The organism is Bradyrhizobium sp. SZCCHNRI1029 (assembly GCF_032487555.1).
Lineage (GTDB): Bacteria > Pseudomonadota > Alphaproteobacteria > Rhizobiales > Xanthobacteraceae > Bradyrhizobium.
The window spans coordinates 455,999-505,712 of the sequence record NZ_JAUEUK010000006.1 but is presented as its reverse complement, the minus strand read 5'-3'; the positions used below and the strand labels follow the sequence as shown (position 1 = coordinate 505,712).

Genomic DNA, 49,714 nt, shown 5'->3' with positions numbered 1-49,714 from the left:
TCTTTGCCGCACATCAGATCGCAGCGATTGATCTGCGCGACCCCAAAACTGTCAACTATGTCCCCGAACAGGTGTAAGCTATGTCTCCGGGCTGAACACTTCGCTCGCAATGACGCAGAGAGAGGAGCTGCAAACTCGGTGTCATTCCGGGGCGCGGCTCGCGCAAGCCCCGGAATGACGCGGAGGAGAGCGTTGGCTCTACAGCTCCCTTGCATTGCTGAACGCGAACGAGCTGACGCGCCGCGTCGTCTCATCCAGGATCAGCGTCCGCGTGATCGGCGGCTCGGCGCGCTGGGCGCAGTTTTCGCGTTCGCAGAGCCGGCAGTTGACGCCGATCGGAGTGCCCTCGGCTTTCTCCAGATCCATGCCGGCGGCGTAGACGAGGCGCGACGCATGCCTGATCTCGCAGCCGAGGCCAATGGCGAAGCGTGGCTGCGGCAGCGGATGCGGCGCGACCGGGCGGCGGACCATCTGGGCGATAGAGAAATAGCGAGAACCATCGGGCAGCTCGATGATCTGCTTCAGGAGGCGGTCGGGTGTGTCGAAGGTCGAATGCACGTTCCACAGCGGGCAGGTGCCACCGAACTTGGAGAACGGGAAGGTGCCCGACGAGAAGCGCTTGGAGACGTTGCCGGCATTGTCGACGCGCAGCATGAAGAACGGGATGCCGCGGGCGTTCGGGCGCGACAGGGTCGTGAGGCGGTGGCAGACCTGTTCGAAGCCGGTGTTGAAGCGCTGCGCCAGCACGTTGATGTCGTAGCTCAGCGCCTCCGCAGCAGTGAGGAACGGCGCATAGGGCATCATGACGGCGGCGGCGAAGTAGCTCGCGAGCGTCATGCGGTAGAGCCGGCGCGCGGTGTCGTCGATGGCACCGGCACGGCCGATGATGAGCTCGAACTGCGGCAGGCACTCGGCCATGCCGAGCTGGACCGCGAGCTGGAAGGTGCGTCCGGGCCCGTCGACCAGTTCGGAGATCAGGAGCTGGCGGCGATGGCGGTCGTAGCGGCGCAAGGTCTCGCGCATGACGTCGACCGGCATCACCCGCGTCTGCACCGAATGCTTTTCGCGCAGACGGGCGGCGAGCGCCGCATAGAGCCCTTCGGCCGGCACGTCGAGCGCGTCACGCAGGCTTTCGGCCTGCTGCTCGAGCTCGGCGAAATAGTTGCGGTTGGCTTCGATCAGGTCGCGCACCCGCTCGATCGGGTTGGCCTCGAAACGGGCGCCCTCGTTGCGGTCGGCCATCTGCGCTGCCACCAGGGTCTCGCCGCGGCGCGCCTCGGTGTAGGCCGCGTACAGCCGCTGCAGCGCGTGGGTGACGCCGGGGCAGAGCTCGGCGAGATCGCGCAGCTCCTGCTTGGGCAGCTCGATCTGGCGGAACAGCGGATCGGAGAAGATCTCGTTGAGCTCGGCGAAGAAGCGGTCCTCGTCGGCGCTGGCCAGGTCGCGCAGGTCGAGGTCGTAGGTTTCGGCCAGCCGCAGCAGGATCTGGGCAGAGACCGGGCGCTGGTTGCGCTCGATCAGGTTGACATAGCTCGGCGAGATCCCGAGGCCCTCGGCGAGCTGGGTCTGCGACAGCCCCAATTGCTGGCGGATGCGCCTGAAGCGCGGGCCGACGAACAGCTTCTTTCCGGATTCGCCGGGCATCTTGATCCCCTGGGGCCAGCCGGGCCCTTGGGCTGTGACAATTATTACAAAATGACATTTATGACAAGTGATGATGTTACATGACATCACCATTCGAAAACAAGGGATCTGTACGAAACAGCCGGATTCGCGTTTATCTCCTGTCACGCAATTCGCAATGCACTGTCAAAGTTGTGACGGTTCAAGGAGAGTCTCATGAGCAGCAATTTCTGGGTGATCGGCGGCGAGTTCGGCTCGATGAATTTCCACAAGCTGGTGGAAGGCTCGGCCCAGGTGAAGGGTCCGTTCAAGTCGCGCAAGGAAGCCGAGGACTGCTGGCGCGAGGTGTCCGAGGAGAACCGCCACAAGGCTGGCGTCCGCTTCTCGATCGTCGAGGAGCCGCAGCGCGCTCCGGCGGCCTGACCGCCGATAAGGAATGCATTGCCGGGTATTTGAATAAGCTCGAGGAAGAGCCCAAGGACGGGGCGGTCTCAGCCGGGTCATTCCGGAGGGGCCGCCCACGTCCGTTTGTGGTTACGACGGCGTGCTTATAACCCATTGAAGATGAAAGGGGATTGCAGAATACTGGGTTACTGCTAGGTTAACACGGTGGGAACCTGGCGAAACCAGGGCCGAACCGTGAAAGCGTGAGCGATGTCCGAGGCCGCCGATAGCAGCACAGACTCCCGCCCCGTGCGCCTGCGCGAAGCGCTGCGCCAGGCCCGGATCGAGGCCGCAGACCGAACAGGCGTGGTGGTCGACCTGCGCGACGCCGAGGTGGCGCGGCTGGAGATCCTCAACGATGCGCTCGACCCGCTGTTCGCGGAGATCCCGAGTCAGCTCGATCTGTTCGATCGCGGCATCAGCCAGGGTGAGACGCCGCGGCTGTGGATCGACGTCGTCGCCCATGTCGTGATGGGACGCGACAAGCGGCAGTACCGCTTTGTGCAGGACACCCGCAACGGCCGCATCGTGCTCGCCGAGTCGCACGACATCGCTGCGATCGTGAAAGCCGTCACCGACTACGTCGCCCGACGCATGGTCGAGCGCGAGCGCGCCTTCAGCGTCGCGCGGGCTCAGGCGAGGACGATCGCCGAGGCGCCGCGCCGGCGCGGTGGGATCTGGCCGTTCGTGCTCGGCTTCGTGCTCGGCGCGCTGTCGCTGTTCGGGGTCGCATTCTATGCGAGCCTGCAGCAGATCTGACGGCCTGGCCGCGACTCAAAGCAGGCGGACCTCGCGGATCTCGCGCACGCGCAGCGCCTCGTTGACCGCGCGCACGGTCATGTCGCAGCGCCAGTGATTGCCGTCGCTGCTGATGGCAAACATGTTGTAGGCCGCGGCCGGATAGTGGCCATGCGCGATCGAGGAGGCCGAGGGCACGCCGACGACCGGGATCTTGCGCTCCGGGCCGTCGATCCAGAGCGTCGAATGCACGTGGTCGTGGCCGTGCAGGATCAACTCGACGCCGTGGCGGGCGAGCAGCGCGATCAGCTTCTTCGCGTCGGTCAGCCGCTTCATCCGGTGGGCCGAGCGCAGCGGATGATGCACCAGCAGCACGCGGAACAGCTGCTCGTGCGCCAGCGATTCGAGCATCTGCTCCAGCGCAGCGAGCTGTGCGCGGCCGAGCCGTCCCGTCGCCATGAACGGCGCCGAAGGCACGGCAGAGGACAGGCTGATCAGCGCGAGCGGCCCGCGCCGGCGCAGCGACGGAAACGTGGCCGGTCCCTCGGCATCGCCGCCGAAATAGTCGGCAAAGCTCTCGGCGAAGCGCAGCCGCGTCGAGCGCACATAGGCGTCGTGATTGCCGGGAATCGCGGTGACCCTGTCCGGCGGCCCCACGGTCCGGAGCCAGGCCTGGGCGATGGGAAATTCGGATTCCAGCGCGAAATTGACCAGATCGCCGGTGACGGCGATCTGGTCCGGCATCTGCGTGTGCAGGTCGGAGATCAGCAGATCGAGGATGTCGCGGCGATGGTATTTGTAGCGATTGCGCGTCCAGTTGAGATAGCCGAGCGCGCGCTTGCCGGCGAGCTCCGACAGGCGCGGCTTGTGCTGTGGCGCGAGATGCGGGTCGGACAGATGGGCGAGCGTGAAGGCAGCCATTATGCCCCTCGGTGCCGATGGCGGATGCAAGCGCGCCCAGATGTCATCTCGTGCTATCCCTCGTGGTGCCCGGCTCTCATGACAAGCCCTGCCAGCGAGCGCAAGAACAACCAGGACGACGACAGCGATGACGACATATCTGAGCCGGCTGCGGATCCGGCTCGAGCCCGCGCTCCGGCGCGGCTTCCACCTCTATTGGCGCTTCGCCCGCGGCATGACGCTCGGCGTCCGCGGCGTGGTGCTGGATGCCGAGAACCGCGTGTTCCTGGTCCGGCACGGCTATGTCTCGGGTTGGCACCTGCCGGGCGGCGGCGTCGAGGTCGGCGAGACGTTCATCGAGGCACTGACGCGGGAGCTGTTCGAGGAGGGCCGGATCGCGCTGGAAGGCGAGCCGGAGCTGCACGGCATCTTCCTCAACGGCCACGTCTCGCCGCGCGACCACGTCGCCGTCTTCGTTATCAAAAGGTTCACGCAGGACCGGCCGCCGGAGCCGAACCTCGAGATCGTGGAGACCGGCTTCTTCGCCCGCGACGCGCTGCCGGAGGGAACCACGCTCGGCACGCTGTCCCGCCTGCGCGAGGTGCTAGACGGCGTTAAGATCATTCCCACCTGGCGGCCGGAACAGCACGTTGCCGCCGGATCATTATGAATTTCTGCACCGAATGAGGGCAGTCTCCCGTCCCGTGGGAGAGGGGTCGATGATATCACCTTCGATGCGGATCGCCGTGCTGGTGCCCTGCTACAATGAGGAGGCCGCGGTCGCCGCCGTGGTCCGCGATTTCAAGCAGGCGTTGCCGACGGCCACCGTCTACGTCTACGACAACAATTCCAAGGACCGCACCATCGAGGTCGCGCGCGCGGCCGGCGCCGAGGTGCGCTCTGAGCGGCGGCAGGGCAAGGGTCACGTCGTCCGGCGCATGTTCGCCGATGTCGATGCTGACATCTACGTGCTGGTCGATGGTGACGCGACCTATGACGCGCCGAGCGCGCCCGGCATGGTTGCGCGTCTCGTGAGCGAGCGGCTCGACATGGTGGTGGGTCTGCGCGTCGACCAGGAGCAGGCCGCCTACCGCATGGGCCATCGCACCGGCAACTGGATGCTGACGAGCTTCCTCGCCGAGGTGTTCGGCCAGGCCTTCAAGGACATCCTGTCCGGCTACCGCGTATTCTCGCGCCGTTTCGTCAAATCCTTCCCGGTGCTCTCCGACGGCTTCGAGATCGAGACCGAGCTGACCGTGCATGCGCTGGAGCTGGCGCTGCCGGTCGCCGAGCTCGCAACGCCATACTACGCGCGGCCCGAAGGGTCCGTCTCCAAGCTCAACACCTGGCGCGACGGCTTCCGCATCCTCGGCACGATCCTGAAGCTCTATCGTTCGGAAAAGCCGCTGCGCTTCTTCAGCGCGATCGGCATCTTCCTCGCGCTGGTCTCGATCGGCTTCGCGATTCCGATCTTCGTCACCTATATCGAGACCGGACTGGTGCCGCGGCTGCCGACCGCCGTGTTGTCGATGGGCCTGATGATCATGGCGCTGCTGTCGGCCTCGTCGGGCCTGGTGCTCGACACCGTCACCCGCGGCCGCCGCGAGATGAAGCTGCTGGCCTACCTGTCACACGCCCCGATCGAGGGCTGATGCAGGCGGAAGCTTGTGTCCGTCCGCCGTTCCGGTCATGGTTCGGGCGTCAATGTCCTGAACGAGAGCACCGCCTCCATGCCCATCCTCAACAGCATCGCCGCGCTCGCCGACGACATGGCCGCCTGGCGCCATGATTTCCATGAACATCCGGAGTTGATGTACGAGGTGCACCGCACCGCCGGCATCGTCGCCGAGCGCTTGCGCGAATTCGGTTGTGACGAGGTGGTGACGGGCATCGGGCGCACCGGCGTGGTCGGTGTCATCCGCGGCCGTCGGACCAGTTCAGGTCGCACCATCGGCCTGCGCGCCGACATGGACGCGCTGCCGATCGAGGAAGCCTCGGGCGTGCCCTATGCGTCGAAGACGCCGGGCCTGATGCATGCCTGCGGCCATGACGGCCATACCGCGATGCTGCTGGGTGCCGCCAAGCATCTCGCCGACACGCGCAATTTCGACGGCACCGCGATCGTGATCTTCCAGCCCGCCGAGGAGGGCGGCGCCGGCGGCAAGGCGATGGTCGACGATGGATTGATGACCCGCTGGGGCATCCAGGAGGTCTACGGTCTGCACAATGCGCCGGGCGTGCCCGAAGGCGTGTTCGCGCTGCGGCCGGGTCCGATGCTGGCATCATCGGACCAGCTCGAGATCACCGTCCGCGGCAAGGGCGGTCATGCCGGCGCCGGCGTTCACAAGGCGGTCGACAGCGTGCTGATCGCCGCGCACATCATCACGGCGCTGCAGTCGATCGTGTCGCGCAACGTCGATCCGATCAAGTCGGCGGTCATCTCGATCTGCGTCGTCGAGGCCGGCAAGGCGATGAACGTCATTCCGGAGACCGTCGAATTGAAGGGCACCGTGCGCACGCTCGATCCCGAGGTGCAGGACCTGGTGGAGCGCCGCATTGCCGAGGTCGCCGACGGCATCGCCCGCACCTATGGCGGTGAGGCGACGACGAAATACACGCGGCTCTACCCGATCACGATGAACCATGCGCGCGAGACCGGCGTCGCCGCTGACGTCGCTCGCGACGTTGTCGGCGCGGAGCGGGTGGTCGACAATGCGCCGCCGCTGATGGGGGCCGAGGATTTCGCCTTCATGCTGCAGGCCCGTCCCGGCGCCTTCGTCTTCCTCGGCATGGGCGACGGCAAGGATTGCCACCACCCGGCCTATCGCTTCAACGACAACATTCTCGGCCACGGCGCGTCCTATTGGGTGCGGCTGGTCGAGAAGACGATGCCGGCCGATTGATGCCGGCGGCGTGGCGCTAGCTGCGAGCGGTCGCCTGCAATGACCGTTGGCGCCACTGCCGCGGGCTGCAGCCGCTCCAGCGCGAGAACGCACGGGAGAATGCGGACGCCTCGGAATAGCCGAGCAGGAAGGCGACGTCGCCGAGCGGCAGATGCGCTTGGCGCAGATAGTGGCGGGCGAGGTCGAGCCGCGTCACCTCGACGAGGTCGGAGAAGGTGGCGCCGAACTCGGCAAGCCGGCGCTGCAACGTCCACGACGTGGTCGACAGCGCCTCGGCGACCTCCTCGAGATGAAGCGCGCCGGCCGACAACCGCCGCCGGATTTCGCCACGGACCAGATCGAGGAACGCGGGCGTGCCGCAGGAGCCGGCGACACCGGCAAGATCTGTCGTCAGCCGCTGCAGGCGAGACAGATTGGCCTGGGGCATGGCGCGGTCCAGGCCGCGGTCGCGAAACACCAGCGCATTCGTGCCTTGTGACCAGCCGACGTCGGCATCGAAGGCTGCCTCATGATCGCGCCAGGCAGCCGGCCGGGCATGTTCGAACAGCACCATGTCGGGCGCCCAGCCCGATGGCAGGCAGGCGCGGAAGACGTTCGCGAACATGCCCATGGTCAATTCGGCGTCCTGCCGGCGATCGACGATCGAGCCGTCGAGAATGCGATATTCCAGCCGGAGCAAACCGTCATGGCGCGTGAGACGGGTTTCGGTCGCCTGCTGATGCCAGGGAAACCACAGCGCAAGATGCTCGATCGCAGAGCCCAGCGTCGGCGCCGCGAGTGCGATCTCGCCGATCAGGCCGAGCATCTGCGGCTGGTAGCGCTGGCCGAACCACAGTCCGAAATTGTCGTTACCGGTCTCCTGCGCGGCATCTTCCATCATCGCGACGTAGTCGGCGAGGTCGAGCGCGCGGCGGGTCTGGCCGAGGCATTCGGCATCGATGCCCACCCGTTCGAACACCGCCTCGGGGCGGCCTCCCGTCAGGGCGATGAAATCGGCGACACCGGTCGCAGCAGCGGCCAGAATGTTCCGGCTGCGGTCGCGCGGATGCTGGTGTTCGGCTGCGGGAGGCTGTGCCATGAAATCCTCGCCTTTGAGGACGTACGCCGTCGGTTGACACCTCGTAGTTATGCAAGTCACGTGCCTGCCGAAGCGGGCTATCGATAGAGCCCCCCGCGCAGGGACGCGGAGGGCTTGCCTTGATCCTGGATCTCGCGAGTCCTCGCGGATCAGTCGGCCATGGCGCGGGCCTCGGTCAAGGCGATGTCGAGCAGGTTGTCACTCGCCGCGTTGCCGCGCTTGCCGGCCGTCAGACGATAGAGCAGCAGACCGACGGCGAACAGCACCACGAAGGCCGCGAACACCTGCAGGTTGAACCAAATCATCGTGAGCAGCGAGAGCGTCGCACACACCAGCGCCACGGCCGGAAGCACGGGATAGAGCGGCGCCTTGAACGGCCTGATGAGGTTGGGCTCGGTGGCGCGCAGGCGGAACAGCGCGGCCATGCTCATGATGTACATCACGAGCGCGCCGAACACGCTCATGGTGACGATGTTCGCCGTCAGCGTCTGCCCGGCGAACTGGATGAGCTCGTCGGAGTAGATCGCGGCGATCCCGATCACGCCGCCGGCCAAGATCGCCCAATGCGGCGTGCGGCAGGTCGGGTGCAGCGCGGCGAGCTTGGCCGGCAGGAAGCCGGCGCGCGACAGCGCGAAGATCTGCCGCGAGTAGCCCATGATGATGCCGTGGAACGAGGCGATCAGTCCGAACAGGCCGATCCACACCAGCATGTGCAGCCAGCCGGAGTTTTCGCCGACCACGATCTTCATCGCCTGCGGCAGCGGATCGTTGATGTTGGCGAGCTTCGACCAGTCGCCGACGCCGCCGGCCATGATCATGGTGCCGAAGGCGAGCACGACGAGCGTCAGAATCCCGGCGATGTAGGCGAGCGGAATCGTCTTGGTCGGATTCTTGGTCTCCTCCGCGGCCATGGCCGCACCTTCGATCGCCAGGAAGAACCAGATTGCGAACGGGATCGCCGCGACGATGCCGCCGATGCTCGTCAGCGAGAACGAATTCTCACCGGCCCAGCCGTTGGCGGCGAAGTTGGCGAAGGAGAAACCGGGCGACACGACGCCCATGAACACCAGGAGTTCGGCAATCGCCAGGACCGTCACGAACAGCTCGAACGTCGCGGCGATCGATACGCCGGCGATGTTGAGGGCCATGAACACCAGATAGGCGCCGAGCGCGGCGGTCTTGGGCGACAGCGCCGGAAACTGGACGTTGAGATAGGCGCCGATGGCGAGCGCGATGGCAGGCGGAGCGAACACGAACTCGATCAGCGTCGCGAAGCCGGCGACGAAGCCGCCGAGCGGGCCGAAGGCACGGTAGGAATAGGCGAAAGGACCTCCGGCATGCGGGATCGCGGTGGTGAGCTCGGTGAAGGAGAAGATGAAGGTCGTATACATCACCGCGATGAAGATCGTGGTGACGAGGAAGCCGAGCGTGCCGGCCTTGTCCCAGCCATAGCTCCAGCCGAAATATTCGCCGGAGATCACCAGCCCGACCGCGATGCCCCACAGATGGAGTCCGGTCAGGCTCTTCGAAAGGGTCGGTTTGGCCTCGTCACTCATGTCCAGTCGCTCCTGTCTGCTTGTGATGGGTGATTTGGGATGACGATGTGGTCGTCTCGATCGCGGCATCCGGCGCCGCCTCCTTGAGGCCGATGCCGGTGACGCCGATCCGCAGCGCCTCGCGCACCAGCCAGGCCAGCTTGTCGGCGGCGCGCTCGGCCGAGAGCCCGTGGTCGTGAATGTTGGAAATGCAGTTGCGGGCGCTGTCGCGCAGGCCCGGCGCCGGGTGCAGCGTCAGATACACTCCAAGGGAGTCCGCGGCCGACAGACCCGGACGCTCGCCGATCAGGACCGCGACCAGCCGTGCGCGCATCGTGGCGCCGACATCGTCACCCAGCGCCACACGCGCCTGCGAAGCCAGCACGATCGGGCCGATGGACAGGCCCGTCAGACGCGCCTCGGTGGCGATCACGACAGCGGCGGCATGGTTTTCGACGGCATCCGCCGACAGCCCGTCGGCAATGATGAAGACGAGATCGTACGGACCGGATGTCAGCCTGGCGGCTTCCTCCGCGGCGAGGCGGCGCCCGAGGTCGGGCCGGCGCAGATAGCTGGCGCGGTCCGGTGCTGCACTCGCGACCTCGATCACCTCCCGCGGCGCGAGCGCGTCGGCGATGCCGTCGAAATTGACCTTGCCCCATACGGCATCGCGCGCGAGCGCATGCGCCATCTGGAATTCCAGCTTCGCGGCCGTCGGAAGCCCGTCGCCGGCGCGGCCGAGTGCGACGCGGGCGCGCGTCATCCCGCGCAGCAGGTCGAACGGATCTTCCCTCATGCCCGCGCTCCCTGGCCGATCAGCCGGACTACGGAAGGCGCGCTGCCCGGCAATGGCGGCACGCGGCCGCTTTGGTCGAGCAGGCCCATCCGCGCCAGCCAGGCCTCGAACTCCGGCGCCGGGCGGCGGCCGAGCAGATGCCGCAGCCGCATCACGTCGTGATGCGACAGGCTCTGATAGTTGAGCATGATGTCGTCGGCGCCCGGCACGGCGATCAGGAAGTTGACGTTGGCCGCCGCGAGCAGCAGCGCCAGATCGTCCGTATCGTCCTGATCGGCCTCGGCGTGGTTGGTGTAGCAGACATCGCAGCCCATGGGCACGCCGAGCAGCTTGGCGCAGAAATGATCCTCCAGCCCGGCGCGAATGATCTCCTTCGCGTCGTAGAGATATTCGGGACCGATGAAGCCGACGACGGTGTTGACCAGCAGCGGCGAGAAGACGCGCGCGACGGCATAGGCGCGGGCCTCGACGGTCTGCTGATCGAGGCCGTGATGGGCGTCGGCCGACAGCGCCGCGCCTTGGCCGGTCTCGAAATACATGACGTTGTTGCCGACCGTGCCGCGCTTCAGCGACAAGGCTGCGTCCTGCGCCTCGGCCAGCAGCTTCAGGGTCACACCGAAGCCGGCATTGGCAGCCTCGGTGCCGGCGATCGACTGGAAGACGAGGTCGAGCGGCGCGCCTTTCTCGATCGCCTGGATCGAGGTCGTGACGTGGCTCAGTACGCAGGACTGCGTCGGCACCTCGAATTTGAGCCTGAGATCATCGAGCATCGTGAGCAGGCGGATGCAGGCCTCGACATTGTCGGTCGCGGGATTGATGCCGATCACCGCATCGCCCATGCCGAACAGCAAGCCATCGAGCGTGCCTGCGGCGATCGCCTGGGGATCGTCGGTCGGATCATTCGGCTGCAGCCGCGACGACAGCCGCCCCTCCAGGCCGATGGTGGAGCGGAAGCGGGTCACGACCCGGCATTTGGCCGCGACGGCGACGAGATCGCCATTGCCGCAGAGCTTGGAGACCGCGGCCACCATCTCCGGCGTCAGGCCCGGCGCGAGGGCGGCCAGCCGGTTGGCATCCGCCTCCCAGGACATCAGCCATTCGCGCAATTCTCCGACGGTCAGCGACGCGACGGGCGCGAATGCGGCGGCATCGTGGCTGTCGAGGATGAGGCGCGTGACCTCGTCGCTCTCGTAGGGAATCAGCGGCTCGTCGAGGAAACGCCGCAGCGGCACGTCGGCGAGCGCCATCCGCGCCGCCACCCGCCGCGCGGCGCTGTCGGCTGCTATGCCAGCCAGCTCATCGCCAGAGCGGCGCGGCGAGGCGCAGGCCAGCAGCGTCTTGAGATCGTCGAACACATGAGTTTCGCCGCGATGGCGCGACCGGAACGCACCCGTCATCTTCGACCTGCCGCTCGTGCTGCGTCAGAGCGGTCCAAGCGGCCGCGATGGCGACCACAACGCTCATGAGCTGGGGCAGGTTAAGCGAGGGCGGCTCCGGAAACTTGACATCTTAGCACAATCTTCGGTCACGTCGCGCGAATGCTCAGAAAACTGGCATCGGTGACCCTCGGGGGCGGGCGAATGCTGTCAACACGTGGACGGCCCGCCATGGACCGCGCCGCTCCAGAATGCTATCTCGCCACCCCACATGAGTGACCTGTCCATTACGATCTCCGCCGAAAAGCCGGGCGACGCGCAGGCGATCGAGCGGCTGCATGAGCGCACCTTCGGCCCCGGCCGCTTCGTGCTGAGCGCCTACCGCTTGCGCGAGCATGTCGATCATCTGCTCGCGCTGTCGTTCACCGCCCATATCGGCACTTTGCTGGTCGGCTCGGTGCGGCAACTGCCGATCTGCGTCGGCGACACCAAGGCGCTGATGCTCGGGCCGCTGACGGTCGAGCCGCCGTTCCGCAAGCACGGCATCGGCCGCATGCTGATGGAGCGCTCGGTCGTGGACGCGCGGGCGCAGGGCCACCGCTTGATACTGCTGGTGGGTGACGCGGCCTACTACGCGCGCGTCGGCTTCAAGCCGGTGCCGAAGGGCAGGGCGATCATGCCGGGACCGGTGGATTACAACCGGCTGCTGGTGAACGAACTGATCGAGGGCGCGTTCGAGGGCGTCGAGGGTGCCATCCGGCCCGATTGGGATTACGCGAAGTAATCTCGGTCTCTCCGTCATTGCGAGCGAAGCGAAGCAATCCAGAGTTCCGCCCACGTCTCTGGATTGCTTCGTCGCTTCGCTCCTCGCAATGACGAAGGAGGGGGCGCAGATTGGTCGCGTTCTGCGCCCTCCTCGAATCAGAATTTGAGGTTGGCAAAGATCCGCACGCCGATGCCGGGCAGCAGCACCTCGTCCTTGGTGTAGGACACCGAATTACGGATCTTCTCGTTGAGCAGATTGTTGCCGACGAGGCCGACCAGCATCTCGCGCGCGCCGAACATGTTCGCATCGAGTTTGGTCCGGTAGCTGACCTCCGCCTTGAGCAGGTTGTAGCCCGGCGTCGGAGTCTCCGCGATCGGCGCGATGTCGTTCTGCGCGAAGGCGTGCAGCAGGTTGATGCGGGTCAACCAGTTGGCATCGCGCCAGAACAGGCCGCCGCCGACGCGCATCGGCGGAATCCGCGGCACGTTGGTGCCGTCCGCGAAGGTGGCGCGGACGACGTCGAACTGGTTCTCGATCCCCCAGATGCCGCTGCCGAGCGGAGCAACATCGAATTGGCTCTGGAACTCGAAGCCGCGGAACAGCGCGTTGCGCTGCGAGTAGACCGCCTGATTCAGCTCGGTGCCGGTGGTGCCGCAGGAGGCAAAATCGTCGCCGCACATCACGCCGGTCAGCCGGCGATAGATGAAGTTGCTGAACTGCGTGTAGTAGGCAGTGGCTTCGAAGCGGAACGGGCCGGTGGCCTTGCGCAGCCCGGCCTCGACGGTCTTGGCGGTCTCGATGGTCAGGTTCGGATTGCCGATGTCGAAGGTTGCGGTCGCATCATGGCCGCCGCGCGAGAACAGCTCGGCTGGCTTCGGCGCGCGCTCGACATATTGCGCGGTCACGCTCGCCACCAGATCGCCCGGCAGGTTCTGCAACAGGCCGACGCTCGCGCTCTTCGGCGTGTATGACGGATTTCGGGCGATGTTGGCCTGCGGCGTGCCGTCCGGCAGATAGTCGACCGGGAAGTTCGGCGTGGAGCCGTTCAGCGCGATGTGCTCGATCCGGCCGGCGACCTGCGCCTTGGTCGAGGGCGAGAAGGCGAACTCGTTGAAGACATAGCCGGCGACGCGGTTGTTGGTGTTGGGGCCGAACAGGCCGTTGAACACCGAGCCGGGATTGTCGGGGCTCGGCGCATTCAGCTCCTGGTGCCCGGCCTGCACGCCATAGGCGGTCGTCAGGGTGGCGAAGCGCAGATTGACGGGCATCATCTGCATCTCGACGCGCGCTTCCTGCTCGCGATTGGTGAAGGTCTGGCGCACGCCATCGGTGGTCGGGTCGGTGACGGCTGCAAGGCCGAGCTCATTGTGCCGATAGTCTGTCGCGCCGGCCCAGAACCGGATCGCGTCGATTGCCGCGGAGTCCGGGCGATACTCGCCCTTCGCGGTGATCTTGGTCTGGTGCGCATCGATCCGGGTCCGGCTGTCGGCGCCGCCGATGCCGGGGATGTGGTAGAGCGCATCGGTCTGCGTGATCGCGGCGCCGACGAAGCCGCCTGAGAAGAAGTAGCTGCCGCCGATCGAGGCGCCATCGTTCTGCGCGGCGGAGTTCGGTTGCCGGCCGTTCACCGGGCGGGTCTGGTCGAACAGATAGGGATAGCCGGGAATGGAGTAGTCGCCGGTCTTGCGGCCGTAGGCATCGGCATGAAGCGCGAAATTGCCGCCGCCGGCATCGAGCAGCACGCCGCCCTCGACGCCGCGGTCGACCGAGCTGAACGAGGTGCGCGTTTCCGCGGTAACGCAAGGCGCGCTGCCCGCGGCCGGAGCGCTCGCCGGCAGGCCATAGGTCTGGAACGGCGCGGTCGAACAGGTCGGCAGGGCCTGCGGAATGCGGTTGTTGGTGGCGCTGACGACGCCGCCGATCGAGGTCGAGCCGTAGCGTAGCGCCGCGGGGCCGCGGACCACCTCGATCTGGTCGCTGGTGAGCGGATCGATCGGGACGAAATGGTCCTCGCCGAGATCCGAGGCACCGCCGCCGCCGAGGCCGTTCTCGACGATGCCGACGCGGTTGACGTCGAGGCCGCGAATGATCGGCCGGCTCGATGCGCCCGGCGCGAAGCTCGATCCGGTGATGCCGGGTTTCGAATTGAGAAGGTCGCCGAGCGTGGCGGCGCCGGAGCGGCGCAGTTCCTCGTTCGGCACCACGGTGACGGTCGCGAACTGGTCGGTGACGACAGGCAGCACGCCCTGTTGCGGCGGGGGCGGCGCGGTCTGTGCCTCGCGCGCGGGCGCCGGCGTGCGTGGGCCGCTCCGGGCCACGCGCGGGGCGGGATTGGGCCGCGGCACCACCGGCTTGCGGGCACGGATCGGGCTCGGTGCGGTCACTGTGACCTCGGGCAGTTCGGCCGCCGGCTTCGCAGGATCGTCAGCGCGCGCGGGCGCACCCAAAACGCACAACATGGCTGCGGCGCTGCAGCCCGACATCAAGGCTCTCGACAACATCTTTCACTTCCTGATCCTGATCAGGCGTCCCACGTCTTTCGTTGCCGGCGGGATGCGCCTGCCGTCGTCGTGCGACGGACCATTCCTTCACGCGGCCGCCGTGCGCTCGCGCGCAGGGCAGCGTTTCGAGCGGCTCAGATCAGGCGGTGGGAGGAGCGCGCGGCTGGAAGGCGGTGTCGACGACGACAGCCGCGACAGTGGCGGTGATCGCATCGGGCAGACGGAATGCGACCGCTTCAGGAGGCGTCAGAACTGGCGCCGGTGACAGCAGGATCGACTGCGCCATCGCCGTGGCGGCGCAGATGGCACAGCCATCCGGCGACGGCTGTTGATCGGGATCTTGGTCAGCGGGAGAGGGACCAGTGTGCCGCTCGGCGATGGAGATGCCGCCGCCGTCCCGGGCTTGTCCGGCGAGCCAATGCACATGGCCGAAGGCGAGCGCGAATTGCAGCACCAGCGCCAGCAGCGCGAGCCGCGAGACATCCTTGATGTTCGCGCGAAACCAGCTCATCGCCAGCTCTGGCTCATATGAATAGGCCACCCCGTTCGGCTGAGAGGCTCAGCCTTTGTTACAATATAACATCGCAAGGGAGCTTCACAGCTGTCAATCAGTGCACTGCAACGGTGGTCGGAATCCCCGTCGCTGTGCCCTTCGCGCCACGTGGCGCGCCGCGGTGGTGCGTGCTTGTGTCTTCGTGTCAGCGTCCCTCGCGCACCCAGGTCGCGGCGAGCGCGCCGAGCAGCAGCAAGAGGCCGATCACGCCGGCGAACATCGGCAGCACGCCGACGCCCTTGACCACGCTGGCATCGCGCATGCGCACGCCCATCCAGCCGTCGCCGCTGAACAAGGTCGATGACCTCACCGGGACGATGCGCGGCATGTCGATGCCCGAGCCGTCGCCGATGCGGCGGGCATCGCCGCCCGTCGCCTGTGCCAGCGGCTTCAGGGTTTCGGTGGTCGAGGTGACCTCGGAGAATTCCTTGGGATTGGTCGGGCCGACATTGATCAGCGCCTTCAAGGTGCCGTCGGTCGCCTGCCACAGGCCGAGCTCGTTGGCGGGAAGGGTCGCGCGCCATTCGCCGGGATCGCCCTGGCTCAGAGTGAGCTCACGCGTCTGGCCCGACGGCGAGGTCACGGTCACCGGCGGGACGCTGTCGCCCATCGTCTGCCGGATGACGGCGAGATCCTTGCCTTGAATCTGCAGCCGCAGCGCTTCCTCGTCGAGATCCGGCTGCTGCATCAGCCAGTGCGACATGCGCCGGAGCAGGTCGAGATGCGGTCCGCCGCCCTCGTAGCCGCGTGCCCACAGCCAGATGTGGTCGGACAGCAGCAGCGCGACGCGGCCGGCGCCGAAGCGCGACAGCAGCAGCAGCGGCTTGCCGTCGGCGCCGGTCATGACCGGCGGACTGACCGCATTGCGCGTCTCCACGGTGCGGAAGAAGCGGCTCCAGCGCGGCGGCTCGGAGCCCGAGCCTTCGAGGCCGCGCGTCACCGGATGGCGTTTGCCGGCGTCGGACAGATGCGCATAGAACGGCTTCTCGGTGACGCCGACCGGCTCGGCGGGCAGCACCGAGTCGAGCGGTGTGCGCCAGATGCTGGTGTTGGAGGCGTAGTCCGGGCCGGCCGAGACCAGCACCGCGCCGCCATTCCTGACATAGCGCGCGATGTTGTCGAAATAGGCGATCGGCAACACGCCCTGGCGGGCATAGCGGTCGAAGATGATCAGCTGGAATTCGTTGATCTTCTGCTGGAACAGCTCACGGGTCGGAAACGCGATCAGCGACAGCTCGTTGATCGGGGTGCCGTCCTGCTTCTCCGGCGGCCGCAGGATCGTGAAGTGGACGAGATCGATGCTGGCGTCCGACTTCAACAGGTTGCGCCAGGTCCGCTCGCCCGAATGCGGCTCGCCCGACACCAGGAGCACGCGCAGCTTGTCGCGGACGCCATCGATCGAGACCACCGCGCGGTTGTTGACGAGGGTCAGCTCGTTGTCGAGCGGCGAGGCCTCGATCTCGACGATGTTCTGGCCTTCGTGCTTGACGTCGACGTCGACATTGGCGGCCTGGCCGCTGGTCAAGGTGCGCTCGCTGATGACCTCGCCGTCGCGGCGGATCACGACCTTCGCGCTGGCGCCGCTGACGCCCTGGTCGTCGAGCCGGAAGGTGATGGTCTGCGGCTGGCCGACGATGCCGAAGCGCGGCGCGGCGGTGATCGCAATGCGGCGGTCGCGCTCGGCCTTCTGGCCCGTGATCAGGGCCTGCAGCGGAGCCTGGAAGCCGAGTGCGGCCACGTTGCCGGGAATGTCGTGAACGCGGCCGTCGGTGATCATGAAGGCGCCCGCGACCCGATCGACGGGGACGTCCGACAGCGCCGAGGTCAGCGCGCTGAACAGATGCGTGCCGTCGGTCTCGCCGTCGGCCTGGCCGGCATCGACGACGCGGACCTCGAGACCCTTGATCTTCTTCAAGCTGTCGACCAGCGACTCCTGGGCCGCCTGGGTCTGCTTGTTGCGGTCACCGAAATTCTGGCTCGGGCTCTTGTCGACCACGACGGCGGCGACCGAGCTCAGCGGCTCGCGGTCCTCGCGCGTGAACTGCGGATTGGCCAGCGCGAGTGCGATCAAGGCCAGCGCGGTGACGCGGATCCAGGCCGAACGCGAGCGGCCGAGCAACAGGAGCGCGGCGATGACGACGATCGCGCCGATCGCAAGCCACAGCACGATCGGCGGAACCAGAGGTGTGAACGCGATGCCGTAGTTCATGAGGCAAACTCGCAGTTGTCGTCATGCCCGGGCTCGTGCCGGGCATCCACGTCGCGCAGCCAGCGTCGCTGCTCGTGGATTGCCGGGTCAAGCCCGGCCATGACAACCATTGTTGTTGCGATATCGAGGCCGACGACGCGCATTGTCACTGCCCGAGCCGTTCGATCAGCGCGGGCGCGTGCACCTGGTCGGCCTTGTAGTTGCCGGTCAGCGTGTACATCACGATGTTGACGCCGGCGCGGAAGGCGAATTCGCGCTGCCGTGGCTCGCCCGGAACCATCGGCAGCATGGCCTGGCCGTCGGGGCGGATGGCCCAGGCGCCGGCGAGATCGTTGGAGGTGATGATGATCGGTGAGACACCGTCGCCGCCACGCGCCGGACGGGAGGCGCTGTCCTCGTCCTCATCTTTCGGCAGCGCCTCGACCCAGGTCTGGCCCGCGGTGAAGCGGCCGGGGAAGTCGCGCAGCAGGTAGAACGTCTTGGTCAGCACGTGCTCGCGCGGCACCGGCTCGAGCTCGGGCACATCGAGCGACGACAGGATCTCGCGCAGCGACTGCATGCCCGGGGTCTGCTGCGCGCCGTTCTCGCCCGGAGGAGCCTCGACGGCGTCGCGGGTATCGAAGATCACCGTGCCGCCCTGCTTCATGTAGGCGTCGATCTTGTTGATCGCGTCCTGCGGCGGCTTCGGCACGCCCGGCACGATCGGCCAGTAGATCAGCGGGAAGAAGGCAAGCTCGTCATGCGCGGGATCGACGCCGACGGGATCGCCGGCTTCAAGCGCGGTCCGCTGCGCCAGGAACAAGGTCAGCCCGGTCAGCCCGGCCTTGACGATGGAATCGACGTCGGCATTGCCGGTCACGACATAGGCAAGCCGCGTCTGTGACACTGCGCGCATCGCGAAATCATCGCTGGCGGCGTCGGCGCGTGCGGGCGCCGGCATCGCGACCGCGAGCAGGGCGCCGGTTGCCAGCACCGCAAGCGCGATGGCCGCGGGGGCCGCACGCCGTCGTCTTGCCAACGCGGCCAGCACGCCGCCGAGCAGGGCGACAATGACGGCGTCGATCAGGAACAGCAGCAGTGCGGTCGACAGCAGGATGCCCCGGAGATCGCGCGGCTCGGCGGTGGTGTAGCTGGCGCGGTTGGCGCGCAGCGCTGCCGTGTCGAGCTGCAGAATGCGATCGGCGGGGCTGAGCGTGTTCACTGCGGTAGGTCCCTCGGCTGGGCCATAGAATCCGGGCGGATGATCCAGCGAAGCCCGGTCGTTGAAATCAGCCGGTAGCGGCTTGGCGGTCGAAGGCGGCGGTCCGAAGGCGCCGAAGCCGTCGAGGATGTGCAGCGGCGCCAGCGTGGCCTTGGCGGTCTCACCCGCGGGACCAGGGCCCGGCGTCGAGGTGTAGCCGGACATGTCGACGATGCGGCGGAGCATCTCGACCATGGCGCCGGACATCGGCAGATCGGACCAGCGCATGTCGGCGCTGACGTGGAACAGCGCGATCAGGCCTTTGCCGCGATGCTCACCGGTGACGAGCGGCGTGCCGTCCTCAAGAGACGCCCAGCTCTTGGTCGCCAGCACGGCGTCGGGCTCGGCGAGAACCTGGCGGTTGACGGTGACGTCCTTCGGGACAGTGATGCCGGCGAACGGGCCGTCGGCGGCGAACGCGGCCAGGTGCTGCGGCTTCTCCCAGGTCAGGCTGCCGCCCAGGGTGCGGCCGCCGCGGCGCAGCTTCACCGGCACGAGGTCGTCGTCGCCCTGCGCCAGGCGCGGGCCGGCGAAGCGCACCAACACGCCGCCATTCTCGATCCAGCCGTTGAGACGGTCGCGCAGCTCCGGCGACAGCGTGCCGACGTCGGCCATCACGATCATCGGCACCTTCTGGTCGAGGAACTGCGTGATGACCTGCTGCGGGGCGCCGCGATCGCCGAGCCTGAGATCGGCGAACGGCGACAGCGCGCGGGTGAGATAGAAGGTCGGTGCGAGCAGCGGCTGCGCGGTGTCGCTGGTTGCGCCGGAGACGATGCCGACGGCGCGGCGGCGCCAGCGCTTGTCGAGCAACTGCACGGCGCCGGCCGAGCGCTCGCCCGCAATCTCGAGCCGGGTGATGTCGTTGCGCAGCTCGACCGGCAGGTCGAAGCTCGCCTCGGCGTCGTGCGCGCCGGCGGCAAAGCTGAACTGTGCCTCGCCGAGCGGCGAGCCCTTGGCATCGAGCGCCCGCACGATGCCGCCCGGAACGGAGAGATCCGCCCGCAGCACCTTCACCGTCATCTTGGCGGCCGCGTTCTCGGCGCCAGCGAGCGCCAGCGGCGAGGGCGTGCCGCCTTCGAACACGGTCAGGCTGCGGTCGCCGATCGTCTTGGCGAGACCCCCCACGAACTCGCTGCCGCGGCCGGGATCGACACCGTCGGAGAACCACATGATCTCGGCATCGCCGGTCGCTTTCAGGAAGCGATCGAGCTGCGGCAGCGCGTCGGCGCGCTCGGTCGTGTAGGCCTTGGGCGCGATCTGGCGCAGCGCGACGCGCGCAGCACCGGCCGGCATCAAGGTGAGGTCACGCGCGGGCTCCGACAGCGGCAGCAGCGCGACGCCGCGGCGGTCGGCATCGGCGTTGGCGATGATCTCGTCGGCGGCCCTGATGCGCGTGTCCCAGCTTGCGGCCGCGCTCCAACTGTCGTCGAGCAGCAGCACCAGCGGCGCCTTGCTGCCGACGGCTTCGGTGCGCGGATTCCAGATCGGGCCGGCTGCGGCGAAGATCACCAGCGCCGCCGCCACCAGCCGCAGCAGGGTGAGCCACCAGGGCGAGCGCGACGGCGTCTCTTCCTTGGGCGTGATGTCGAACAACAGCCGGGTCGGCGGAAACTCGATGCGGCGCGGCCGCGGCGGCATCACCCGCAGCAGCCACCACAGCACCGGCAGGCTGACGAGACCGGTCAGCAGCAGCGGTTCGGCGAACGACAGCGGCAGGCCCATCATGCGCCGAGCCCTCCGGGGCCAGCGCCCACTTTGACGCCGCCGCGCGCGCTACCTTTGGCCGTGGTCATGCCGGCATGCAGGAACAGCAGCAGCTCGGCGGCCGAGCGGCTGGTGGTGTGGGTTGTGAACAGCCAGTCGAGCCTGCCGGTCTCGGCGCGGATCTGGTCGCGATGCAGCGCCACGCGAGCGACGTAGTCCTGCGCCCAGCTCTCGGCGCGGCCGGCCGTGATCACCTCGCCGCCTTCCGGCTCGACGAACTCGACGCGGCCCGAATAGGGGAAGGTCTCCTCGGCGGGATCCACCACCTGCACCATCGTGCCGTGTGCACCGGACGCGGACAGGCCCGCCAGCATGGTGCTGATCTCGGAGATCGGCGACCAGAAATCCGACAGCACGACGATCTCGGCGAGCGCCGAGGGGACGAAGGACGGCGGCAGGCTCGGCCTGATCGTCTCATCATGCAGCATCGCCTGCGCAATGCGGTCGATCACGTTGCGGCTCCCGGTCGGATTGATCAGGCCGGGAATGCCGACGCGTTCGCCGCCGGCCACCAGCAGCTCGGCCAGGGCAAAGGTCACGATCAGCGCGCGCTCGAGCTTGCTGTCGCGCGCGCCCTTCGACGCGAAGGCCATCGACGGCGAGCGGTCCGGCCAGATCCACACCGTGTGCGCGGCCTCCCATTCCTGCTCGCGGACATAGAGATGGTCATCGCGCGCGGAGCGGCGCCAGTCGACGCGCTGCGACGGCTCACCGGAGACGAAGCGTCGGTACTGCCAGAAGCTTTCGCCGGAGCCGGCGCGGCGCCTTCCATGCAGGCCATGAATGACGTTGGCGGCAATCTGCCGGGCTTCCAGCACCAGCCGCGGGAGCGACGATGCCAGCGTCCGGCTTTCGCCATCGGCACGCCGTATCGCGAGAATCTCCTTGTCGGCGTGCCCTGTCGCTGCGGCCATCAGCCAATCCGGCTCTTCAATTGCCGGATCACGTCCGGAATGGTGCGTCCCTCGGCGCGCGCCGGGAAGGTCAGCGCCATGCGGTGCTTGAGCACGGGCTCGGCGAGATCGAGCACGTCGTCGATCGAGGGCGCGAGCCGGCCGTCGAGCAGCGCGCGGGCGCGCACCGCGAGCATCAGCGACTGGCTGGCGCGGGGACCGGGGCCCCAGGCGATCAGCTTGCCGGCCTCTCCGGCCTCGGGACCGGGACGCGCCGAGCGCACCAGCGACAGGATCGCCTCGACCACGGAATCGCCGACCGGCAGCCGCCGCACCAGGCGCTGGGCCGCGATCAACGCATCGGCCGTCATCGCGCCCTTGGCGGCACTCTCCTCGGCGCCGGTGGTCTCGAACAGGATGCGGCGCTCGGCATCTCGATCGGGATAGTCGACGTCGATCTCCATCAGGAAGCGGTCGAGCTGAGCCTCGGGAAGCGGATAGGTTCCTTCCTGCTCCAGCGGATTCTGGGTCGCGAGCACATGGAAGGGCTTCGGCAGGTCATGGCGGGCGCCTGCAACCGTGATGTGCTGCTCCTGCATGGCTTGCAGCAGCGCCGACTGCGTGCGCGGGCTGGCGCGGTTGATCTCGTCGGCCATCAGGAGTTGCGCAAACACCGGGCCGGCGATGAAGCGGAACGAGCGCTTGCCGCCGGCGCTTTCGTCCAGCACCTCAGCGCCCAGAATGTCCGACGGCATCAGGTCCGGCGTGAACTGGATGCGCTTCGCATCGAGGCCGAGCGTCACGCCCAAGGTCTCGACCAGCTTGGTCTTGGCGAGGCCGGGGACGCCGATCAGCAGCGCGTGGCCGCCGGACAGGATGGTCACCAGCGTGTTTTCCACCACGCGGTCCTGGCCGAAGATGACGCCGGAGATCGCATCCTTTGCCGCTCGGATCTGGCCGGAGACCTGTTCGGCCGACCGGACAATCGCATCCTCGAGCTTCTCGGCACTCTCAGCCATTTCCGTCGCTCCTTCTGCCCCGCATCTTGAACTTTCGGACGGACGTTCCGCTCCAGTTTGCCGGGAAGCGGATGCCAACCTATGCGAAGGCGCTGTATTCGTTGAGTTAAACTATCCCCATATTATCGGCATTACGGGGTATTGACGGCATCACGTTATGGCGACCTTACATGACCTGCAGGGCCGCCAGGAACTTTTGCACAGACGACGGCGATGGAATCTTGCACCAATCGTGCCAAGGTGGACGCAAACTCAAGGCAAACCATGGCGAAGCAAGGGCAGACCACCGACAACGGACTCGATCGGCTGACGTCGGCGGCAACGCAGGCTGGCACATCCGCAAAGGGACTGCCGCCGGTGCATTTGTGGAATCCGCCATTCTGCGGCGATCTCGACATGCGAATCGCCGGTGATGGTAGCTGGTACTACATGGGCACGCCAATCGGGCGGCCGGCGCTGGTGCGGCTGTTCTCAACGATCCTCAAGCGCGAGGGTGACCGCTATTTTCTGGTCACGCCGGTGGAGAAGGTCGGCATCCGCGTCGATGATGCCCCCTTCACGGCCGTAGAAATGCGGACGGAGAGCGATGCGCGCGGGCCGCTGCTGCATTTCCGCACCAATGTCGACGACTGGGTCGCGTGCGATGCCGAGCACCGGCTGCGCTTCGAGCCCGGCGAGAGCGGCGGCCTGACGCCCTATCTGCATGTGCGAGCCGATCTCTGGGCCAAGGTGACGCGGGCGCTGTACTACGAGCTTGTTGACATGGGTGAGGAGCGGATGATCGATGGTCGTGTGATGTTCGGCGTGGGGTCGGGCGGCGCGTTCTTCCCCATGGCCGACGCAGAAGAGGTGAGGGCGGCGCTTTGAACCAGCCCATGGTGAGGAACAGGACCGCTGAACTCAGTTCGGCCGATTTCTTCGCGCGGGGCCGCGCGCGGCTGCGCTTCGACGTTCCGCAGGCCCTGCTGGATCCGGACGTCATTCCGGCCAGTGGAGATTCCGGCACCGACCGCATGCTCGAGATCATCTCCCGCGAGCAGCCGATCCGCCCCGCGGCGGTGTTGATCCCGGTGGTCGACCACCCCGAGCCGACCGTTCTCCTGACCCAGCGCTCGCCGAACCTCTCGAGCCATGCCGGACAGATCGCCTTTCCCGGCGGCAAGATCGACGTCACCGATGCCTCTCCGCTCGATGCCGCTCTGCGCGAAGCCGAAGAGGAGATCGGGCTCGACCGCAGCTTCGTCGACCCGATCGGCTATCTCGACGTCTACGGCACCGCCTTCGGCTTCCGCATCCTGCCCACGGTGGCGCGGGTGCGGCCGGGATTCACGCTCAAGATCAACGAGGGCGAGGTCGACGACGCCTTCGAGGTGCCGCTGGCCTTCCTGATGGACCCCGCCAATCACCAGCTGCATTCCAAGGAGTTTCGCGGCATGGAGCGTTCGTATTACGCGATGCCGTTCGCCGAGCGCTACATATGGGGCGCGACAGCGGGCATCCTTCGGGTGTTGTACGAGCGGATCGGTCGGCCATGATCCGTGGCGTATTGACGGAAATCGGAATTTTCCTCATTCCTTTTGCGGTTTATGTGTTGTTCTTGCTCGCGACCAAATCGGGGCTGTTGGTGCCGGCCAACTGGCCCTTTCATCTGACCACAAAATTGACGGTGGCGGCGCTGGTGCTGGTGATTGCAAGTCTGGTCCTGCTCGCCGAGTTCTCCGGCGCGCCGCCGCGTTCGACCTACGTCCCCGCTCATGTCGAGAACGGCAGGCTCGTTCCAGGGGTCGAGAAATGATCGACGCGCGGGTGCTGCACGCGCCCTGGCTCTCGTCCGGTCCCGCCGCGCGCGTGCTCGCGCTGCTCAATTGCGATGGCGAGGAAGCACGGGTGGTCGGCGGCGCCGTGCGCAATGCGCTGCTCGGCATCGCCATCGGCGACATCGACATCGCGACCACGGCGCTGCCGGCGGAGGTGCTCCGGCGTGCCAAGGCGGCGTCGATCAAGAGCGTGCCGACCGGCATCGACCACGGCACCGTGACGCTGGTGCTGGACGGCCATCCGTTCGAGATCACGACCCTGCGCGAGGACACCGAGACCTTCGGCCGCAAGGCCAAGGTCGAGTTCGGCCGCGACTGGGTCGGCGACGCGCACCGGCGCGACTTCACCATCAATGCGCTCTCCGTCGGGCCCGATGGCGTGGTGCATGATCACGTCGGCGGCCTCGCCGACATCGCCCAGCGCCGCGTGCGCTTCATCGGCGACCCCGCCCAGCGCATCGCCGAGGACTATCTGCGCATCCTGCGCTTCTTCCGCATCCATTCGGCGTTCGGTCACGGCGCCCCCGATTGCGAGGGCTATCTGGCCTGCATCGCCGGCCGTGCCGGGCTCGCCACGCTGTCAGCCGAGCGCGTGCGCATGGAGATGCTGAAGCTGCTCGTCACCGACGGCGCTGTCGGCGCGGTCACGGCGATGGCGGATGGCGGGTTGCTGACGGCGATCCTCGGCGGCGTCGCCTATCTCGGTCCGTTCGCCGCGATGATCGGCATCGAGCGCGAGCTGGAGCTTTCGCCGAGCCCGGTCCGCCGTCTCGCGGCGCTCGCGGTCGCCGTGACCGAGGATGCGCGCCGTCTCGGCGTCAGGCTGAAGCTCTCCAACGCCGAGACCAAGGCGCTCGACGGCATGGGCCATCGCTGGTGGCGGTTCGCTTCCGCCGACGAGGCGCGAGTCCGGCGTCTGCTGTATCGTCTCGGCGAGACCGTCTATCGCGACCGCCTGATGCTCGGCTGGGCGCGGGCGCGCGATCGCGACGACCGGCGCTGGCGCGAGCGTGCGCTGTTGCCGCAGCGCTTCACGCCGCCGAAATTGCCGTTGAAGGCGGCCGATTTCATCGCGCGCGGGGTTGCGGAGGGGCCGCTTCTCGGTCATGTGCTTACCCTCGCAGAGGATGCCTGGTTAGCCGCGGACTTCCCGCTCGACGAGGCATCGCTGAATGCGATCGCCGATCAGGCGGCGGCGCGTGTCAACCGCGACGGACGTTCATGAATTTTCTGGCAGGTTTTGCCGACATCTCGCTGCTGCAACTCCTGCTCGTCGCTGCCGTCGCTCTGTTCGCTTCCATCATCGGTGGTCTTGCCGGCTACGGCACCGGCGCTCTCATGCCGCTCGTGCTGGTGCCGATGGTCGGGGCCGAGCCGGTCGTGCCGATCATCGCGATCTCGGCGATCCTCACCAATCTCAGCCGTGTCGTCGCCTATATCAGCCATGCCGACCGTACGCGCGCCGGAATCGTCATCGCGGCAGCCGCGCTCACGACCGCGCTCGGCGCCTACGGCTACACGCGACTGACCAATGCCGGCGCGGCGTTCGTGATCGGCACGATGCTCATCATGAGCGTTCCGCTGCGGCGGATCCTGCGCAAGCGCGAGGTCAGGATCGGCAATGGCGGGCTTGCTGCCGGAGCGGTCGGCTATGGCGTGCTGGTCGGCGGCACCTCCGGCTCCGGCGTGATCCTGCTGTCGCTGCTGATGGCCGCCGGACTCGAAGGCGCCGCGGTCATCGCCACCGACGCGATGATCTCGGTGGCGACGGGCGTCATCAAGATCTCGGTGTTTGGTTTGGCCGGCGTGGTCACCGTGCAGGTCCTGGCGTTCGCACTGCTGATCGGCGCGGTCGCGGTGCCCGGCGCGTTCCTCGCCAAGGCCTTCGTCGCCCGCATGCCGGTGCACATCCACGCCGCCATCCTCGACGCCGCCGTCATCACCGGCGGCGGCGTGATGATCGCATCAGCGCTGCGGCATCTGCTGCCGGCGGCGTAGCCTTCCGGCGTCAAGCCACCTGCTGGTCCGTGTCCCGATCGGATGGCGTGATGGTGCCGATCTCGGCGCGTGCCACGATGGCATCGAGCGCGGCGACGGCGCGGGTGGTCACCTCGTCGAGCGGCGGCACCATGCCGCCGGAGGCGAGCTCGACCCGGTTGCGGCCCTTGTGCTTGGCGCGGTACAGCGCGCCGTCGGCGACGCGCAGGATCTCCGTCAGATCGAGGCCGGCCTCGGGATAGGCGGCGACGCCGACCGAGATCGTCACCCGCGGCAGCATGCCCACGCCATAGCTGATGTTGAGCGCCTCGACGCGGGCGCGCAGCTCCTCCGCGCGCATCGACGCGCTGCTCGACCTCGTCGAGAGCCGCCTGATCAAATGGCGTCCCAACGTTGCCGAGCGCCTGGCCTGAGGCACGACGCGGCCATCCACGAAAGGCCGAAGCGCCGGTCCTGACGGGCCGGCGCTTCTGTCATGTCAGCCTGATGTGGCCGCGGCCTGCATCAGCCCCACTTCATCTCGCCCTTCGCCACCTTGGCGCCGATGTCGAGGGCCACGCCCATGCCGAGGCCGGGGAACTTCGCCTCCATTGCGGCCTTCAGGGCTGCGGCGTCCTTGGCCTTGGCGAGCTCCTCCTCGAACGCGATGAGATAGGACTTGGTGTGCCGAACACCCGACAGGTCGGTGGCGGCGTCCGCCACGGCATGGCCGGCGACCACCACCGTCGGAGCGCGTGCAGCGATCTTGTCGAGGGTCGCGATCCAGGCTGCGCGCTGCTCCTTGCTCTGGGTGTCGGCCGTCCAGACATGGACACCCGAGAAGATCATGACGCCGCCGAATACGGCTGCGAGCGAGGGCACCCAGAGATAGCGCCGATTGGCCAGCCCCTCGGCGGCGACGATCTCGATCGTCTCGCCATCGACCGACAGCGACGGGCCATCGAACGGTTCGGGCAGAACGATGTCGGCCATCGTCTGCGGGCCGTTCTCCTTCAGCTGCGGGCCCCAGACGGCGAGCTTCTTCTCGACATTGCCCTTGATCGCCTCGATGGTCGCCGTGGCGGCGATCACCTTCACGCCGGGAAAGGCCTCGCGGATCGGCTTGAGGCTGAAGTAGTAGTCCGGGTCCGACTGGCTGATGTAGATGGCCGTCAGCGTCTTGCCGCTCGCCTTGATTGCGGCCGCCACCGCGCGGCCGTCCGGATAGTTGAAGCCGCCGTCGATCAGCAGTGCTTCGGTGGGGCCCCTCAGCAGCACGGGCGCGCGGAAGAAGCCGTTCGGACCGGCGGGAAAGTGTGTCCAGACCAGCTTGCTGCCAGCGGCACGGCCGCTGTCCGATGCACCGAGAATGGCTGCGGCGGTCCCTGCAATCGCTGTCGTCATGATCTGTCTCCGTGTCGGCATGTCAGTCTCTTTCTTGGAGTGATAAAACGATGAGGCCGGGCAGCAGGCGGCGCTCCGGCCGTGTGCGACGGCTGGGTGGATTGTGCCAGGCATCGAGTACGGAGCGGCTCAGGCTGCTCCGAGTTGTGCGAGCAGGCCGTCGAGCGGTTCGTACAAAGCGTTGCCCGGCAGCGGCCTCTGCCGCTCGCCGTCACCCGCCAGCAGGGCCGGGACACCGGACAAGCCGTAGCGTCGCATCAAGCTATGCGCGGTCTGGAGCCGGCGGCCATAGGCCTCGACCAGCGCGTGATCCCGGGCCAGCATCCGCTCGGCGGCGCTCGCAAGGCCCAGCGCTCGAAGGACTTCGCCGACGCCCGCGACGCTCACGATGTCCTGCCCGTGTACGTAGCGCGCAAGCTGCAGCTCCTTGAGGACCGTGAGCTCACGGCCGGGGTCGGTGACGTGGACCGCCGTCAGGCCGAGCGATGCGGCTGTCGAATCGAAGGCGCCGCCCGCGCCGAGAATGCGGGTGCGGTACGCGTCGGTGAAACGCTGGCCGGTCTGCTTGGCGATGCGCTGGTCGTTGCTCCAGGCATATTCGGAGAATTGCGCATCCATCCTGCCGGCGCCACGGCCGGCGAACAGGCCAGTGGGCAGCAGCTCGAGCGTGATGGCGTCGTGGGCGGCGAGCGTCTCGACCGCCGGGCCGGCGCCGTAGCACCATCCGCAGAGCGGGTCGAACAGATAGGTCAGTCGCATTTCCGGAACCCTGTCTTGGAGCGGCATGGCGCCGAGATAGCGGGTTCTCGTTTGTTCATAAATACAGCATAATGAGACAGACTGTATGCTGTTAATGGACAATAGAAGGAGCCGCCGGCATGGAGGCGATCAATCTCAACCGCCTCGTCTATTTCGCGGCCGTGGTGGACGCAGCGTCCTTTACCCGCGCGGCCGATCGGCTCGGGATCACCAAAGCCGTGGTCAGCCAGCAGGTCGCCCAGCTCGAGCGCGAGCTCAGGACCGACCTGCTGGTGCGGACCACGCGCAGGGTCGAGCCGACGGAAGCCGGTCGCCTGCTGCATGCCCGCTGTGCTGCCATCCTGCGCGAGGCCGAGAGCGCATTGGCCGAGCTGGCGCAGAGCAACGCCGAGCCGATGGGACTGTTGCGCATCGCCGCGCCGAACGACTACGGCACCTGCACGCTCGCCGCGATCGCAACCGAGTTCTCGCGGACCTATCCGGCCTGCCGGGTCGAGCTGATCCTCGCCGACAGCAAGATCGATCTCGTCGCCAGCCAGATCGATCTCTCGATCCGCGTGGGATGGCTCGACGATTCCACCCTGCAGACCCGCCGGGTCGGCAGCTTCCGGCAGCAGCTGGTGGCCGCGCCGAACGTGGTCAGGCGCGTCGCGCATCCGCGCGACCTCGCCGCGTTGCCGTTCATTGCGAATGCCGCGCTGAGGGAGCCGCTCACCTGGCAGTTCATGAAAGGCGACGTCGAGCGCGAGAGCGTCGAGATGAGCCAGACGCTTACCATCAACACCACGCCGGCGGTGCTCGCCGCGACGCTGGCCGGCGGCGGCCTGGCGGTGCTGCCCGATTTCCTGATCAGGGACGATCTCGCGGCCGGCCGCCTCGTGGCCATCCTGCCGTCCTGGACACTGCCGTCCGGAGGCATCCACGCCGTGTTCCCAGCGGCGCGCTTTCGCCCGCCGAAGGTGACGGCCTTCGTGGCGATGCTGATGGAGGCGCACAAGCGCGCAGTCGCCGGAGGTCCGCGGCGCGCGAAGTGACGCCGGCGCCGCGCGGGCCTAGCCCGCCGGCACCAGCTCGGTCAGCGAGCGGATGATGCGGTCGGGCTTGACGTCGGTGCCTTCCGGCAGGCCGTCGCCATGGACGTCGATCCAGATCGAATAGATGCCGAGCCGCTGCGGCGCGACGATCTCCCATTCGAGATTGTCGCCGATCATCCAGGTGTCTTCCGGGCCGACGCCGAGCCGCTCCATCGCGTGCCAATAGGCGCGCTCCTCGGGCTTGCCGAAGCCGTGCTCGCCCTCGATCTGGATGTGGTCGAAGCGGTGCGCCAGCGCGAAGCGCTCGATCTTGGCGCGCTGCTGGCCGGCCTCGCCGTTGGTGACGAGCGCCAGCCTGACGCCGCGCGCCTTGAATGCGTCGATCGCCTCATGCGCCCCGGGGAAGACGAACATCTGCTCGTCGCGATAGCCGGTGAAGCGATCGGCGATGCGGATCGCGAGCTCGGTCGGTAGAGCAGGACCGTGGCCGGCGAGCGCCGCGAAGCCGTCCTTCACCACCTCCTGCCGCGCCTGGATCAGCTTCATCCGCCATTCGGCGCCGGCGACCGACCAGAAGCTGCGTGCCGAGGCCAGGATCGCGGCGGCCACCGCCTGCGGCGTATGCGGCGCGAGTTCGTCGGCAAACTCGGTGGCGACGATATTCCAGGCGATCTCGGGACGGCCATAGGCCGACAGGATGGTGTCGTCCATGTCGATCAGCATGGCGCGGGGCAGGGCGGCGGTCATGATCAATCTACGCGGTTCAACAAATCGAGTTTCAGGGCCATTTCACCTCGGGCGGCATCGAGGACAGAATGCTGTCGACATTGCCGCCGGTTTTAAGCCCAAATGTGGTGCCGCGGTCGTAAAGCAGGTTGAATTCGACGTAGCGGCCGCGGCGGATGAGCTGCTCCTCGCGGTCGGCGGCGGTCCAGGGGCTGCTGAAATTGCTCCGGACAAGCTCGGGATAGACCTTCAGGAAGGCGCGGCCAACATCCTGGGTGAAGGCGAGGTCGGCCTCCCAGTCGCCGGAATCGTGATGGTCGTAGAAGATGCCGCCGATGCCGCGCGGCTCCTTGCGGTGCGGCAGATAGAAGTACTCGTCGCACCAGCGCTTGTACTTGTCGTACGAGGCCACCGCGGCATGCGCGTCGCAGGCGCCTTTCATCGCGGCGTGGAAGGCCAGCGTATCCGCGTCCTCCTGGGTGCGGCGGCGGTCCAGCACCGGCGTCAGGTCGGCGCCGCCGCCGAACCAGGCTTTCGTCGTGACGACGAAGCGCGTGTTCATGTGCACCGCCGGCACGTGCGGCGACCACAGATGCGCGATCAGCGAGATGCCCGAGGCCCAGAACCGCGGGTCTTCGGAGGCGCCGGGAATCTGGCTGCGGAATTCCGGGGCGAACTCGCCATGCACGGTCGAGCAGTGCACGCCGACCTTCTCGAACAGCCGGCCGTGCATCATGCTCATGACGCCGCCGCCGCCCGGGCCGCCGGCATGGTCGGTGCGCTCCCACGGCGTTCGGACGAACCGGCTCGGTGTGCGCGGATAAAGGTCAGCCGGCGCCTCGTCCTCGAGCCGCTCGAACGCCGCGCAGATCTGGTCGCGCAGGCTCTCGAACCAGGCGCGGGCGCGGGCCTTGCGATCCTCGATGGCGGCGGTGGTCATGGACGTTCCCCTGGCACATTGGCGCTCACCCTGCCGTCAAGCGTCCATGACAGCCGGAGGTGACAGCGCTGTTGTCGCTACGGTTCGGGCCTACCACAATCGATCAGCCCTGCGGACCGAAATAGGTGCAGGTCTCGCGGCAGCTGTCGCGGTGGACGCTGACCTTGGTGACATGGCCGATCGAGCGGACGCGCTCATAGATGAAGCGCGACAGGTTCTCGAGCGTCGGCAGCCCGATCGCCTCGATCTTGTTCAGGAACTTGTGGTCGAGCATGGCCTGGATCTCGCTCAGCCGCTGCGTCAGCACGCCGAAATCCACCACCATGCCGGTCTCGGGATGGGTCGCATCGCCGCGCACCGTCACCTCGGCGCGGAAGGAGTGGCCATGGATCTCCTGGCTGGCTTCGCCGAGCGTCGTGATCGGCAGCGTATGCGCGGCCTCGAAGGTGAACGACTTGGTCAATTCCCACATCGTGTCAGTCACAATCCCTACCTGATGCCGATCATCTTGTGCGTCTGCAGACTGAGCCGCCATTCCGGATGATGCTGGCAGTAATCAATGGCGCGCGCCGTGTTCGCGGCCGCTTCGGGCCCGTCCATCGGCTGCAGCGAGAAGCGCTCGAAGGCAAGCCCCGCGAACGTCTCCGGCTCGGCCCCGTGTTGCGGGTAGACCAGCTTCAGCTCGTGGCCCTGCCGCAGCTTCAGCTCGGCGCCGGCCTTCGGGCTGACGCAGATCCAGTCGATCCCGTCGGGCGGAATGAGCGTGCCGTTGGTTTCGACCCCGACCGCGAAGCCGCGGGCGTGGAGCGCCTCGATCAGGTCGGCATCGACCTGCAGCAGCGGCTCCCCGCCGGTGAGGATCGTATAGCGGTCGGCGGCCCCGCCTGTCCATTGCCCGCCGATGGCCTCGGCCAGCGCTGCGGCGGTCTCATAACGGCCGCCCAGCGTGCCGTCGGTGCCGACGAAGTCGGTGTCACAGAACCGGCACGTCGCGGTTGCGCGATCGGCCTCGCGGCCGCTCCACAGGTTGCAGCCGGCGAAGCGGCAGAACACGGCAGCGCGGCCCGCCTGGGCGCCTTCGCCCTGCAGGGTCATGAAGATTTCCTTCACCGCGTAGCTCACCCTCCGGCTCCTTGTGCGGATTGCAATTGGACGAATTGTCCGGTCTGGCGCAGCGCCTCGCCGGCGGCCATCGCCGCGGCCATCGCCACGTTCAGCGAGCGCAGCCCCGGCTGCAGCGGAATCCGCAGCCGCGCATCGGCGACCGCCGCCACGCCGTCCGGCACGCCGGCGCTCTCGCGCCCGAGCAGCAGGATGTCGTCCGCGCCGTAGCTGAAGTCGAGATAGCAGGTCGCGGCCCTGGTCGTCAGCAGCAGCAGGCGATGGCCCTCTGCGGACCGCCAGGCCTCGAACGCGCTCCAGGAATCGTGCCGCCGCCAATTCAGTTGGTCCAGATAGTCCATGCCGGCGCGGCGGAACTGCCGGTCAGACACAGGAAAGCCCGCCGGTTCGATGATGTGGGCCGCGAGCCCGAGGCAGGCGCACAGGCGCAGAATCGTTCCGGTGTTCTGCGGAATGTCGGGCTGATAGAGCGCGATCTGCATGCGAATTGGTCTTAGGACTGAGGCGGAAAGTCCGCTTCCGAAGCGGGAATTGGTGCATGGCGTGCTGCAGGGCCGATAGCGGGCTTGCGCTCGTATCGCAAGGGTGCCAATAGAACGATTCTGGACGGCTTGTTCCCCAGGGGCGGTGGAGCGAGCCGTTTTCTGCCGCCGCGGGGGACGCGGGCGCCGGCAGGATCTCCCGGTCACGTGATCTCCAAGGTCGAGATCGTAAGACGTCGAGCGGGGCGGTTCCACCGGCTGCAACGAAGAAAGGGTTGGAATCGTGACAGCGTCTACTGCGGATCATCCGACACGCCGGGATTTTCTTTTCGTCGCCACGGGCGCTACCGCGGCTGTCGGTGCTGTGGCCGCCCTGTGGCCCTTCATCTCCCAGATGAATCCCGATGCCTCGACCATCGCGGCCGGTGCGCCGATCGAGGTCGATCTCGCGCCCGTCGCCGAAGGACAGGACATCAAGGTGTTCTGGCGCGGCAAGCCGATCTACATCTCCCACCGCACCAAGAAGCAGGTCGAGGAGGTTCGCGCGGTGCCGGTGTCGAGCCTGCCGGATCCGGCGACCGACCAGTCCCGCACCAAGGACGGCCACGAGCAGTGGCTGGTCGTGATCGGCATCTGCACCCATCTCGGCTGCATCCCGATCGCCCATGAAGGCAATTACGACGGCTTCTTCTGCCCGTGCCACGGCTCGCAGTACGACGCCTCCGGTCGCGTCCGCCAGGGGCCGGCGCCGCTCAATCTTCCCGTCCCGCCCTATCAGTTCGTTTCCGACACCAAGATCCAGATCGGCTGAGCAGACGTTCGTCTTGAGCTCACGCTCGATCGTGCAAGATAATTTCTTCAGGAACGCATCATGAGTGGACCTTCTGACTACCAGCCGAGCCACCCCGCCTTGAAGTGGCTCGAGCAACGACTTCCGATCATCGGCCTGGTCCACTCGTCCTTCATTGCCTACCCGACGCCGCGGAACCTGAACTATTGGTGGACGTTCGGCGCCATCCTCTCGATGATGCTCGGCATCCAGATCGTGACCGGCGTCGTCCTGGCGATGCACTACACGCCGCATGCCGACCTCGCCTTCAAGTCGGTCGAACTGATCGTCCGCGACGTGAACTACGGCTGGCTGCTGCGCAACATGCATGCCTGCGGCGCGTCGATGTTCTTCCTCGCCGTCTACATCCACATGTTCCGCGGCCTGTATTACGGGTCATACAAGGCGCCGCGCGAGGTGCTCTGGATCCTCGGCGTCATCATCTACCTCCTGATGATGGCGACGGGCTTCATGGGCTACGTGCTGCCGTGGGGCCAGATGAGCTTCTGGGGCGCGACCGTCATCACCAATTTGTTCTCGGCCGTGCCGTATTTCGGCGAGAGCATCGTGACCCTGCTGTGGGGCGGCTACTCCGTCGGTAATCCCACGCTGAACCGCTTCTTCGCGCTCCATTATTTGCTGCCGTTCCTGATCGCCGGCGTGGTCGTGCTGCACGTCTGGGCGCTTCACGTCACTGGCCAGAACAACCCGGCCGGCGTCGAGCCGAAGACCGAGAAGGACATGGTGCCGTTCACGCCCTACGCGACGATCAAGGACTTCTTCGGCGTCGCCTGCTTCCTGATCTTCTATTCCTGGTTCATCTTCTACATGCCGAACTATCTCGGCGAGGCCGACAACTACATCCCGGCCAACCCGGCGGTGACGCCGGCGCACATCGTGCCCGAATGGTACTACCTGCCATTCTACGCGATCCTGCGCTCGATCCCGAACAAGCTCGCCGGCGTGATCGCGATGTTCGCGGCCATCATCGTGCTGGTGTTCCTGCCCTGGCTCGACTCGGCCAAGACCCGCTCCAACAAGTACCGTCCGCTCGGCAAGCAGTTCTTCTGGATCTTCGTCGTCGTCTGCATCGGCCTCGGCTATCTCGGCGCGCAGCCGCCGGAGGGTGTCTATGTCGTGCTCGGCCGCATCCTGACGGTGCTGTACTTCGCCTACTTCCTGATCGTGCTGCCGCTGCTCGCGCGCATCGAGCGGCCGCGCCCGCTGCCGAACTCGATCGCTGACGACGTGCTGGCCAGGTCCGGCCGCAAGGCGGCGCCGATGGTCTCGACCGTGATCGCGCTGGTCGCCGCGGTGTCGCTGCTCGCCGGCAGCATGGGCGACGCCCGTGCCAGCGAAGGCCAGGAGAACCCGCCTTCGGCGAAGTGGTCGTTTGCCGGTCCGTTCGGCACCTTCGATCGCGGCGCCGTGCAGCGCGGCCTCAAGGTCTACAAGGAAGTCTGCTCGAACTGCCATTCGCTGCAATATGTGGCGTTCCGCAATCTCGCCGAGCCCGGCGGCCCGGGCTACTCGCCGGCGCAGGCGGCCGCCTTCGCGGCCGAGTACAAGATCAAGGACGGTCCCAACGACGCCGGCGAGATGTTCGAGCGTCCGGGCCGGCCGGCCGACTACTTCCCGTCGCCGTTCCCGAACGAGCAGGCCGCACGGGCCGCCAATGGCGGTGCGGCCCCGCCGGACCTGTCGCTGATGGCCAAGGCGCGCTCCTACAAGCGCGGCTTCCCCTGGTTCCTGATCGACTTCTTCACCCAGTTCCAGGAGCAGGGCCCGAACTACATCAACGCGCTGCTGCAGGGCTATGAAGAAACCCCGCCGCACGGCGTCACCATTCCGGACGGCTCGTACTACAACAAGTACTTCCCCGGGCATGCGATCAAGATGCCGCCGCCGCTGTCCGACGGCCAGGTGACGTTCGACGACGGCTCGCCGGCCACCGTGAAGCAGTATGCCCACGACGTCGCGACCTTCCTGATGTGGACCGCCGAGCCGCACATGGAAGCGCGCAAGCGCCTCGGCTATCAGGTGTTCATCTTCCTGATCATCTTCGCCGGCCTGATGTACTTCACCAAGAAGCGGGTCTGGGCCGCCGCGCATTGAGCGGTGATCGGAAACGTCTGATGAAAACGAAAAGCCCCTCCGGGGGCTTTTTTGTTGTCCCTGTGTTAGTTGGGCTCGGGCCAGGGGAGGCCTTGTCCGCGGCGCAGCCGGGAAAACGGAGTTCGCCCATGCCGTCACTTCTCGCCTTCGCCGGCGCCGCCGTGCTGGAGATCGGCGGCTGCTTCGCGTTCTGGGCTTGGCTGCGGCTCGGGCAGTCGCCGCTATGGCTGTTGCCCGGCATGGTCGCGCTCGCCGGCTTCGCGACGCTTCTCACCGTGGCCGACAGCCCGCTCGCCGGCCGCGCCTACGCCGCCTATGGCGGCATCTATATCACCGCGGCGCTGCTATGGGGCTGGCTGGTCGAGGGCCATCGCCCCGATCCGTGGGACGCCGCCGGCGCCCTGATCTGCCTCGCCGGCATGGCCGTGATCCTGTTCGCGCCGCGCGCGATGCCGGTCTAGCGCCCGTAGCCCGGATGAGCGCAGCGACATCCTGGATCGCAACAGTGCCGGCGAGGACCCCGGATGTCGCTGCGCTCATCCGGGCTACGAATCCTCTCACGTTGCAGCGAACCCGATCGCCTCCCGTCGCGCCGGACGCGCATTTGCGGTAAACCCCGCTCCTCAGCTTCCAACAAAACCTGTGGAGGAACACATGGGCACACTGATCAGCTTCAAGCGCCCCGATGGCCAGGAGGCCAAGGGCTATCTCGCCAAGGCCGCGCAGGCCGATGCGCCGGGCGTCGTCGTCATCCAGGAATGGTGGGGCCTGCAGGACCAGATCAAGGGGATGTGCGATCGTTTCGCGCTCGCCGGCTTCAACGCGCTGGCGCCCGATCTGTACAAGGGCACGGTGGTGCCCTATCACGATACGGATGCGGCGGGCCGGGAGATGAACTCGCTCGACTTCATGGACGCGACCACGCAGACCGTGCGCGGGGCCGCGCAATATCTGGCGCGCAACGGCGCCAAGGTCGGCCTCACCGGCTTCTGCCTCGGCGGCGCGGTGACGATCATCGGCGCGACCAAGATCGACGAGCTCGCCGCCGGCGTCGTGTTCTACGGCATTCCGCCTGAGCAGGCGGCGAAGCCGGCCGACGTCAAGATCCCGCTGCAGGCCCACTTTGCCAACAAGGATGATTGGTGCACGCCGGCGCTGGTGGACGGCTTCGAGAAGGCGATGAAGGCCGCCGGCAAGTCGCTCGAGCTCTATCGCTACGATGCCGAGCATGCCTTCGTGAACGAGCAGCGCATGACCGTGCACGATCGCAGGGCCGCCGAGCTCGCCTGGGGCCGCGCCACGGCGTTTTTCCACAAGCACCTCGGCTGAGCTGAGGGCCGGCGCGTCGGTTCCAAACCGCGCCGTGCGGACTCAAACCGCGCGGGCGGCCTTGGTTTCGGCCGAGGGCGCTTCGGCCTCACCAAGAGTCGGAGCGTCGTCTGAAGGAGCCAAGGGGTCGGCGCTGGTCACTGCGTCGGCGGAGCGCCGTCGACGCTTCGTCCGCTTTGCCTGCGCTTCGAGGAAGCAATCGAGCAGCGTCGGCTGCTTCGGGAGCGCATGCGACACTGAGGGCTGTTTGCCGCGGGCCATGTTAACCAAGGTAATTCAATATGGTTAACCAATCATTGCCATACTATTGCAGATTGACAACAGTGTTGCCCTCGCGCACAGGCAAGTTATGTAACTTTTTTGGGTTGCGACAATCGTTGGTCGATACCCGAGGCGGCGTGCACGCGCGCAACATGAGGTTGTGAGGCACCACACAGCCGCCGGCTGCAGCTTTTCGTCGCTTGGCGCCGTCACGTTGCCGCGAATCACCGGGATTCTGCGGAGATCTGAGCATTGATCATGTTCGAAGCGCGCCGCGTCGTTCGATGTTCGAATTCGCTGCGTCTCGCCGCCGGTTGCATCGCCGAAACAATCTGAGGTAGCGTTCTCCGGTCCCTCTGCTGATGGAGAAAGCCGTGCGAGTGGCCTTTGCGCTGGCCGGGCTGGGCGGCTTGAACGCCCATGGCGCCGGCTTCCTCGACACTGCCCGCGCCTGGGGCGTGACGCCGGATCTCGTCACCGCGACGTCCGGCCAGATCCTGGTGCTGTCGGCGTGGCTTCAGGGTCTCGATCTGCGCAACGAGCTGATGTCCTCCGACCGCCACCGGGATCCGGCGTCGCAGTTGCGCACGGTGATGTTCGGCTATCCCGGGGTGTTTCGTCCCGCCTATGCCGAGGCGCTGGCGCGCTTCGTCTCCTGGCCGGATTGGCGTGACGGCCCGTTCAACGCCCTCGCCGACCGGCTGTGGCCAGCGCAGCAATATGTCCCGGTGCGGAGCGAGGCCGACTTCGCGCACGCGGCGGAGACGCTCAACGCCACGTCGGTCGGCGTCGTGTTCAACACCTATGATCCCGAGACCGGCACCGGCTATCTCTACGGCAACGAGGCGGCGCGGGCGCTGCTGCCGGCGGAGAAGTCGGTTCCCAACGCCCATGCTGTCAAGGCGCGGCAATCGGCGGCCAAGCGCGACCTGCGCTACGCCTCCGAGGTGCTGGCCGAGCGCGCCATCCGCCCGATCACGCCGGAGGCGGTCAAGGCCGCGCTTTGGCTGTCGCTCTATGGCTTCACCAAGCTGCCGCAGGGACAGATGGACGGTGCCTATCACCGTGCCAGCATCATTTCCGAGCTGCACGGTTTCGACCGCGTCTTCGCCGTCCGCCCGCTCGCCCAGGGGTGGCAGGGCCAGGCGCCCGCCAACTGGTTCGAGGTGCAGGACTGGACCACCGAGATGTGGTTCTCGGTCGGCTACAAGGCCGAGGTCGACGCGCTCAAGCGCATCAACGATCTGATCGCGAGCGGCGTGATCACCGATCCGAAATACAAGACCGTGGAGCTGGTCGAGATCCAGCCGGAGACGCCGGCCGGCTACTTCAACTACTTCGTCGAGCGCGGCGAGGTGTATGAGAACGCGGTGGTGGCGACGGAGATGAAGTTCGCCGAGCTGGGGCTGGTGAAGCCGGGGACGTGAGCGGTCGGCATTCATCACGGCCGCCGCCGCCCAATGCGGTAGCGGCCGTGATGACCGTGGTCAGCCTGCGGTGATGGCCCCCACGAGCGCGTCGTTGGTCATCGGCCTGCCGTCGAGATTCCAGGTGCCGTCGACGGCGTGGACGCCGTTGGACCAGATCCGGTCCCTGGCAAGCGCCCCGCCGGAGAGGTCATGCAGAATGTCGGTGGCTTCGCCGAAGAACGCCGTCTGGACCTCGTGACTGGCGAGCGCGAATGACGGCGTCTTGGTTTCGATCCAGGCGCCATCGACCGGCGTGCCGCCGGCGAAGGTATGGCCCTTCGGCAGGATGTTCAGATGGGCCGTGACGTTCGCCCCCATGATCCTGTTGCCCGCCAGACCATGGTGTCTCAGGAACGATTCCGTGATCCGCGCAACGGCGATCGGCGCCTGGTCGGCAGCGATGACGCCTTCGGTGAGTGTGAGACTGATCGGCATGACTCCTCCTGTGCTCGCCCTAGGGCGGTTGTCCCGGGGAACGGCGGTCATTATATAACGACCGTGATCCACAAATAGAATAACGATCGTTATCAGTCAAGCATGAAATAACGATCGCTATGGAAGGCGCCAGATGCGGTACCACGCCGAGCATAAGCAGGAAGCAAAGACGAAGTTGTTGGAGGCCGCGGGGCGCGGCTTTCGCCGGCTTGGCTATGGCGGCATCGGCGTCGACGGCCTCGCCAAGGAAGCCGGGGTCACGTCCGGCGCGTTCTACGGTCACTTCAAGTCGAAGGACGCCGCGTTCGAAGCCGCCGCGTTGGCCGGGCTGGACGATCTCAGGACGGGCATTGCGAGTCTTCAGCAGCAGATGGGAGCGCGCTGGGCCGAGGCGTTCATCGCATTCTATCTCGGAGAACGTCTCCATTGCATCCTGGACTCGAGCTGCGGACTGCAGAGCCTGACGCCGGACGTGACGCGCGCCAGCGAGGAAACGAAGGCCGCCTATGGCACCGCGCTCGAAAGGGTCGCGCAGCAGATCGCAAAGGGGTTGCAGGGGAGCACCGATGAAGCTCGGCTGCAAAAGGCCTGGTCGCTGATGGCGATCCTCTCGGGAGGGGTGACGATGGCGCGCAGCGTCGGCTCACGCGAAGCCCGCGATGCCATCGCCGCCCACCTCAAACAAGCCGCGCTGGCGCTGCTGTAGAGCCGCTGCCGCGCGAGCGCTCGGCTTCGCAAGTTGTGAGTTGCCGCTCGCCCCAACGCCAGTGAGCTCCCCTGTCCGCAAGGGGGAGGGGAGCGCACCGCCAGTTTGGCGGCATGTCGAATCCAACGACGTTTCGATATCTGCTAGCATGGCCTATCAGATGATCCTGGATCCCGCATGAGCACCGAGCCGATCACGTTCGTCGACAAGTCGTCCGGCGACGACGCATGCGTGCTGGTTCGCGTCGTCGGCAGCAGCGTTGGATTGTCGCTGTCGTTGAGGACGGACGGCGACATCGAGGTCTTCATGGCGGCCGAAGAGCTCGATCGAGTCATCGGTGCGCTTCAGCAAGCTCGCGCGGCGATGGGGCGCGAGGGAAGCGTCATCGTGACTCGCCCCACGTGAACGCACGTCTGGCAAGGGAGATAACAATTCCCCACGCGATCCTTCATGTCGTCTTCAACATGTCCGCTGCAGGCACGTTGCGCGCTGCGCTCCAGCAGGCTGGGCGCAGCGACCGCGTGATTGGCTTTGCCGACAGCCTGAGCTTTGGTCCGATCAATCCACCCGACCCGGAGCTGCGAACCGCCTGGATGGACCAGGAATTGCAAGTGTCAGGCTGGGAAGAGGTGGGCGGCCAGGCAACATCGTTCTGGGACGAGGCACTCTCGAGCAACAACCGACAGATCGCCTGGTTCACGCGGCGATCGACCCAGGAATATGCCGGCTTCCTCGAACTCCTGTGGCGGCTCGGCGATGAGCCGATCGAGATCGTCGATCTCACCGACACAGTCGTGTGGGCAGGGGAGACTGGGCCGAAGGCGCCACGGCTGGCCGTCAGCCTGGGTTTAGTGTCGCCGGAGACAATTCGCGACAATGCACTGTGGGATCTGCGGACCGTTCTGTCGCCAAGCCGGCGTGATGCCTGCCGAGAACGTTGGGCGCGCCTCTAAGCGGAGAACGCGCCGTTGCGCGTCATTCGCGACGGCGAATTGGTGTCAGCGCCCATCTCGTTCTTCGATTCGGTGCTGCTGTCATTTGCCACGGCCGACTGGCAGAAGACGGCGAGGATTATCGGGGAGGCGCTTTGCGAAACCGGGACGATTGTGCTGCAGACGGGCGATATCGAGTTGTTCGCGCGCGCCCGTGCGCTCGTAGCAGCAGGTTGCCTCGAGTCTCGTGGCGACCTGTTCGATATGCATCGCAGTGAGTTGCGGTTAGCGGGCGGCTGCGCATGACGCGTCAGGAATAGCCGGGTTGGCCGGACCCAGCGCCGCGTCCGCATCAGCCGCGGACCCGTCTAACGTTCCGGGGCCGGCATTGCAGCCCCGCGGCTCTTCTTGAGCTCGCGAACCTCATCCCGGTTGCCTTGGGCCTCGGAGAAATCCGGCGCCAGGGCGATGGCCGCGTCGAAGTCGGCGATCGCGCGATCGTAGTCTGCCTTCTCCTTGTAGGCGAGGCCGCGATTGTTGTAGGCATCGGCATAGCTCGGATCGAGCCTGATGGCCTGATCGAAGTCGACGATGGCCCGGTCGTGATCCCCTTTGTCGTCGTAGGCGATACCGCGACGGTTGAAGGCCTCTGCAAGCTTGCCATTAAGCCTCAGAGCCTCGTCAAAATCGGCGATGGCGCGGTCATGATCGCCTTTCTTGTCGTAAGCCGCGCCGCGGTTCATGTATGCTTTCGCGTGTTGCGGCTCGAGCTTGATCGCCACGCCGAAATCTATGATGGCACGGTCGTGATCGCCCTTATCGTCATATGCAATGCCGCGATTGACATGGGCAGGAACGTGACGCGGATCGCGCCTGATCGTTTCGTCGAAATCGGCGATGGCGTGATCGATGTCACCTGTTTCGAAATACGCGATCCCTCGGTTGAAATGGGCGTTAAGGGCTTTCGCGGGCGTCAGGCCGAATTTGATCGCAGCGCTGTAGTCGGCAATGGCGCGGTCGAACTGCTTCTTGTGTTTATGCACGGCGGCGCGAAGGGTGTATGCGGTGGCGTCAGTCGGGTCGCGTCGGATCGCCTCGTCGATATCTGCGAGACCGCGATCGAAGTCGTTCCTCAGAACATGGACTGCGCCGCGATCAACGTAGGGCTTGGCTTGCTCGGGGTCCAGCGCCAACGTTCGATTGAAGTCCGTGAGCGCCCGATCATAATTTTCTTTCGAGAAGTAGGCCAAGCCGCGATTGTAGTAGTAGAGCGGCTTCTTCGAATCGAGCTTGATCGCCTCGTCATAATCTGCAATCGCCCGATCGTAGTCGCCTTTGCCTGCGTAGGCGAACCCACGATTGTTGCGGGCCGCCGGGTAGGAGGGATCGAGCCTGATCGCTTCGGTGAAATCGGCTATGGCGCGGTCGTACTCCTGTTTCTCATAGTACGCATTGCCACGATTTAAATAGCCGTGGATCTGATCTTGTCCGGACCATCGATCGGACTGCAATGCGAAGGTGCAGCTCTCGATCCGCTGGTCGGCCGGGAAACGGCGGTCCAGGCACCAGGCCAGTGGCGGCTCGCCCTGCGCAACAGCGTCGGACGCCGTCGCCGCGGCAAAGAGGAGCATGGCGGGCAAGGCCAGGGGATGGCGTCGCAAAGGACGAATGCCTTCAGCAAGGGAGACGATGCAGCATAGACCGGGCACTGCATGCCCGGCAATTCGGATATTCGCTCTGCCGATGATCTCCGTGCCGGGCTGGTCGATCATGCGCCGCCCCGCGAAATTCATCAGCCGCCTCAAGCTGATTTGCCCTGTCCAGTCCTTCGCCAAAAAATATTCTCGTTTCTATTTTTCGGAATTCGTGCTCTGATATCTCCGTCCCACCCCGGCACGAGGGGCGTATCGCGATCGTCACGACACGCGGGGTGGAGATGCGGTGGGCGCGTCACGTCGCAGCATGGCAGACGTCGTGCGGACGAACGGCGGGCGCGCACGGTGAAGTCGCATGGTCCTGGCCTCCCGATGCTGAGGCTACGCTGGCGGTGAATGATGATCCGCCGGTCACGGGGGCAAGACAGCCCGGTCCCCGGGGAGAGTGCGTATAAGCCGTCAGACCATCGCGCAGGGAAGGCCGGTCGTCCGGCTGACCTGTGGTGACTGCCGCCTGCTTTTTTTGCTGCAGGCGGGCCACGGGCATCAGCCGATGCCCGGCCTTCCCTGCGCCCTCGACTTGGAGGGCGGAATTGATGATCATCACTCGGGCATCATGTGTCGCGAGAATGCTGCTGCATGTTCCTTTGTCATTCTCGTCGGCGCCAGTGCCTTCGGCTCGCCGGTGCGTATTATTGCGCCGCTGTTGATGGGCTGAGGCATCACACCCCCATTTGTGGCCCCGCCGCCCTTGACCCCGGCTGCCCGCCGTGGTCAGTTCCGCGGCATGAGCACCCTTGTCCGCCCAGCCCGTCTCTGGTGGCGCACCTTGTAAAAGGTGGCCGGTGCGATTTTTGTGACATCCAATCGCTCAGGGGCCGCCACGCAGCGGCGGCTTCCGGTTGGTCCTGTGTGGCGTTTCCTCGGCAAATTCCGTAAGAGGACCCCCGAGAGGACCGCATGAACAGGACCGTTTTCGCCCTTCCCGCGCGCAGCGACTACCGCACCCATGGCGGGCTCGCGATCACGCGCGCCGTCGAGCAGTTTTCCGGTGGCGCAGGCCGGCTCGATGACCTGATCGACCTGCTCGACCGCCGCCGTGGCGTGGTGCTGTCCTCGGGCACGACCGTGCCCGGCCGCTATGAGAGCTTCGACCTCGGCTTCGCCGATCCGCCGCTGGTGCTGGAGACCAAGGGCACTGACTTCACCCTGCAGGCGCTGAACCGCCGCGGCGAGGTGCTGATCGCGTTCCTGAAGGACACGCTGCGCGAGCCCTGTGTCGTCATCACCGAAGCTTCGCCGGCGCGGCTCGCCGGACACATCGTCCGCGGCCCGGCCCCGGTCGAGGAGGACCAGCGCACGCGGCGCGCCAGCGTGATGTCGCTGGTGCGGGCGATGATCGCGGCGCTCTCGGCCAATGACGATCCGCTGCTCGGCCTGTTCGGCGCCTTCGCCTACGACCTCGTGTTCCAGATCGAGGACCTCCAGCAGAAGCGGCCGCGCGAGAAGGACCAGCGCGACATCGTGCTCTACGTGCCGGATCGCCTCTTGGCCTACGACCGCGCCACCGGCCGCGGCGTCGTGCTGTCTTATGATTTTTCCTGGAACGGACAGTCGACGGAAGGCCTGTCGCGCGACACTGACGCCAGCATCTATCTCAAGGAGCCGCGCCAGGGGTTTGCCGATCACGCGCCCGGCGAGTATCAGGCGACGGTCGAGAAGGCCCGCGCCGCATTTGCCCGCGGCGACCTGTTCGAGGCGGTGCCCGGCCAACTCTTTGCCGAGCCGTGCGAGCGCTCGCCGGCGGAAGTGTTCCAGCGCCTCTGCCGGATCAATCCGTCGCCCTATGGCGCGCTGATGAATCTCGGCGACGGCGAGTTCCTGGTCTCGGCCTCACCCGAGATGTTCGTCCGCTCCGACGGCCGTCGGGTCGAGACCTGTCCGATCTCCGGCACCATCGCCCGCGGCCGCGACGCCATCGGCGATGCCGAGCAGATCCGCCAGCTCCTGAACTCGGAGAAGGACGAGTTCGAGCTCAACATGTGCACCGACGTCGACCGCAACGACAAGGCGCGCATCTGCGTCCCCGGCACCATCAAGGTGCTGGCGCGCCGGCAGATCGAGACCTACTCGAAACTGTTCCACACGGTGGATCACGTCGAGGGCATGCTGCGGCCGGGCTTCGATGCGCTCGATGCCTTCCTGACCCACGCCTGGGCGGTGACGGTGACCGGCGCGCCGAAGCTGTGGGCGATGCAGTTCGTCGAGGACAATGAGCGCTCGCCGCGGCGCTGGTATGCCGGCGCCATCGGCGCGGTGAATTTCGACGGCTCGATCAACACCGGCCTGACGATCCGCACCATCCGCATGAAGGACGGGCTCGCCGAGGTCCGTGTCGGCGCCACCTGTTTGTTCGATTCCGATCCTGCGGCCGAGGATCGTGAGTGCCAGGTCAAGGCGGCGGCGCTGTTCCAGGCGCTGCGCGGCGATCCGCCGAAGCCGCTGTCGTCGACCGCGCCGGATGCCACCGGCTCCGGCAAGAACGTGCTGCTGATCGATCACGACGACAGCTTCGTTCACATGCTGGCCGACTATTTCCGCCAGGTCGGCGCCAACGTCACCGTGGTGCGTTATGTCCACGCGCTGAAGATGCTCGCCGAACGAAGCTGGGATCTGATCGTGCTGTCGCCGGGGCCAGGCCGCCCCGAGGACTTCAAGATCTCGACGACGATCGACGCTGCGCTCGCGAAGAAGCTGCCGATCTTCGGCGTGTGCCTCGGCGTGCAGGCGATGGGCGAGTATTTCGGCGGCCAGCTCGGCCAGCTTGCCCAGCCGGCGCATGGAAGGCCCTCGCGGGTCCAGGTGCGCGGCGGCCGCCTGATGCAGGGCCTGCCGAACGAGATCGTCATCGGCCGCTATCATTCGCTGTTCGTCGAGCGCGACAGCATGCCGGAGGTGCTGACCGTCACGGCGGCAACCGAGGACGGCGTGGCGATGGCGATCGAGCACAAGACGCTGCCGGTCGGCGGCGTGCAGTTCCATCCGGAATCGCTGATGTCACTCGGCGATGCCGTGGGTTTGAGGATCGTGGAGAATGCGTTCCGGCTCAATCAGCCGGGGTGAGAGAGAGGTGGTTGCCGTCATCGCGAGGAGCGTGAGCGACGAAGCGATCCAGAGTTGTTTTCGCGGCCCTGGATTGCTTCGCTTCGCTCGCAATGATGAATTCCTCGCGGTCACGGCCAAACGAGGCAATGAGAGCACGATGACGTTCGATCTGGACATCAAGAACACCGTCCGCACCATTCCGGACTATCCGAAGCCGGGCATCCTGTTCCGGGACATCACGACCCTGCTGGCGGACGCGCGCGCGTTCCGCCGCGCGGTCGACGAATTGGTGCATCCCTGGGCCGGCTCCAAGATCGACAAGGTCGCGGGCATCGAGGCCCGCGGCTTCATCCTCGGAGGCGCAGTGGCGCATCAGGTGTCGGCCGGGTTCGTGCCGATCCGCAAGAAAGGCAAGCTGCCGCACAAGACGGTCAGCATGTCCTATGCGCTGGAATACGGCACCGACGAGATGGAGATGCATGTCGACGCGGTGCAGCCCGGCGAGCGCGTGATCCTGGTCGACGACCTCATCGCCACCGGCGGCACGGCCGAGGGCGCGGTGAAGCTGTTGCGCCAGATCGGCGCGACCGTGGTGGCGGCCTGCTTCATCATCGACCTGCCGGATCTCGGCGGCGCCGCCAAGCTGCGCGCGCTCGACGTGCCCGTGCGCACGCTGATCTCCTTCGAAGGGCACTGAGAAGCGCGCGGCGGCGTCAGGACCGCTGCATCAGAAGCTCGTTCTCGATCTCGCGCAGCGCATAGTAGTTGCGCCGGATCCATTGATAGAGCTCGGTGGAGGGGTCCTTCTCCTGGCGCAGGTAGCCGGTGAAGGAGAACGAAAAACGTTCGATATAGGTTCTGAGGAACGCGGGCAGGGCGGCAATGTGCAGATGCTTGCTGCGGCTGTAGAGGTCGGGGAGCTCCTCGCGCAGGACGTGGTCGTTTTCGACCACGATCAGCTGGGGCTTCGGGATCTGGCGCCGCAGGGCATCGTAGGCGCGCATCGAGACCCGGTCGCCTTCGGCGCAGAAGAGAATGATCGGGACCACGTTCCGCCGCGCGGCCTCCTTCAAAAAGCCGATCTGTTCGGACATCTTGAAGAACTCGTCGAACGAGTAGTAGCCGAGGTCGATCACCTTGGGGATGCCGTCGTTGAGGATCACCCGGTCCATCAGCTGGATCTTGCCGTAGGTGTCCTCGATCGTCGCGGTCTCCGTGATCTGCGGCAGGAAGTCGAGCAGCGACGGCTCGCGCAAGGTGACGTCGAAGGCGAGCACTTGGCCGTTCTTCAGCAGTAGGAACTCGCTCAGCACCCGCGCAAGCAGCGTCTTCCCGGATTGCGGCCGGGGCGAGCAGACGATGTAGACAGGCGTCGCGGGCATCCGACCTATATCAGGTCAAATGCGGTTGCGATAAAGTCCCATCCTTCACGGAGCTGCTATTTTTCCCCGGCCGGCCGCGGCGCCGCCGCCTTGGTCGAGCCGACGATGTCGGTCAGCTTGATGCGGTCGTACTCGCTCCAGACGTTGGCGAGCCAATGCCGGACATAGCCGCGCAGCACGAAGGAGTAGTTGGCCGCCTCGTCGCGCGGACCCTTGTTGGCGACGAATTTGAGGAACGGCACCGAGGCGACCTCGACCTGCTCGAACGCCATTTCGTTGAGCTTCGGGATGGTCAGCTCGGTCGCGTCCTTGATGCGGTGGAAGTAGGAATTGTAGGTCGACTGGTCCCACTCGAAGAAGCTGGTGTTGTTGATGAAGTTCTTCACCAGGAAATATTTCGCGCCGATCATGTAGCTCGCCGTCTCGGCGATCTCGTCGAGCGAGGCGATCGACGAGCCCAGGATGTGGAACACCGCGAAGGTGATCTGGCCGGAGCGGGCGGCGTCGAGGAATCCGATGTCGCGCAGCGCGGCGAGCGTCGGCGACATCAGGCCGGCGCGGACGTCGATCACGGTCACCGACGGCGCCACCGCGCTCAGGGTGTCGAAGATCTTCATCTGGTCCGGCGTCGAATTCATGTCGACGATCTCGGTGATCTCCGGGTGGAAGCGCTTCAAGGTGCCGCGCGGATGCTCGGTGTCGAACGCCCGGGTGGGGACGTTGTTGGCGCTGAAATAATCGAGCAACGTCCGCGACACCGTGGTCTTGCCGACCCCGCCCTTGTCCGCACCCACCACAACCACTGCCGGTTTCGCCATGGAAAGTCCTTCAGCCCTGAGGCCGGCCAGGGGGCCGGCGCATTGCATTCTGCTTTGGGCGCGAACATGGCAGAAACGCTGGAGAATTCAAATTCATTGCAGCACGGGACCGGGGAAATTTGCGCCTTCGCCGCAACAGGCTGGAGCAATCGGAGGCATTCCGGCCCGGGCGTTCGAGCCGGCGAGGAAGCACTTGCAAGCGAATGGCAGGACAATTGCCCGTCGCACGGGATTGGCGGCTGAATTCCGCGGCGAAGGCGGCGACTAGTGCCGGCCCCAGGGACCGGTCGCGGGGGTGGTCCACGGTCCCTGGGGAGCGGCTTGACCCTGGCCAGATGGCGGGGCCGGGCCATCGGCCTGGCCCCAGGGACCACCGGACGGCAACGGTGGCGGAGCGTCGCTTTCGGTCGCGTTGGCGCCGGTGTCGTCCGGCTGTGCCTCGTCCGTGGGCAGCGCCATCGGGCCCGGATCATGGCCGCCGGCGAACCTGATCAGCGCCTGGACCCGGGCATCGACCGAGGGATGGGTGGCGAACAGGTCGGCAAAGCCCTCGCGCGGATTGTCGACGCACAATTCCATGACGGCGGAGGTGGCGCCGGGCAGTTCGCCGCGCCCTTCGATCTTGCGCAGGGCGGTGATCATGGCGTCCGGATTCTTGGTCAGCTCGACCGACCCGGCATCGGCAAGGTATTCGCGGGTGCGCGACAGCGCCAGCTTGACCACCTGGGACAGCAGCCAGGCCACCACGATCAGCACCACCGCGATGATCACGACGATGATGGCCCCGCCGCCGGAGCCCTTGCGGTCGGAGTCGGACGAGGAGGACGACGACGACGAGCGACCCCAGCCGCCGCCCCAGCTCATGTTGGTGAACAGGCGGAAGAACAGTTCACCGAAGAAGCCGACCACGCCGGCGATGATGACGGCCACGACCATCAGCTGGACGTCGCCGTTGCGGATATGGGTCAGCTCGTGGCCGAGCACCGCCTCGATCTCCTGGTCATCGAGCGCGTCGAGCAGGCCGGTCGTGACGGTGACCGCGTATTGCCGCGGGTTCAGGCCGGTCGCGAAGGCGTTCAGAGCCGGGCTGTCCATGATCTTCAGCTGCGGCATGGTGATGCCGCGCGAGATGCAGAGGTTTTCGAGCAGATTGTACAGCCGCGGCTGCTCCTGACGCGTCACCGCGGTCCCGCCGGTGACCGCGTCGATCATCTTCTGATGGAAGAAATAGGCGATCACGATCCAGGCCGCCGCGCCCAGCGTGGCCCAGGGCAGCGCCCTGATCAGGTCGCGGGTGGCCGCGTTCATGTAATAGGCGACACTGCCATTGCCGTTGATCATGACCTCCGCGATCAGCGCGCCGGCGAACACCAGCACGTAGATCAGCAGGAACAGGCCGCCGAGCAGCAGCACCGAACGGGTCTTGTTCGATGCGATGTGGGTGTAGAGACCGTAGGCGGCCATGGCGTCGGACCCTTCAGCGCGGAGGGCGCGGGATCAGAACTTGACGCTCGGCGCGGCCTCGACTTCGGTCCGGCTGGCGCCGAGATCGAAGAACTCCTTGCGTGTGAAGCCGAAGGTCCCGGCGAACAGTGCGGCGGGCATCTGCTGGATGCCGGTATTATACTCTTGGACCGCGTTGTTGAAGAAGCGGCGGCTGGCGGCGATCTTGTTCTCGATGTCGGAGAGCTCGCTGGCGAGCTGCTGGAAGTTGGCGTTGGCCTTGAGGTCCGGATAGGCCTCGGACAGCGCGATCAGGCGACCGAGTGCGCCGGAAAGTTGGCCTTCGGCGGCCGAGACCTGGGCCGGGCCCTGCGCCGACATCGCCGCATTGCGAGCCTTGATGACCTCGTCGAGGGTGCCGCGCTCATGCGCAGCGTAGCCCTTCACGGTCTCGACCAGATTCGGAATCAGGTCGTGGCGCAGCTTGAGCTGGACGTCGATGTCGGCAAAGGCCTGGCCGACCCGCTGGCTGAGGGCGACCAGCCGGTTGTAGGCGCCAAGGGCGAACAGCACGAGAATGACGATGATGCCGAGGACGATCCAGCCGGACATGACGGGCTCCGAGGGAGAGGG

The 49,714-nt window shown here is 66.5% G+C and carries 51 protein-coding genes; 24 read left to right on the top strand and 27 right to left on the bottom strand.

Going from position 1 to position 49,714, the window contains the following annotated elements:
- Window positions 1–198: 198 nt before the first annotated feature.
- On the bottom strand, window positions 199–1,644 hold the full coding sequence (locus QW861_RS20125) for a short-chain fatty acyl-CoA regulator family protein (protein ID WP_316193433.1): 1,446 nt from the start codon (window positions 1,642–1,644) through the stop codon (window positions 199–201).
- 195 nt (window positions 1,645–1,839) lie between these two features.
- Here QW861_RS20125 and QW861_RS20120 point away from each other — a divergent pair, with 195 nt between their 5' ends.
- Window positions 1,840–2,046, top strand: coding sequence for a hypothetical protein (locus tag QW861_RS20120; protein WP_315717315.1), 207 nt, complete (start codon window positions 1,840–1,842; stop codon window positions 2,044–2,046).
- Between the two features lie 231 nt (window positions 2,047–2,277).
- Window positions 2,278–2,826 carry a hypothetical protein gene (locus tag QW861_RS20115; RefSeq protein WP_315717314.1) on the top strand — a complete coding sequence of 183 codons (549 nt, stop codon included), beginning with the start codon at window positions 2,278–2,280 and terminating at the stop codon, window positions 2,824–2,826.
- 15 nt (window positions 2,827–2,841) lie between these two features.
- Here the strand turns inward: QW861_RS20115 and QW861_RS20110 are convergent, their stop codons facing one another.
- On the bottom strand, window positions 2,842–3,726 hold the full coding sequence (locus QW861_RS20110; RefSeq protein WP_316193432.1) for a metallophosphoesterase: 885 nt from the start codon (window positions 3,724–3,726) through the stop codon (window positions 2,842–2,844).
- Window positions 3,727–3,853: 127 nt separating this feature from the next.
- Between QW861_RS20110 and QW861_RS20105 the strand changes: the two genes are divergently transcribed.
- The 3 genes from QW861_RS20105 to QW861_RS20095 all read left to right on the top strand — a co-directional run bounded on the left by QW861_RS20105 (window position 3,854) and on the right by QW861_RS20095 (window position 6,608).
- On the top strand, window positions 3,854–4,375 hold the full coding sequence (locus QW861_RS20105) for an NUDIX domain-containing protein (protein ID WP_315717312.1): 522 nt from the start codon (window positions 3,854–3,856) through the stop codon (window positions 4,373–4,375).
- Window positions 4,376–4,424: 49 nt separating this feature from the next.
- Entirely contained in the window at window positions 4,425–5,357 is a 933-nt protein-coding gene (locus tag QW861_RS20100; RefSeq protein WP_316172763.1) for a glycosyltransferase family 2 protein, read from the top strand.
- 78 nt (window positions 5,358–5,435) lie between these two features.
- Window positions 5,436–6,608, top strand: a complete 1,173-nt coding sequence (locus QW861_RS20095; protein ID WP_315717310.1) for a M20 aminoacylase family protein — start codon at window positions 5,436–5,438, stop codon at window positions 6,606–6,608.
- 16 nt (window positions 6,609–6,624) lie between these two features.
- On the opposite strand, the gene QW861_RS20090 is transcribed toward QW861_RS20095, so the two are convergent.
- From QW861_RS20090 to QW861_RS20075, 4 genes are all read right to left on the bottom strand, one after another.
- Window positions 6,625–7,686: an AraC family transcriptional regulator gene (locus QW861_RS20090; protein ID WP_315717308.1), complete on the bottom strand. Its 1,062-nt coding sequence runs from the start codon at window positions 7,684–7,686 to the stop codon at window positions 6,625–6,627.
- A gap of 149 nt (window positions 7,687–7,835) precedes the next feature.
- Window positions 7,836–9,242 carry an ethanolamine permease gene (gene eat, locus QW861_RS20085; RefSeq protein WP_315717307.1) on the bottom strand — a complete coding sequence of 469 codons (1,407 nt, stop codon included), beginning with the start codon at window positions 9,240–9,242 and terminating at the stop codon, window positions 7,836–7,838.
- Window positions 9,235–10,017 carry an ethanolamine ammonia-lyase subunit EutC gene (eutC, locus tag QW861_RS20080; protein WP_315826993.1) on the bottom strand — a complete coding sequence of 261 codons (783 nt, stop codon included), beginning with the start codon at window positions 10,015–10,017 and terminating at the stop codon, window positions 9,235–9,237. Before eutC ends, eat begins: the two co-directional genes overlap by 8 nt.
- Entirely contained in the window at window positions 10,014–11,414 is a 1,401-nt protein-coding gene (locus tag QW861_RS20075) for an ethanolamine ammonia-lyase subunit EutB (RefSeq protein WP_315826992.1), read from the bottom strand. The genes eutC and QW861_RS20075 overlap by 4 nt, the downstream gene beginning before the upstream one ends.
- Before the next feature lie 250 nt (window positions 11,415–11,664).
- Between QW861_RS20075 and QW861_RS20070 the strand changes: the two genes are divergently transcribed.
- Window positions 11,665–12,177, top strand: coding sequence for an N-acetyltransferase (locus QW861_RS20070; protein ID WP_315717304.1), 513 nt, complete (start codon window positions 11,665–11,667; stop codon window positions 12,175–12,177).
- Window positions 12,178–12,314: 137 nt separating this feature from the next.
- Here QW861_RS20070 and QW861_RS20065 read toward each other — a convergent pair whose 3' ends face one another.
- The 7 genes from QW861_RS20065 to QW861_RS20035 form a co-directional block, all read right to left on the bottom strand.
- Complete coding sequence (locus QW861_RS20065; RefSeq protein ID WP_316172772.1) at window positions 12,315–14,642, bottom strand: TonB-dependent receptor; 2,328 nt, start codon at window positions 14,640–14,642, stop codon at window positions 12,315–12,317.
- 157 nt (window positions 14,643–14,799) lie between these two features.
- Window positions 14,800–15,171: a DUF2946 family protein gene (locus QW861_RS20060; protein WP_316193431.1), complete on the bottom strand. Its 372-nt coding sequence runs from the start codon at window positions 15,169–15,171 to the stop codon at window positions 14,800–14,802.
- Between the two features lie 187 nt (window positions 15,172–15,358).
- Window positions 15,359–17,422: a hypothetical protein gene (locus tag QW861_RS20055; protein ID WP_316193430.1), complete on the bottom strand. Its 2,064-nt coding sequence runs from the start codon at window positions 17,420–17,422 to the stop codon at window positions 15,359–15,361.
- Entirely contained in the window at window positions 17,419–17,565 is a 147-nt protein-coding gene (locus QW861_RS20050; protein ID WP_315750390.1) for a hypothetical protein, read from the bottom strand. Before QW861_RS20050 ends, QW861_RS20055 begins: the two co-directional genes overlap by 4 nt.
- 2 nt (window positions 17,566–17,567) lie before the next feature.
- A complete protein-coding gene (locus QW861_RS20045; protein ID WP_316193429.1) occupies window positions 17,568–20,390 on the bottom strand; it encodes a DUF4159 domain-containing protein in 2,823 nt (940 codons plus the stop codon).
- Window positions 20,387–21,343 carry a DUF58 domain-containing protein gene (locus QW861_RS20040; protein WP_316167439.1) on the bottom strand — a complete coding sequence of 319 codons (957 nt, stop codon included), beginning with the start codon at window positions 21,341–21,343 and terminating at the stop codon, window positions 20,387–20,389. Before QW861_RS20040 ends, QW861_RS20045 begins: the two co-directional genes overlap by 4 nt.
- On the bottom strand, window positions 21,343–22,341 hold the full coding sequence (locus tag QW861_RS20035; RefSeq protein WP_315717298.1) for a MoxR family ATPase: 999 nt from the start codon (window positions 22,339–22,341) through the stop codon (window positions 21,343–21,345). The genes QW861_RS20040 and QW861_RS20035 overlap by 1 nt, the downstream gene beginning before the upstream one ends.
- A 264-nt stretch (window positions 22,342–22,605) precedes the next feature.
- On the opposite strand from QW861_RS20035, the gene QW861_RS20030 reads away from it, so the two are divergent.
- From QW861_RS20030 to QW861_RS20010, 5 genes are read left to right on the top strand one after another with little or no spacing between them, the layout of a single operon-like run.
- Window positions 22,606–23,208: a DUF1285 domain-containing protein gene (locus tag QW861_RS20030; RefSeq protein ID WP_315757019.1), complete on the top strand. Its 603-nt coding sequence runs from the start codon at window positions 22,606–22,608 to the stop codon at window positions 23,206–23,208.
- 8 nt (window positions 23,209–23,216) lie between these two features.
- Window positions 23,217–23,876 carry a CoA pyrophosphatase gene (locus tag QW861_RS20025; protein ID WP_409977949.1) on the top strand — a complete coding sequence of 220 codons (660 nt, stop codon included), beginning with the start codon at window positions 23,217–23,219 and terminating at the stop codon, window positions 23,874–23,876.
- On the top strand, window positions 23,873–24,136 hold the full coding sequence (locus QW861_RS20020) for a DUF6111 family protein (RefSeq protein ID WP_315717295.1): 264 nt from the start codon (window positions 23,873–23,875) through the stop codon (window positions 24,134–24,136). The genes QW861_RS20025 and QW861_RS20020 overlap by 4 nt, the downstream gene beginning before the upstream one ends.
- Window positions 24,133–25,383, top strand: coding sequence for a CCA tRNA nucleotidyltransferase (locus tag QW861_RS20015; protein WP_315826989.1), 1,251 nt, complete (start codon window positions 24,133–24,135; stop codon window positions 25,381–25,383). The genes QW861_RS20020 and QW861_RS20015 overlap by 4 nt, the downstream gene beginning before the upstream one ends.
- Window positions 25,380–26,156: a TSUP family transporter gene (locus tag QW861_RS20010; protein WP_316167442.1), complete on the top strand. Its 777-nt coding sequence runs from the start codon at window positions 25,380–25,382 to the stop codon at window positions 26,154–26,156. Before QW861_RS20015 ends, QW861_RS20010 begins: the two co-directional genes overlap by 4 nt.
- A gap of 10 nt (window positions 26,157–26,166) precedes the next feature.
- Here the strand turns inward: QW861_RS20010 and QW861_RS20005 are convergent, their stop codons facing one another.
- From QW861_RS20005 to QW861_RS19995, 3 genes are all read right to left on the bottom strand, one after another.
- Window positions 26,167–26,574 carry a diguanylate cyclase gene (locus QW861_RS20005; RefSeq protein WP_316193428.1) on the bottom strand — a complete coding sequence of 136 codons (408 nt, stop codon included), beginning with the start codon at window positions 26,572–26,574 and terminating at the stop codon, window positions 26,167–26,169.
- An 86-nt stretch (window positions 26,575–26,660) separates the two neighbouring features.
- Window positions 26,661–27,560 (bottom strand): MBL fold metallo-hydrolase, encoded by a 900-nt coding sequence (locus tag QW861_RS20000; RefSeq protein ID WP_315717291.1) that lies wholly within the window; start codon window positions 27,558–27,560, stop codon window positions 26,661–26,663.
- 108 nt (window positions 27,561–27,668) lie between these two features.
- The gene (locus QW861_RS19995) at window positions 27,669–28,298 is read right to left on the bottom strand and encodes a DsbA family protein (RefSeq protein WP_315717290.1); all 630 of its coding nucleotides are present in this window, start codon (window positions 28,296–28,298) and stop codon (window positions 27,669–27,671) included.
- Between the two features lie 119 nt (window positions 28,299–28,417).
- On the opposite strand from QW861_RS19995, the gene QW861_RS19990 reads away from it, so the two are divergent.
- A complete protein-coding gene (locus QW861_RS19990) occupies window positions 28,418–29,332 on the top strand; it encodes a LysR family transcriptional regulator (RefSeq protein ID WP_315750399.1) in 915 nt (304 codons plus the stop codon).
- Window positions 29,333–29,350: 18 nt separating this feature from the next.
- Here the strand turns inward: QW861_RS19990 and QW861_RS19985 are convergent, their stop codons facing one another.
- The 5 genes from QW861_RS19985 to QW861_RS19965 all read right to left on the bottom strand — a co-directional run bounded on the left by QW861_RS19985 (window position 29,351) and on the right by QW861_RS19965 (window position 32,602).
- Window positions 29,351–30,079: an HAD family hydrolase gene (locus tag QW861_RS19985; protein ID WP_315750400.1), complete on the bottom strand. Its 729-nt coding sequence runs from the start codon at window positions 30,077–30,079 to the stop codon at window positions 29,351–29,353.
- 31 nt (window positions 30,080–30,110) lie between these two features.
- Window positions 30,111–30,998 carry an oxygen-dependent coproporphyrinogen oxidase gene (gene hemF / locus QW861_RS19980; RefSeq protein ID WP_315717287.1) on the bottom strand — a complete coding sequence of 296 codons (888 nt, stop codon included), beginning with the start codon at window positions 30,996–30,998 and terminating at the stop codon, window positions 30,111–30,113.
- Between the two features lie 103 nt (window positions 30,999–31,101).
- Window positions 31,102–31,470, bottom strand: coding sequence for a 6-carboxytetrahydropterin synthase (locus tag QW861_RS19975; RefSeq protein WP_315750453.1), 369 nt, complete (start codon window positions 31,468–31,470; stop codon window positions 31,102–31,104).
- Window positions 31,471–31,487: 17 nt separating this feature from the next.
- Window positions 31,488–32,120, bottom strand: a complete 633-nt coding sequence (gene queE, locus QW861_RS19970) for a 7-carboxy-7-deazaguanine synthase (RefSeq protein WP_316193427.1) — start codon at window positions 32,118–32,120, stop codon at window positions 31,488–31,490.
- On the bottom strand, window positions 32,117–32,602 hold the full coding sequence (locus QW861_RS19965; protein WP_316183790.1) for a tRNA (cytidine(34)-2'-O)-methyltransferase: 486 nt from the start codon (window positions 32,600–32,602) through the stop codon (window positions 32,117–32,119). The genes queE and QW861_RS19965 overlap by 4 nt, the downstream gene beginning before the upstream one ends.
- A gap of 280 nt (window positions 32,603–32,882) precedes the next feature.
- On the opposite strand from QW861_RS19965, the gene petA reads away from it, so the two are divergent.
- The 5 genes from petA to QW861_RS19940 all read left to right on the top strand — a co-directional run bounded on the left by petA (window position 32,883) and on the right by QW861_RS19940 (window position 38,563).
- Window positions 32,883–33,413 (top strand): ubiquinol-cytochrome c reductase iron-sulfur subunit, encoded by a 531-nt coding sequence (petA, locus tag QW861_RS19960; protein WP_315717369.1) that lies wholly within the window; start codon window positions 32,883–32,885, stop codon window positions 33,411–33,413.
- A 60-nt stretch (window positions 33,414–33,473) separates the two neighbouring features.
- Complete coding sequence (locus QW861_RS19955) at window positions 33,474–35,546, top strand: cytochrome c1 (RefSeq protein WP_315717284.1); 2,073 nt, start codon at window positions 33,474–33,476, stop codon at window positions 35,544–35,546.
- Window positions 35,547–35,674: 128 nt separating this feature from the next.
- Entirely contained in the window at window positions 35,675–36,007 is a 333-nt protein-coding gene (locus QW861_RS19950) for a YnfA family protein (protein ID WP_316193426.1), read from the top strand.
- Between the two features lie 193 nt (window positions 36,008–36,200).
- Complete coding sequence (locus QW861_RS19945) at window positions 36,201–36,875, top strand: dienelactone hydrolase family protein (RefSeq protein WP_315717281.1); 675 nt, start codon at window positions 36,201–36,203, stop codon at window positions 36,873–36,875.
- 635 nt (window positions 36,876–37,510) lie between these two features.
- Complete coding sequence (locus QW861_RS19940; RefSeq protein WP_316167452.1) at window positions 37,511–38,563, top strand: hypothetical protein; 1,053 nt, start codon at window positions 37,511–37,513, stop codon at window positions 38,561–38,563.
- A 60-nt stretch (window positions 38,564–38,623) separates the two neighbouring features.
- On the opposite strand, the gene QW861_RS19935 is transcribed toward QW861_RS19940, so the two are convergent.
- Window positions 38,624–39,040, bottom strand: a complete 417-nt coding sequence (locus tag QW861_RS19935; protein WP_315717279.1) for a 4-oxalocrotonate tautomerase — start codon at window positions 39,038–39,040, stop codon at window positions 38,624–38,626.
- 133 nt (window positions 39,041–39,173) lie between these two features.
- On the opposite strand from QW861_RS19935, the gene QW861_RS19930 reads away from it, so the two are divergent.
- The 4 genes from QW861_RS19930 to QW861_RS19915 all read left to right on the top strand — a co-directional run bounded on the left by QW861_RS19930 (window position 39,174) and on the right by QW861_RS19915 (window position 40,984).
- Window positions 39,174–39,746: a TetR/AcrR family transcriptional regulator gene (locus QW861_RS19930; protein WP_315717278.1), complete on the top strand. Its 573-nt coding sequence runs from the start codon at window positions 39,174–39,176 to the stop codon at window positions 39,744–39,746.
- Window positions 39,747–39,923: 177 nt separating this feature from the next.
- Entirely contained in the window at window positions 39,924–40,151 is a 228-nt protein-coding gene (locus tag QW861_RS19925) for a hypothetical protein (RefSeq protein ID WP_315750406.1), read from the top strand.
- The gene (locus tag QW861_RS19920) at window positions 40,148–40,699 is read left to right on the top strand and encodes a DUF1835 domain-containing protein (protein WP_316193425.1); all 552 of its coding nucleotides are present in this window, start codon (window positions 40,148–40,150) and stop codon (window positions 40,697–40,699) included. Before QW861_RS19925 ends, QW861_RS19920 begins: the two co-directional genes overlap by 4 nt.
- A 15-nt stretch (window positions 40,700–40,714) precedes the next feature.
- Window positions 40,715–40,984, top strand: a complete 270-nt coding sequence (locus tag QW861_RS19915; protein WP_316193424.1) for a DUF3658 domain-containing protein — start codon at window positions 40,715–40,717, stop codon at window positions 40,982–40,984.
- Window positions 40,985–41,046: 62 nt separating this feature from the next.
- On the opposite strand, the gene QW861_RS19910 is transcribed toward QW861_RS19915, so the two are convergent.
- Window positions 41,047–42,471 (bottom strand): tetratricopeptide repeat protein, encoded by a 1,425-nt coding sequence (locus QW861_RS19910; RefSeq protein ID WP_316193423.1) that lies wholly within the window; start codon window positions 42,469–42,471, stop codon window positions 41,047–41,049.
- A 415-nt stretch (window positions 42,472–42,886) separates the two neighbouring features.
- Between QW861_RS19910 and QW861_RS19905 the strand changes: the two genes are divergently transcribed.
- The 3 genes from QW861_RS19905 (at window position 42,887) to QW861_RS19895 (ending at window position 46,135) form a co-directional block, all read left to right on the top strand.
- On the top strand, window positions 42,887–43,051 hold the full coding sequence (locus QW861_RS19905) for a hypothetical protein (RefSeq protein WP_316193422.1): 165 nt from the start codon (window positions 42,887–42,889) through the stop codon (window positions 43,049–43,051).
- A gap of 242 nt (window positions 43,052–43,293) precedes the next feature.
- A complete protein-coding gene (locus QW861_RS19900) occupies window positions 43,294–45,456 on the top strand; it encodes an anthranilate synthase component I (RefSeq protein ID WP_316193421.1) in 2,163 nt (720 codons plus the stop codon).
- A 139-nt stretch (window positions 45,457–45,595) separates the two neighbouring features.
- Window positions 45,596–46,135: an adenine phosphoribosyltransferase gene (locus tag QW861_RS19895; protein ID WP_172133418.1), complete on the top strand. Its 540-nt coding sequence runs from the start codon at window positions 45,596–45,598 to the stop codon at window positions 46,133–46,135.
- A gap of 16 nt (window positions 46,136–46,151) precedes the next feature.
- Here QW861_RS19895 and QW861_RS19890 read toward each other — a convergent pair whose 3' ends face one another.
- The 4 genes from QW861_RS19890 to QW861_RS19875 form a co-directional block, all read right to left on the bottom strand.
- Entirely contained in the window at window positions 46,152–46,820 is a 669-nt protein-coding gene (locus QW861_RS19890; protein WP_315717273.1) for a hypothetical protein, read from the bottom strand.
- Window positions 46,821–46,876: 56 nt separating this feature from the next.
- On the bottom strand, window positions 46,877–47,638 hold the full coding sequence (locus QW861_RS19885; protein ID WP_009025709.1) for a hypothetical protein: 762 nt from the start codon (window positions 47,636–47,638) through the stop codon (window positions 46,877–46,879).
- A gap of 264 nt (window positions 47,639–47,902) precedes the next feature.
- Window positions 47,903–49,102, bottom strand: coding sequence for a M48 family metalloprotease (locus QW861_RS19880; RefSeq protein WP_315717272.1), 1,200 nt, complete (start codon window positions 49,100–49,102; stop codon window positions 47,903–47,905).
- 33 nt (window positions 49,103–49,135) lie between these two features.
- Window positions 49,136–49,693, bottom strand: coding sequence for a LemA family protein (locus QW861_RS19875; protein WP_316193420.1), 558 nt, complete (start codon window positions 49,691–49,693; stop codon window positions 49,136–49,138).
- Between the last annotated feature and the right edge of the window lie 21 nt (window positions 49,694–49,714).

What these genes read in the sequence shown, in the direction of transcription:
- QW861_RS20125 (WP_316193433.1), bottom strand. Translation starts at nt 1,644, where the DNA reads ATGCCCGGCGAATCCGGAAAGAAGCTGTTCGTCGGCCCGCGCTTCAGG.
- QW861_RS20120 (WP_315717315.1), top strand. Translation starts at nt 1,840, where the DNA reads ATGAGCAGCAATTTCTGGGTGATCGGCGGCGAGTTCGGCTCGATGAAT.
- QW861_RS20115 (WP_315717314.1), top strand. Translation starts at nt 2,278, where the DNA reads ATGTCCGAGGCCGCCGATAGCAGCACAGACTCCCGCCCCGTGCGCCTG.
- QW861_RS20110 (WP_316193432.1), bottom strand. Translation starts at nt 3,726, where the DNA reads ATGGCTGCCTTCACGCTCGCCCATCTGTCCGACCCGCATCTCGCGCCA.
- QW861_RS20105 (WP_315717312.1), top strand. Translation starts at nt 3,854, where the DNA reads ATGACGACATATCTGAGCCGGCTGCGGATCCGGCTCGAGCCCGCGCTC.
- QW861_RS20100 (WP_316172763.1), top strand. Translation starts at nt 4,425, where the DNA reads ATGATATCACCTTCGATGCGGATCGCCGTGCTGGTGCCCTGCTACAAT.
- QW861_RS20095 (WP_315717310.1), top strand. Translation starts at nt 5,436, where the DNA reads ATGCCCATCCTCAACAGCATCGCCGCGCTCGCCGACGACATGGCCGCC.
- QW861_RS20090 (WP_315717308.1), bottom strand. Translation starts at nt 7,686, where the DNA reads ATGGCACAGCCTCCCGCAGCCGAACACCAGCATCCGCGCGACCGCAGC.
- eat (WP_315717307.1), bottom strand. Translation starts at nt 9,242, where the DNA reads ATGAGTGACGAGGCCAAACCGACCCTTTCGAAGAGCCTGACCGGACTC.
- eutC (WP_315826993.1), bottom strand. Translation starts at nt 10,017, where the DNA reads ATGAGGGAAGATCCGTTCGACCTGCTGCGCGGGATGACGCGCGCCCGC.
- QW861_RS20075 (WP_315826992.1), bottom strand. Translation starts at nt 11,414, where the DNA reads ATGACGGGTGCGTTCCGGTCGCGCCATCGCGGCGAAACTCATGTGTTC.
- QW861_RS20070 (WP_315717304.1), top strand. Translation starts at nt 11,665, where the DNA reads ATGAGTGACCTGTCCATTACGATCTCCGCCGAAAAGCCGGGCGACGCG.
- QW861_RS20065 (WP_316172772.1), bottom strand. Translation starts at nt 14,642, where the DNA reads ATGTCGGGCTGCAGCGCCGCAGCCATGTTGTGCGTTTTGGGTGCGCCC.
- QW861_RS20060 (WP_316193431.1), bottom strand. Translation starts at nt 15,171, where the DNA reads ATGAGCTGGTTTCGCGCGAACATCAAGGATGTCTCGCGGCTCGCGCTG.
- QW861_RS20055 (WP_316193430.1), bottom strand. Translation starts at nt 17,422, where the DNA reads ATGAACTACGGCATCGCGTTCACACCTCTGGTTCCGCCGATCGTGCTG.
- QW861_RS20050 (WP_315750390.1), bottom strand. Translation starts at nt 17,565, where the DNA reads ATGCGCGTCGTCGGCCTCGATATCGCAACAACAATGGTTGTCATGGCC.
- QW861_RS20045 (WP_316193429.1), bottom strand. Translation starts at nt 20,390, where the DNA reads ATGATGGGCCTGCCGCTGTCGTTCGCCGAACCGCTGCTGCTGACCGGT.
- QW861_RS20040 (WP_316167439.1), bottom strand. Translation starts at nt 21,343, where the DNA reads ATGGCCGCAGCGACAGGGCACGCCGACAAGGAGATTCTCGCGATACGG.
- QW861_RS20035 (WP_315717298.1), bottom strand. Translation starts at nt 22,341, where the DNA reads ATGGCTGAGAGTGCCGAGAAGCTCGAGGATGCGATTGTCCGGTCGGCC.
- QW861_RS20030 (WP_315757019.1), top strand. Translation starts at nt 22,606, where the DNA reads ATGGCGAAGCAAGGGCAGACCACCGACAACGGACTCGATCGGCTGACG.
- QW861_RS20025 (WP_409977949.1), top strand. Translation starts at nt 23,217, where the DNA reads ATGGTGAGGAACAGGACCGCTGAACTCAGTTCGGCCGATTTCTTCGCG.
- QW861_RS20020 (WP_315717295.1), top strand. Translation starts at nt 23,873, where the DNA reads ATGATCCGTGGCGTATTGACGGAAATCGGAATTTTCCTCATTCCTTTT.
- QW861_RS20015 (WP_315826989.1), top strand. Translation starts at nt 24,133, where the DNA reads ATGATCGACGCGCGGGTGCTGCACGCGCCCTGGCTCTCGTCCGGTCCC.
- QW861_RS20010 (WP_316167442.1), top strand. Translation starts at nt 25,380, where the DNA reads ATGAATTTTCTGGCAGGTTTTGCCGACATCTCGCTGCTGCAACTCCTG.
- QW861_RS20000 (WP_315717291.1), bottom strand. Translation starts at nt 27,560, where the DNA reads ATGCCGACACGGAGACAGATCATGACGACAGCGATTGCAGGGACCGCC.
- QW861_RS19995 (WP_315717290.1), bottom strand. Translation starts at nt 28,298, where the DNA reads ATGCGACTGACCTATCTGTTCGACCCGCTCTGCGGATGGTGCTACGGC.
- QW861_RS19990 (WP_315750399.1), top strand. Translation starts at nt 28,418, where the DNA reads ATGGAGGCGATCAATCTCAACCGCCTCGTCTATTTCGCGGCCGTGGTG.
- QW861_RS19985 (WP_315750400.1), bottom strand. Translation starts at nt 30,079, where the DNA reads ATGACCGCCGCCCTGCCCCGCGCCATGCTGATCGACATGGACGACACC.
- hemF (WP_315717287.1), bottom strand. Translation starts at nt 30,998, where the DNA reads ATGACCACCGCCGCCATCGAGGATCGCAAGGCCCGCGCCCGCGCCTGG.
- QW861_RS19975 (WP_315750453.1), bottom strand. Translation starts at nt 31,470, where the DNA reads ATGTGGGAATTGACCAAGTCGTTCACCTTCGAGGCCGCGCATACGCTG.
- QW861_RS19965 (WP_316183790.1), bottom strand. Translation starts at nt 32,602, where the DNA reads ATGCAGATCGCGCTCTATCAGCCCGACATTCCGCAGAACACCGGAACG.
- QW861_RS19955 (WP_315717284.1), top strand. Translation starts at nt 33,474, where the DNA reads ATGAGTGGACCTTCTGACTACCAGCCGAGCCACCCCGCCTTGAAGTGG.
- QW861_RS19950 (WP_316193426.1), top strand. Translation starts at nt 35,675, where the DNA reads ATGCCGTCACTTCTCGCCTTCGCCGGCGCCGCCGTGCTGGAGATCGGC.
- QW861_RS19945 (WP_315717281.1), top strand. Translation starts at nt 36,201, where the DNA reads ATGGGCACACTGATCAGCTTCAAGCGCCCCGATGGCCAGGAGGCCAAG.
- QW861_RS19935 (WP_315717279.1), bottom strand. Translation starts at nt 39,040, where the DNA reads ATGCCGATCAGTCTCACACTCACCGAAGGCGTCATCGCTGCCGACCAG.
- QW861_RS19930 (WP_315717278.1), top strand. Translation starts at nt 39,174, where the DNA reads ATGCGGTACCACGCCGAGCATAAGCAGGAAGCAAAGACGAAGTTGTTG.
- QW861_RS19925 (WP_315750406.1), top strand. Translation starts at nt 39,924, where the DNA reads ATGAGCACCGAGCCGATCACGTTCGTCGACAAGTCGTCCGGCGACGAC.
- QW861_RS19910 (WP_316193423.1), bottom strand. Translation starts at nt 42,471, where the DNA reads ATGAATTTCGCGGGGCGGCGCATGATCGACCAGCCCGGCACGGAGATC.
- QW861_RS19905 (WP_316193422.1), top strand. Translation starts at nt 42,887, where the DNA reads ATGCCCGGCCTTCCCTGCGCCCTCGACTTGGAGGGCGGAATTGATGAT.
- QW861_RS19900 (WP_316193421.1), top strand. Translation starts at nt 43,294, where the DNA reads ATGAACAGGACCGTTTTCGCCCTTCCCGCGCGCAGCGACTACCGCACC.
- QW861_RS19895 (WP_172133418.1), top strand. Translation starts at nt 45,596, where the DNA reads ATGACGTTCGATCTGGACATCAAGAACACCGTCCGCACCATTCCGGAC.
- QW861_RS19890 (WP_315717273.1), bottom strand. Translation starts at nt 46,820, where the DNA reads ATGCCCGCGACGCCTGTCTACATCGTCTGCTCGCCCCGGCCGCAATCC.
- QW861_RS19885 (WP_009025709.1), bottom strand. Translation starts at nt 47,638, where the DNA reads ATGGCGAAACCGGCAGTGGTTGTGGTGGGTGCGGACAAGGGCGGGGTC.
- QW861_RS19880 (WP_315717272.1), bottom strand. Translation starts at nt 49,102, where the DNA reads ATGGCCGCCTACGGTCTCTACACCCACATCGCATCGAACAAGACCCGT.
- QW861_RS19875 (WP_316193420.1), bottom strand. Translation starts at nt 49,693, where the DNA reads ATGTCCGGCTGGATCGTCCTCGGCATCATCGTCATTCTCGTGCTGTTC.